This is a genomic window from Duganella hordei (assembly GCF_040369125.1).
Taxonomy (GTDB): Bacteria; Pseudomonadota; Gammaproteobacteria; order Burkholderiales; family Burkholderiaceae_D; genus Rugamonas; species Rugamonas hordei.
The window spans coordinates 1-55,715 of sequence record NZ_BPWI01000012.1 but is presented as its reverse complement, the minus strand read 5'-3'; the positions used below and the strand labels follow the sequence as shown (position 1 = coordinate 55,715).

The window sequence follows — 55,715 nt, the reverse complement described above, 5'->3', positions numbered from 1 at the left end:
GACGCCGAAACCATCCACTCCATCCTCGGCTCGGACGGCCTGGTGCTGCTGTCGCCGCTGGGCTTCTCGCCGACCGGCGAGGCGTTCAACCTGACGATGGAAGACGTGGCCTGCGCCACCGCCATCGCGCTGCACGCCGACAAGCTGATCTTCATCACCGAAACCGGCATGATGACCGACGCCGGCGGCGCCGAAATCCGCGAGCTGTCCTCGCACCAGGCCGAAGCCGTGCTGCAGGCCGGCTTCCTGCCGGACGCCACCGCCTTCTACCTGAAGCACTGCATCAAGGCCTGCGACAACGGCGTCGAGCGCTCGCACATCGTCTCGTTCAGCATGGACGGCTCGGCGCTGCTGGAGCTGTTCACCCACGATGGCGTCGGAACCATGATCTCGCACGAGAACCTGGAATCGCTGCGCCAGGCCACAATTGAGGACGTCGGCGGGATTATCAAGCTGATCGAACCGCTGGAGGCCGACGGCACGCTGGTCAAGCGCGGCCGCGAGCTGATCGAGCGCGAAATCGATTACTTCTCCGTCATCGAGCACGACGGCGTGATCTTCGGCTGCGCCGCGCTGTACCCGTTCCCGGAACAGAAAATGGCCGAAATGGCATGCCTGACCGTCAACCCCGAGGTCCAGGCCCAGGGCGACGGCGAGCGCATCCTCAAGCACATGGAGAACCGTGCGCGCTCCATCGGCGTGCAAAAGCTGTTCGTGCTGACCACCCGCACCTCGCACTGGTTCCAGAAGCGCGGCTTCGTGCCGACCACCGTGGACGCCCTGCCGAAGGACCGCCAGCGCATGTACAACTGGCAGCGCAAATCACAGGTTCTGGTTAAGACCTTATAATCACGGATTCACATACCGCTTTAGGAGCAACACTGATGGCCCGCACCGTTCAATGCATCAAACTCAACAAGGAAGCCGAAGGCCTGGACTTCCCGCCGTATCCGGGTGAACTGGGTAAGAAGATCTATGAATCGGTTTCCAAGGAAGCCTGGGCCGCGTGGCTCAAGCACCAGACCATGCTGGTCAACGAAAACCGCCTGAACCTGGCCGACCAGCGCGCCCGCAAATACCTGGCGACGCAAATGGAAAAGCACTTCTTCGGCGACGGCGCCGATGCCGCCATGGGCTACGTGCCGCCGACCGAGTAAGTCCGGCAACGCTGGCGGCGCCCGCCGCCAGCGCGCACTACATCGCTTTACACAGTTTCAGCTCGCACTTCGCAATGAAGACCTTGCCGCTTTCGCAAGTCATGCGGTAAATCTCGACCGGTCCCGGTTCGCTCACCAATCCAGCGCCCCACCCGCCCGTGCAGCCCTGATGCTTGGCCAGGTTCTCCACCGTCGCCGACGACACGCCGGCGCGGAACGGCACCTTCTCGATCTCGACACCGTCGACGCGCGCCAGCGGCGTGCCATCGGCGGCCGTGGTGCGCGGTGCCGGCTTGCGCGCCGCCGCCAGCGCGCGGGCGGCCTCGGCCTCCTCGTCACGCTGTTTGGACGGCAGCCACGAACAGGCTCCCAGCGCGGCGCTCAACAACGCGCCACCGCACAACAATAGTACCAGCGAGCGGCGGCTCATCAGAATTTCAGCGTCTTGACGCCGTCGGCCGTGCCCAGCAGGCAGACGTTGGCGCCGCGCGCCGCGAACAGGCCGACCGCGATCACGCCGACGATCTGGTTGATCTGCTGCTCCAGGCCGACCGGGTCGGTGATCGACAAGCCGGCCACGTCGATGAGCATGCCGCCGTTATCGGTGATGAAAGCTTCCTCGGTGCCCGGCTTCAGGCGCAGCTTCGGCGTGCCGCCGAGCTTGGCCAGCGCGCGGGTGACCGAGGCACGCGCCATCGGCAGCACTTCCACCGGCAGCGGGAACTTGCCCATCACCTCGACCAGCTTGGAACCGTCGGCGATGCAGACGAACTGCTTCGACACCGAGGCGACGATCTTCTCGCGCGTCAGGGCGGCGCCGCCGCCCTTGATCATCGCGCCGGCGTTGGTGATTTCGTCGGCGCCGTCGATGTAGACGGCGATCTCCGGCACGTCGTTCAGGTCGAACACTTCGATGCCGTGGCCGCGCAGGCGCGCCGCGGTCGCTTCCGACGACGCCACCGCGCCCTTGATGCGGTGCTTGATCTTGGCCAGCTCGTCGATGAAGAAATTGGCGGTGGAGCCGGTGCCGACGCCGATGATCTCGTTTTCCACCACGTATTCGATGGCGCTACGGGCTACGGCTTGTTTCAGTTCGTCTTGGGTCATGATGTTTCTATAAGAGAGGGGAATTCAATACCGCTATTCTAACGGATCCCCGTTTTCACTCCAGAAAATTGCGCTCAGACAATATCAAAATCGCCCCGGTGTCGCAGACACGCACAAGTGTCACGATGGTCGCCAGTTGGCCCCCTGGATATGCGAGAATAGTTTCCATGCAGAGCATAAAAAAAGATCGCCGGAGATACAGATGACACAAACCAAAACCGTCTTGATAGTCGATGACAGCCGCGTTTCGCGGCTGATGGCGCGCCAGTACATCACCGGCTTGCATGCCGATTGGGTCGTCGAGGAAGCCGGCACAGGCGAAGAGGCGCTGCTCAAGGCGCGCACCGCGCATCCCGACCTGATCCTGATGGACGTCAACATGCCCGGCATGGGCGGCATCGCCGCCGCCGAACTGCTGCGCCAGGAATTTCCCGCCCTGCCGATCTCGCTGCTGACGGCCAACGTGCAGAGCGCCACCCGCGACCGCGCGGCCCAGCTGGGCATAGGCTTCATGGAAAAGCCGATCACCGAGGCGCGCATCGCGCAACTGCTCTCCACGCTGGAAGCGGCGTAGCCATGTTCAACCTCTCCGAACTGGAAAACGATGCGCTGATCGAGATCTTCAACATCGGCGTCGGCCAGGCGGCGGCGTCGATGAGCGCCATCGTCAACGAAGCGGTGCACATGTCGGTGCCGTCGATCAGCTTCATCAACCGCTCCGAGGCGGCGCGCCTGCTGGGCGCCAAGGACGACGAGACCGAGCGCATCTGCGGCGTCAGCCAGCACTACGAGGGCGCGTTCTCGACCGAGGCGATCCTGATGTTCCCCGAGGATAAAAGCCTGGAGATCGTGCGCCTGATGGTGGGCGAGTCGGTGCCGCTCAAGGAGCTGACCGAAATGGAACAGGAGGCGATGTGCGAGATCGGCAACATCATCCTCAATTCCTGCGTCGGCACGCTGGCCAACATCTTCCAGCGCGAGCTGCACGGCTCGCTGCCGGCCTACCACGTGGGCACCAGCGACGAAATCCTGGTCGCCTCCGGCAGCCAGCCGGACACCGTGGTGCTGATGCTGCACATCGATTTCGTGCTGGAGAAGCACCAGATCCACGGCTACGTCGCCTTCGTGCTCGACATCTCGGCGCTGCACGACCTGAAGGAACAGATCAACCTCTACATCGCCCGCGCGATGGGCCAGGCATGATGGATACCCCGTCCGTCCCCCACCGGCTCAATCTGCTGCACAGCGTGCTGTGCGCGGTAAACCTGGGCGTGATCATGCTCGACGGCGAGCGCCGCATCGTGCTGTGGAATTCGTGGATGGCCAGGCATTCCGGCCTGGGCCACGAACAGGTGATCGGCGCCGATTTCTTCAGCGTCTGCCCCGGCCTGCGCGGCGGCCGCGTCGACGCCGCCATTCAGCAGGCGCTGTACAACAACTTCCCGTCGCTGCTGTCGCAAACGCTGAACAAGGCGCCGTTCGAGCTGTACGCCAACCCGGCGGCGGCGGCCCGCAACGAGCGCGTCCAGCAGGCGGTGGAGATCACGCCGATCGCGGTGGAAGGCGCGCCGCGCCATTGCCTGATACAGATCAACGACGTCAGCATCGCCGTCGGCCGCGAGAAGCTGCTGCGCGAGCAGGCCATGGTGCTGCGCTCGCAAACCTTCTCCGACGGCCTGACCGGCATCGCCAACCGCCGCCACTTCGACGTCGCGATGGAGAAGGAGCACCGGCGCGCCAAGCGCGGCGGCACCCCGCTGTCGCTGCTGATGATAGACATCGACCACTTCAAGGCCTACAACGACCACTACGGCCACCAGAAAGGCGACCAGTGCCTGATCCAGGTGGCCGCCGCGCTGGCCGGCATGCTCAAGCGCCCATGCGACCTGATGGCGCGCTACGGCGGCGAGGAATTCGCCATGATACTGCCCGAGACCGACGTCGAGCAGGCCACGCTGATGGCCGAGGCGATCCGCGCCCGCACGCAGGAGCTGGCGATCCCGCACGAGCGCAACAACAGCGAAGCCAAGCTGATCACCGTCAGCATCGGCATCGCCACGCAGAAGGTCGATGCGGCGGTCGACATCGAAGCGCTGATCGGCGCCGCCGACCGCGCGCTGTACAACGCCAAGCGCGCCGGCCGCAACCGCATTGTCGCGCGGCTGCCGGACTGATACCGGGCCGCTGTGACAATTGTTGACTATTCCGGCCGCGCGGCATCGTATAGTACCGGCTTCCAGACAACCTACTGCTGACATTCCGATGATTACTTTTCTGCGCTGGATTAGCATCGCCGTCTGTTCAGTCTTCATGCTCGGCTTCGGCATCTGCGGCGCCTTCGGCGTGATCGGCGGCACGGTGGCACGCGACGCCGGCGCCCTGCTGATGATGGGCGTACCCGGCGCGATCGGCCTCGGCCTGGCCTACGGCTGCTTCCGCCTGATCCGCACACTGGCCAAATCAGACCAGCCCGGCCAGCCGGAACGCGGCGATTGAACGCGCCGGTGTTTGCGCCGGCCACGGCGCACCTGCTGCACCTGCTGTTTGAATGGGCCGCGCTGGCGGCCGGCGTGCAGATCTACCGCCGGCAAAGCGCCGGCAGCCTGCTGCAGCCGGGCCGCTACGCGGTGGTCATCGGCTGCATCCTCGGCGCGGCCATCGGCAACAAGCTGGTGTTCTGGATCGAGTTCCCCCATCTGTGGCGCACGCTGTCGGCCGACGCCGGCGTGTGGATGTCGGGCCAGTCCATCGTCGGCGGCCTGCTGGGCGGGCTGCTGGGCGTCGAGCTGGCCAAGAAGCTGACCGGCGCGCGTGCGTCCACCGGCGACCAGTTCGTGCTGCCGCTGGTGGCCGGCACGATCATCGGCCGCACCGGCTGCTTCCTGGCCGGGCTCAACGACGGCACCTACGGCACGCCGACGGCGCTGCCGTGGGGCGTCGATTTCGGCGACGGCATCGCCCGCCACCCCACCCAGCTGTATGACATGGCCTTCGCGCTGCTGTGGGGCGGCGCGCTGCTGGCCACGCGCGAGCGCTGGCGCGCCAGGCCCGGGCTGATGTTCAAGTTCTACCTGGCAGGCTACCTGCTGTGGCGGCTGTGGGTCGACGGCCTCAAGCCGGTGCCGTATTTCTATCCCGCGCAGCTGAGCGGCATCCAGCTGGTCTGCCTGGTGGCGCTGCTGTGCTACACGCCGCTGCTGCTCCGTCAACTCTTAGGCCCCCATGCCCATGCGCCGGCCGGCGCCGCCAACCGAGAAATAACATGAGCAGAAAAACCCGCCCCTACCTGTTTTACGACACCACGACGTCGGTCTGCTCCACCTGCCTGCATCCGGTGGAAGCGAAGATCATCTTCAAGGACGATCACGTCTACATGGACAAGTGGTGCCAGGCCCACGGCACCGAGCGGGTGCTGATCAGCGACGATGTCGAATACTACCGGCTGTGCCGCGAAGTCTTCGTCAAGCATCCCGAGATGCCGCAGATCTTCAACACGCGCATGGAATACGGCTGCCCCTACGACTGCGGCCTGTGCCCGGACCACATGCAGCACTCCTGCCTGTCGGTGGTCGAGATCACCGACAACTGCAACCTGAACTGCCCGGTGTGCTACGCCGAAAGCGGCACCCATCGCGAGACGCACAAGTCGCTGGACGAGGTGCTGCGCATGCTCGACGCGGTGGTGGCCAACGAGGGCGAGGCCGACGTGGTGCAGCTGTCCGGCGGCGAGCCGACGCTGCATCCGCAGTTCTGGGACATCCTCGACGCGGCCAAGGCGCGCCCGATCAAGCACGTGATGGTCAACACCAACGGCATCGCCATCGCCCAGGACCCGGCGTTCGCGCAGCGGCTGGCCGGCTATGCGCCGGGCATCGAAGTCTACCTGCAGTTCGACTCGCTGCGCGGCGAAGTCCACAAGACGCTGCGCGGCGCCGACCTGACGCGCATCCGCCGCCAGGCGCTCGAACACCTGAACGCGGCCGGCCTGTCGACCACGCTGGTGGTGACGCTGAAGAAGGGCCTGAACGACGATGAAATCGGCGCCATCATCGAGTTCGCGTTGAGCCAGCCCTGCGTGCGCGGCGTGACGCTGCAGCCGATCCAGGACGCCGGCCGGGTCGAGGACTACGACCCGCGCCTGCACCGGCTGACGGCGTCCGAAATCCGCCGCAAGATCGCCGAGCAGAGCGCGCTGTTCACGCTGGCGGACGTGGTGCCGGTGCCCTGCAATCCCGACACGCTGGCGATGGCCTACGCGATCAAGACGGCCGACGGCGCCGTGCCGCTGACCCGCTATCTCGATCCGCAGACGCTGGTAGAAGGCAGCGCCAACACCATCGTCTTCGAGCGCGACGAACAGTTCAAGGCCAGCATGAAGGACCAGGTGTTCAAGCTGTTTTCCACCAACCACTCGCCGGAATCGCAGGCCAACTGCCTGTCCGAACTGATGTGCTGCCTGCCGCTGATCGCCGCGCCCGAGCAACTCCGCTACGACAATGTATTCCGGGTGCTGATCGTGCAGTTCATGGACGCGTATTCGCTCGACGTGCGCGCGCTGAAAAAATCGTGCATCCATTTCGCCCAGCCGGACGGCAAGATGATCCCGTTCGAAAGCTACAACCTGCTGTACCGCGACCCGCGCCGCCTCGACGCCATCCGCGGCATTATCGACGCCCAGACGCGGCAGCGCAGGCAGTTGCACAAGACGGTGCCGATCATGCCGGCCCAAGTGTAAAAACAACAATATCCTGGAGACCTTATGAAAATATTTACTCGCGCGACGGCAGGCACCGACCTGTTGCGCCTCGTCCTGTGCGCACTGATCTTCACCCACGGCGCCTACCGTTTCTATGAAGGCAGCAGTCCCATCCTCGGGCAAATCCTCGAAGACCAGGGCTTCCCGGGCGGCAGCGGCACCATCCTGGCCTACGCGGTCAACGTGACCGAGACGCTGGGCTCGCTGCTGCTGGCCATGAAATTATTTACCTTGCCCGTCTGCGCCGCGCTGACTATCATCTACACCACCGGCATCATCCTGTTCCACCGCCACAACGGCTTCTTCGTGGTCGGGCCGGGCACCGGAGGCTGGGAATACAGCGCGCTGCTGATTACCTGCCTGGTGACCACCGCGTGGGAAGACTGGAAGCAAAAAATCTCCGTACGATAATCGTCCCGATGGAGGATAGCCATGCGCAACGCCGCCACACTCACCGTTTTACCGCCTGACCGTATTGCAATGCATGGCGTTCGCGCCGCGGAAGGCGCGGCATGACGCAGCTGGCGCCCAACCGTTCGATCCAGGACGTGATGGTGATCCCGGTGCTGCACTACCAGGACGTGGCGGTGGCGGCGCAATGGCTGTGCGAGGCGTTCGGCTACAGCGAGCGGCTGCGCATCGGCGACCATCGGATCCAATTGAACATCGCCGGCGGCGCCGGCGCGGTGGTGGTGGCGCAGCGGCCGCAGCCGGCGCCGGCCTGTCCCCATCCCTGCCACTCGATCATGGTGCGGGTCAGCGACATCGACCAGCACTACAAGCGCGCCATGGCCAGCAAGGCGCGCTCGCTGAGTCCGCCGACCAACTACCCGTTCGGCGAGCGGCAGTATTCGGTGGCCGATCCCGGCGGCCACATCTGGACCTTCTCGCAAACGACGGCCGACATCGATCCCGCCACCTGGGGCGGCACCCTTCTTTAAGTCCAGATGCGGTAGATCCAGTAGCTTTCGTCCTCGGACTTCAGGATGCGGGCCAATTCGTGCGGGCTGTGGCCGGTGATTTCGCGCGCCTCGCGGCACAGGTGGGCCTGGTCGGAATAGCCGCCGCGCGCGGCCACGTCGGACCACAACACCTTGCCCGCCATGAATTCCTCGCGCGCGTCGAAGAACGATTGCTCGGCACGCTGCAGGCGCAGCAGCTTGCGCATCGGTTGCCCGGCGCGCGCCTTGATGTGGCGCTCGATGCTGCGCACACCCCGTCCCAGCGCGGTATCGGCCACCTGCCACGCCAGATGCCGCACCCAGTCGCCCGCCGTGGCGCCGGGCCCACCGGGACGCGCCGCCTGCCAGCGCGGCTCGAGGAACGCTTCCAGCACCGCCAGGCGCGCCTGGTCGTCGGCGGCCGCCAGCAGCGCGTCGGACATCGCGCCCCATTCCGGCCCCAGCACCCGCTCGACCGCATCCCAGCGGTTGACCCACGCCGGCACGTCGATACCGCTCAGCGCGTGCATGGCCTGCGGATAAAACATCACCATGAACACGCGCACCGGCCCCGGGTTGTAGGTCGCCATGGGCCGCGTCTGCGGACCGACAAAGACGGCGCGCAGTTCCTCGTGCGGCATGCCCGCCGGCTCGACCACCTCGGCCTCGCCTTCGATGAACCAGGTGATCGAGCAATGCGGCGTGGCCGGGAAATGATTGAAGCGGTCCGCCGCATCGGCCAGCGGCGCCTCCACCGTGCTGCGCGTGATGTAGGCGCGCACGCAGGAGGCCAGCGCAAAGGGCGGCACGATCAGGCGCGTCAGGGAGGGTTCGGTGGCGGTCATTTGCAAAGTTTATACTAAAGCGCGGCGGCCGGCGGTGTGTCGCAAACGTTCAATACGCGCCGCCGCCGCCAAGGCATAGTGAGGCATCGTCACACAAGGAAGCCACATGGAGAACACGATCACCGCCCCCGCCGCCCCTGCCGCCAACCATCTGCGCACCATAGACAGCCTGCCGGGGCCGCGTCCCTGGCCGCTGGCGGGCAACCTGCCGCAAGTCCGCCCGCTGCGCGTGCACCGCGACGTCGAGGCCTGGAGCAAGCGCTATGGCCCCATGTTCAGGATCAAATTCGGTCGCACGCCTATCCTGGTGCTCGCCGGCCACGACCTGGTCAACGCCGTACTGCGCGATCGCCCGGACGGCTTCCGCCGGCCGTCGATCACCACCCAGGTGTCCGACGAAATCGGCGGGCGTCCCGGCGTGTTCATGGCGGAAGGCGCGGCGTGGCGCGACCAGCGGCGCATGGTGATGGCCGCGCTGGCGCCGCACGCGGTGAAGGCCTACTTTCCGTCGCTAGTATCGGTGGGACTGCGCCTGCAACACCGCTGGCGGCAGGCGGCGAGCGACGGCACCGTCATCGACCTGGCCGAAGACCTGAAGCGCTTCAGCGTCGACGTGATCGCCGGCCTGGCCTTCGGCACCGAGGTCAACACCATCGACGGCGGCGAGGACGTCATCCAGCGCCACATGGACGTGATCTTGCCGGAGATCGCGCGCCGCTCGATCGCGCTGTTCCCGTATTGGCGCTACGTCAAGCTGGCGCGCGACCGCCATCTGGACCAGTGCGTGACCGCGCTGAGCAAGGCAGTCGATGACTTGATCGCCACCGCACGCGCCTGCATCGCGGCCGAACCGGCACGGCGCCAGCATCCCGTCAACCTGCTCGAAGCGATGATCTGCGCGGCGGACGAAGGCGGCAGCGGCGTCGACGACATCGCCGTGGCGGGCAACGTCACCACCATGCTGCTGGCCGGCGAAGACACCACCAGCAACACGTTGGCGTGGATGCTGTACCTGCTGCAGCGGAATCCGGCCACGCTGCAAAAGGCCCGGGAAGAAGTCATGCGCGTGGCGCCCGATGCCGCCGCCTTCACCGTCGAGCAGATGGATGCGCTGGACTACCTCGACGCCTGTGCTCAGGAAGCGATGCGCCTCAAGCCGGTGGCGCCGTTCATTCCGCTCGAAGCGCTACGCGACAGCGTGGTCGGCGATGTGCGGGTGCCGGCCGGCAGCCTGGTGTGGTGCGTGATGCGCAACGACAGCGTCAGCGAAAGCCACGTCGCGCAGGCCGGCCTGTTCGATCCGGACCGCTGGCTGAAGCGCGGCGAAGACGCAATGGACAAACATGTGTCGATGCCGTTCGGCGCCGGCGTGCGCACCTGCCCCGGCCGTTACCTGGCGCTGCTGGAAATCAAACTCGCCAGCGCCATGCTGCTCAGCAGCTTCGACATCGAGTCCATCGATACGGCCGATGGCGAAGAGCCGGAAGAGCTGATGGGCTTCACCATGTCGCCGATCGGCCTGCGCATGCGGGTACGCAACCGCGCGGAGTGAGCCGCGTGCTGCACAAGATCCATCGCATCGGCGCCTGCGTGCTAGGCGCCTTCCTGACGCTGCATCTACTCAATCACCTGCTGGCGATCGGCGGCCCGGAGGCGCATATCCACTTCATGGAGGCGTTTCGCGCGGTGTACCGCAACCGCGTGGTCGAAGTCATCCTGCTGCTGTGCGCCGCCAGCCAGGTCGCCAGTGGATTGATCTTCATTCGTCGCCGCTGGCGCGACCGGCATCAAGGACTGGACCTGTTGCAGCTCGGTTCAGGGCTGTACCTGGCGTTCTTCCTGCTGGTGCACGTGAGCGCGGTACTGGCCGGGCGCACGCGGTTCGGGCTGGATACGAACTTCTACTACGCCGCCGCGGGCATGCACGTGCTGCCGTATCGCTACTTCTTCATGCCCTACTACTTCCTCGCCATGCTGGCGATCACGGTCCATCTGGCGCGGGCGCTGCACTGGCTTGCGCATGATCGCCTCAGCGCCGCGACGCTGCGTATCGCCAAGGTGCTGCTGGTGATAGGCGGCTTCACGGCCGCCACGCTGATCATCGCGGCCTTCTCCGGCGGACTGCATGACATAACGGTGCCGGCGAAATATCTCGCCACGTTCCGCTGACCGTCATCCCACACGAGGCGCCGGCAGGGCGTCCGCTGCAACGAGATGCGCGGCAAAGCCCGACAGCCCTGGCGCCACATCGGCTTTCAATGTCATGGCGGGGATGTCGTAGTCGCCGCCATTCTGAGGGCGGAACGGTATCGGCGCGGTTTGCGCAAGCGTGTCGAGGCGCTCTCCGAGTTCGCCGCACACGGCGGAGAATCTGGCGTCGTCCATGCGTTCGGCGCGATAGACCACCAGCGGCGGCAGGACATCGAAGCCGGGGTAGTACAGGATGCCATGCTGAATGGGGAACAGCAGGTCGTCGATAGCACCGTTGACGCCGCGCGGGCCGTAGTGCGACGCCCATCCGCCGGCCGTGACCACCAGCATGGCGCGCTTGCCGGCCAGCGTGCCCTCGCCGTAGCGGTCTCCCCAGCGCACATCCGAATGCTCGCCGACGCCGTAGCCGAAGCCGAAGGCATAGACACGCTCAACCCAGCCTTTCATAATGGCCGGCATGGAGAACCACCACATCGGGAACTGGAAGATGACGGTATCGGCCCAGCGCAGCTTGTCCTGCTCGCTGGCGATATCGGCGCTCTGTAAATCGTTGGCGTAGGCGCGCCGGGAATCCGCCACCGGGTCGAAACGGTCGCCGGCCGGGCCGCCGACGACATCGCCTGCATCGACCAGCGCCTTCCATTTCATCGCATACAGGTCGGATACCTGGACGGCGTGCCCCGCCGCTTCCAGACGCCGCACCGCAAAGTCCTTCAACGCGCCGTTCAACGACTTCGGTTCGGGGTGGGCATACACAATCAGAACATTCATCACGCTACTCCTTGACTGGAAAACACCAGCATAGGAGCAGATGAGGTATATTGAAAATGAATTTCTAATATTCCAGGTATAGCCATGAATAATCTCAGACGTCTGGACCTCAACCTGCTGGTGACGCTGGACGTGCTGCTCTCGGAGCACAACGTGACGCGGGCGGCGGAGCGCTTGAACTTTTCGCAGCCATCCATCAGCGTGCACCTGTCGAAGCTGCGCGACATCTTCGGGGATCCGCTGCTGCTGCCCGGGCCGCGCGGCATGCGGCCCACCGCGCGCGCCGAACAATTGCGCGAGCCCTTGCGGCTGGCGCTGGAAGCGCTGGGCCGTGCGGTGTCGCCAGCCAGTCCGTTCGATCCGCGCGAGGCGAACCAAACGTGGCGCGTGGCCGCCAGCGACTATGGCGAATCGACCATCCTGCTGCCGGCGCTGGCGGGCTTGCGCGCGGCGGCTCCGGGAACGCGGCTGGCGGTGCTTGAACTGATCCCGCCACGCATCGCCAGGCAGGCGGAATCGGGCGAGATCGACCTGGCCCTCCACACCAGCGAGGAAGCGCCGCCGGGCATGCGCCATCGGCTGCTGTTCCGGGAGCGCTACGTGCTGGCGGGACGCAGCGACCATCCGCGCCTGAAACGACGGCCGACGCTGGCGCAGTTCTGCGCCATGGAGCATGTCATCGTATCGCCCGACGGCGGAGGGTTCAGCGGCGTCACGGACCGTGCGCTGGCGGCGGCGGGCTTGCCGCCACGGCGGGTGGCATTGTCGGTGCCGCACTTTTTGTTTGTGATATCGGCGCTGGCGAGTACCGATATGGTCGCGATGCTGCCGGAGCGGCTGGTGCAAGACCATCCCGCACTGCGCTGCGTGGCGCCGCCGGTCGAGGTGCCGGGCTATGAGATGGCCATGTTGTGGCACGAGCGCTCGCATCGCGACCCGGCGCATCAATGGCTGCGCGAGTACATCGCCCGCACGGTGGCTTGAGGTTATACTTCGGCGCTGAAGGCCTAGTCACCAATGAAGGATGTATATGAAGATGCTGTCTCGCGTTGACGCGAACGTCGCTGCCGAAATCCACCGGCAGTTTCCGCAATTGAAGCAAATCAGGGATCTGGACTCGGCCGGCGGCATGCAGCGCCTGGCGATCTCCGTGTTCGACCACTGGCTCGACGACGAGAGCGAGTGGCATCTGCTGGATTGCTTCGAAGGCGAAGAACGCGTGCGGCGGAACCAGAAATTCGCCCGGCACTGGGCGGCGCTGTTCGATCTCACGCCTGTCTATACGCTGCGCCATCGCGGCCGCTGGCCGGCCAAGGCCAAGCTGGTACTGAAGCGCTACACCGACCGCGAAGGCTTCCTGCGCCAGTCGCGCTTCAACGACTACGGCGTGCCGTCGCAATTCATCATCCTGCCGGAACTGGGCTGCATCTACGCGGCCGGCTGGGACGATACCAATATCCTGTACTTCCAAAACAAGGAACAAGCCACGCCGGTATTGGAACTTGCCACAAAGGCGGGCCTTTTCTGTCTGAATCCTAATCGCTGACGGCTCATATAGTTGTGTAACGTCAAAGAATACAGCCCAGCTTGACGTTATATGTATAGGATATGCATAATACCTATATAGACATCGAATTCGATCCAGCCAAGGCAAGAGCCAACTTAAGAAAACACAAGGTTAGCTTTGCTCAAGCAGAAGAAGCGCTGAACGACCCAATGGCCGTCACAATTAAAGACGACGATTCAATGGGGGAGCAGCGCTTTGTTACCCTCGGCGCGGATGCCAACGCACGAATTCTGGTCGTCATTCACACTCCGCGTGGAGACCGCACTCGACTAATTTCCGCGCGCAAGGCCAGCAAAGGCGAAGCGGAGCAATACCATGCGTAAAGAATACGACTTCAGCAAGGGAAAGCGCGGTGCAGTCATATCTGCGCCGGGAAAAACCCGCATTACCATCATGCTCGACGATGACGTCATTCAGCATTTTCGCGATCAGGCCGAAGCACAGGGAACCGGCTATCAGACCATGATCAATGCAGCGCTTCGAGGCGCAATGAATCCTCCGGCAGATCGCAATAAACCGATCACCACAGCCGCGTTAAGGAAGGTAATACGTGAAGAAATTTCGTTGCTCCGACAAAGTGAAAAACCCTCCTGATCAGAGTCCGAAAGGAAAACAATGAAAGAACTTCGCGTTAAGGTATTCAACAAATTCATTGCAGCGGCAAATCGCCGTGGGTAACCGAATTGCATCCTGCTCATGCGGGCAGCTGAATATCGAAGTAAATGCCGAGCCGCGCGGCGTGGGTGTCTGTCACTGCTTCGCCTGCCAGCGCAGGACGGGCAGCGTGTTCGCCGCGCTAGCAAGTTTTTCAGCGCCCTACTCGGTAAGCGGCAAGGCGACCGAGTATGTCCGCACCGGCGATCAGGGTGCGCAATTCATCTTTCGGTTTTGTCCCATGTGTGGCACCAACCTGTTTCATACCGAGGTCGGCGATGACGGCAGTGTGAGCGTTGCGGTCGGAGCATTTGCCGATCCGGCTTTCCCAGCGCCGACAGTCTCGGTCTACGATTGCCGCCGGCATTCTTGGGTGCAGTTGCCGTCGGACGTAGAAGTCTTCAGCAAGGATCCGTGAGGAAGTTAACAACTCACGGATCCGACGCTTTCACCAGTACGAAGATTAACTCCGATCCAGCATCTATACCCTTTCCCCGGCTCACGCGGGCTGTATGTGCAATACGCATTCCCCTTGCGTCGATCCCGATCACCGTTCTCTTGGCTGCAGGTCGGGTGGAAGTCAGGCGCCATCGAATCGAATATTTCCTTTGCCGGTTGGCCTTCGATCGCAATCGCCAATTTCCGATCAGTTGCCGTTGGCGCCGCCCGCTCGCCCGGCTCGCCTGAGTAAATCAAATAGCTCGCGCGAAACGTCTTATAGTCCCCCAGATACTCGGCCGCGCTGGAGAACGAAATGAACACGCTCGCCCCCAAGAGCAACCACGTAACTCTTCGCATATCAGCCTCGCAACTTAACGTGAAAATGATTGTCGTGCCCCTTCAGCGGGATCACAAACGCAATGCCAGGTCCATTGAAATAAACCAGCTCCACTCTCGAGTGGAGGAGAAACAGCCCTATCAACTTGGCCGTTGCATCGTGATCGTATTCGGCATCGGCCCAAGTCACGGGCAGATGCAGGCCGTCCTTGCGCATCGGGCGCACATCAACGTCCAGACCGCTTTTATGCGAAGCATGGTCTGTGTTCGCCAGGCCACCGGCCAAGCTGATATCTCCGACACCGAATTTACGCGAGTCCATGGATTGCCATTCCCGCTCAACCCTGAGTATCGCCGTCATCATTGATGAGTGGGCATACTGGAAAGTGCCGTTACTGGATCTGCCGTGCAACTGGCCATAAACGTAGTACCCAGCGTCCTCTGGAGCTTGGGGAAGCATAAAGTACTTGCGCGAGTCCTTGGGTTGTAGCTCAAGCAGACGGGGCGCCATCACGCCACCCGATTGGTCGCAAGATCCCAGCCGCCACTGGTATTTCCTCCGAGGCCGCCGCCGATCTTTTGCTGCGTGTATTTCCATTTCACTTTGGAGAACTTCAGGCCTATGGAATCATGAAGAATCGTGCCCTCGCTGACTAGCTGATCCATATTCCCGATCAACACATTCTCAAGCTCGACTTCGTAATACTTTACCCGGTCCCCTTGTCCGTCGGCCCGCATGAACTCCAGCTTGGCTCTGGGGATAGTCCTGCCCATGGAGCTGGTCTGCATCAGTAGAGGCGACGACAGGTCGGCTAGTTTGGTGATCGAGAGAGTGCGGTGCTCACAACGTTCAGCAGTATGGCCGCCGCCCGTCGACGCGGTGGCGCTCTTGGGCTGCGCCACGCCCCAGTGCGCTGATGTGACTTCGATCCATCCCAAGTGCGCGGAGTCGGCCGATTCGCCCTTGATGCCGTCAATTTGCAGATATACGTCAATAGCCATGATGCCTCCAAAGTTGGGCTGGGAGTGTCAAGGCATTGTTGCGTAAATCTTGCCGGAAGGAATTGGGACGTATCAAGCTATATTGGTGGTGTACGATTGTCGGCACGCCCCTCGGTGCAGCTAAAATCTTCGGCCAATATCCATGAAACCTGAGAAAGAACAATTCCAACGTGACTTGCTGGAATCGGTGAAACAGATGCATTCGGGGCAGACTACCCATTTGACGCAGGTGGGAACGGAAGAAACGACGGAGATCTCCCTCCGTCTTCCCGCTGACATCATCGAGCGATGGAAGGCCGGTGGCCCAGGATGGCAGCAGAGGATGAGTGACTTGCTGAGTAAAACGACGCCTTAGGCCCGTGCCTTATTCGCGCAGACCGCTGGTGCTTTGCCATATTGCTGATGCGCAGCTAGTTTCTCGGGTCAACCACCTTTGCACCGCTTATACGTAAGGCCTTGCTTTAATTCAGTGCGACGGCGTCTACCGAACCCACCATAAAAAATCTTTTTTAATCATGAACTTAGATTGAAAAAACAAGGTTCAATTCTCAACATACCCCCAAAATACCCCAACCACTTCTGCTCAGCTAAGACAGCCTTGGACCTCACAGGAACATATGGCATCCAGTCAAGTCGAAGCTAGTACGCTGATAGCAACTTATTTCGCTGCTTTGCTCGACAGCACTCTATTTGCGAATTCAACAACATCTGGATCTTTTTCACTACGCCGTACAGCTTCATCTGCAATTTCGACAGACAGCTTGTTCCGCAGCTTGAAATTTCCGCGTGGCACACCATCGAGTTCCTTTATGGCTGTTGCGAGATGCCCCTTGGCCAGCTCGAAACGCACCTTCAACTTGGCGAGAAGTCCAGCATGCGGCCGCACCCCCTTGCTCTCATCAGCTATTTTTTTAATTTGCCGAATATCGGTATCTACAGAGTGCAATACAGCCTCGTCATTTCGGACCTGTAGCTTAATCTCGGCTCTAGCTGCATACGCACTTACTTTGTTCGGCGACCCACGAACAGCGCGATCAGCCCAAGTCATTGCCTCGGGGAAATTTTTCAATGCGGCATAGAAATGGGCATTTCGTGCATTGATAAAATCGGTGCGCTCTCTACGATCAGCAACTTCTAGCTGTAAAAAAAGATCATCAACCTCAATATCGTCCGCCAGCGCTTGCACGTTTGTCTTCCGGCGCTCAATCAAACACTGCAATAGGACATCTAAGACAAATGGATTCCCAGGCGTGCGAGCTAATGCTTCCCGAGCGTATCCTTCAGCAGAGGCGAAATCTTCGCGAACAGCTAAGACCTGCGCAATCTCGCGTAATGCATGAGTATCTTTTTGATTAATCTTAAGCGTCTCCCCGAATTCAATCTCTGCCCTGTCAAACTCCCCATTCCATCGTGCATCAAAGCCATTAATGAAATGAACATGTCGCCGGGCCTGAGCTGTGTTAATGCGCGACAGCTCCGCGATTGCATAGTCAAAGCTATTGCGTTGCTCTGTCCGTACTGCCGCCATTCCCAAAAGCCTGAGGCATTCAACAACGGTCTCATCCGTGAGCGTATGTCGTTTCTCCAACGCCGCTGTTGCGAACCCAACACTTTCGTCATATTTCTCACGGTCATAGCATCCCCTTGCCACTCGAAGATAGTGCGACCCCACTACTGCACGCTCACTGAACCCGAGCGGACTGGCTTTCCCTTGCAGAATTGAAGTTGTAATAGAAATATCAATCGTCTCAAAGGAAATGTTATCTTCGGCTGTATACGTAGAGGTAAGAGCTAATAGTCGCTTACGGGCCTCTATTAAGAAACCATCAGTTTCAGCAGAGAACTGCTTCCGGAATCTTGCGCCACGGAAATAAGACGCCAAGCGCAAATGGTCGCCTTCGGTTTCCAACAATCCGAGTGACATTAAATTATTAACAGCTATAGCAATAGCTTGATCTGACTCACCAGATATTTCGATTAGGTCTGATGGGTCAATAGCCCCGAGCTCATCGAACAATGTAAGAAGGCATTTGGCGGTGGCACTTAAGTTGAGTCCATCAACAAGACTAAGGGAAAGAGCACGAAGAACCTCGATTAGTTCTCGTGGATTTGCTTCTATAGCAGGTTTCTTTGCGAGAGCAACAAACTCTGCTGCTGTCCAAATCATGGCAGGATGTCCGCTGACGTGTTGACACAACATCGCTATAAAACCTGCATCGGGATCTTGCATACCAAGATAATCAAGCGCATATATCCATAGACGCTTGGACTCATCATCTGTCATGCCGTCAATCTTAAAAAAGCCGACATTTGTAAGACGATGCTGTTCTTGGAATCGAGGTAAACGCTTGGCACATAAAACAACTGTAGGACGCCTATTTTTTAGGCTCTTAAGCAGCAAATGGAATTCTGGTTGAAAGTTACCATTATCATCGAGAATATCATAGTCAAACTTCAACCAGACAAGCATTTTTTCTTCACCAATCTCATAGAGAAGTGAGCTAGTCTCCTCGACTAATTTTTCCTTGGAATAATCTGCAACTTTCTCAAAAAAATCTTTTGCTTCTGCAACCGTGGGGCCGCGAAAAGCGAAATGCAGCTTACGGAATGTCTCGATCAATCCCTCACCGTCTGATATGGATACTTGAATCCCAGTCAGATCTATTCCGGGGAAGAGACTTTTCAGCTTATCGGCTACTGCCGAGCGTCGACCGATCCCATCTACACCGCTGACATACAAGGCATTGATTTGGCGGTTTAGGTCCGCGATTTTTGTTTCTATCTCGCTTTGAATTTTTCGTGATACAAATGGCTTTGGTTGAATTCCTTTGGCCGCATCTAACTCGAACAGCTTAGTACGAACGATATTGGCGATACGATCAGAATTTGATGTTCTAACAAACACGTGCATTCGCACCCAATCTGGAAGCTCTCCCGCTGGCGTGCCATCAATAATGAAAACTAATACGCCCCCTAATTTTCTTGCATAAAGCAAGTGCTGCGCTAACTCTAGTTCAGTTTTCACCCAGTCAGAATTCATCGAGTTGGCAGATGCGATCAAAACGAAAAGGCTAGATCGATCAAGCGCTGCTTGAATTTCTGCGGCACTTCTTTTCCCAGCTTCAAAGGTATGGCTATCAATCTCCCACCGGGCCGCTGAAACCTTGCTAGCGACTCCTTCGACCAACGGCTTGTCCACACTCGAATGGGAAATAAAGGCTTTGGCAAATTTACTCATGGATACCTTTCTGGGCAGATCGTACTGTTGCTAAATATTAGCACGCCTCCTTCTCTGCATTGCTGACAATCTTTCGCTCTCGACTCGACAATCATGCTTATATGCAACTGAATGATGACGCCCAACCAAAGTCTATCGCAAACATCTGAATCTCACTGAGGCAGGGTCTAGTGATAAACCCCGTTTTATGGCAAAACCCTTGTTCCAGCTTAGACCATACTTAATCCCCTTTAGATATCTAACCAAAAGCAGAGCGGCCATGAAAAAGCCCCAAAAGTTGGAATCCAACTTTTGGGGCTTTGTCCAGCTAACGCCGTTTTACTTTAGGCCTTGGCCCTATCAGCGCAACCCACTGGCCGCCTTGGCCAGGTCCGTGATGCGCTCCCAGTCACCAGCAGCGATAGCATCCTTCGGCGTCAGCCACGAGCCGCCCACGCAGGCTACGTTCTTCAGCGACAGGAACTGCGACGCGGTCTCTTGCGAGATGCCGCCAGTCGGGCAGAACGTCACGTCCGGCAGCGGACCGTAGATCGCGTTCAGCATGCCGATGCCGCCCGCCGGCACCGCCGGGAACAGCTTCAGTTGACGGAAGCCCTGCTCGCGCGCGGCCATCACTTCCGATGGCGTCATCACACCCGGCAGCAGCGGCAGGCCGCTGCTCTTGGCGGCGGCGATCAGCGCCGTCGTCAGGCCTGGCGACACGCCGAACACCGCGCCCGCATCGCGCGCGGCGGCAAATTCTTCCGGCTGCGTCAGCGTGCCGACGCCGACGATCGCGCCTTCGACGGCCGACATGGCCTTGATCGCGCCCAGGCCGTGCTTGGTGCGCAGCGTTACTTCCAGCACGCGGATGCCGCCGGCCACCAGCGCCTTCGCCAGCGGTACTGCATGTTCAGGTTCGTCAATCGCGATCACGGGGATCACGGCCGAAGTACGCATAATGTCGAGCAGAGTCATGGTCATGATTTACGCTTCTTTCTTCATCGAGTAATCTTCATCGGAACCTGGCACGGTATTGCCGACCGGGTCTTTGTCATGCAGGCCTACCGTGGTGGGAATCGGCGACGGCAGCCCAAAGGTGGTGGCGCCCTTCTCCGCTTCGCATACGCTGTTGCGGAACATGGCGAACAGTTCACGACCCATGCCCACGCCGTTCGGCGTCAGGTCGGCCGTGGCCAGCGAGCGCGAATGCCATACGCTCGATTCGACCAGCGCTTCGAGCGTGCCGGTCTTGGCGCAGACGCGGATGATGTCGCCGTCGCGCACCAGGCCGAGCGGACCGCCAGCCAGGATCTCCGGCGACACGTGGATCGCCGCCGGCACCTTGCCCGACGCGCCGGACATGCGGCCGTCGGTCACCAGCGCCACGTGGCGGCCGGCGTCCTGCAGGTTGGCCAGCGCCGGGGTCAGCGCGTGCAGTTCCGGCATGCCGTTGGCGCGCGGGCCCTGGAAGCGCAGCACGGCGACGAAGTCGCGGTCCAGCGTGCCGGCCTTGTAGGCGTCCATGAAATCTTCCTGCGAATTGAACACCAGCGCAGGCGCTTCCACCGTCTGGTGTTCCGGCTTGACGGCCGAGACCTTCATCACGGCGCGGCCCAGGTTACCCTGTACCAGCACGGTGCCGCCGTCCGGCGAGAACGGCGCGGTGATCTTGCGCAGCACCGCTTCGTCGCCCGACTCGGTCGGCGAATCCTTCCAGACCACGCCTTTGCCGCCTTCACCCAGGAACGGCTCGGCGCAGTGCGCGCGCAGGCCCTTGCCCAGGATGGTGGTGACGTCGTCGTGCAGCAGGCCGCCGTCCAGCAGTTCACGGATGACGAAGCCGGTGCCGCCGGCGGCGTGGAAGTGGTTCACGTCGGCGTTGCCGTTCGGGTAGATGCGGGTCAGCAGCGGCACCACTTTCGACAGCTCGTCGAAGTCGTTCCAGTCGATGACGATGCCGGCCGCCTTGGCGATGGCCACCAGGTGCAGCGTGTGGTTGGTCGAGCCGCCGGTGGTCAGCAGCGCGACGACGGCGTTGACGATGGACTTCTCATCGACCACGTGACCCACCGGCAGGTATTCGTTCGATTGCGCGGTGATGACGGCGGCGCGCTTGGCGGCGGCCTTGGTCAGTTCGTCGCGCAGCGGCGTGTTCGGGGTGATGAAGGCGGCGCCCGGCAAGTGCAGGCCCATGACTTCCATCAGCATCTGGTTGCTGTTGGCGGTGCCGTAGAAGGTGCAGGTGCCGGCGCTGTGGTAGGACTGAGATTCGCCTTCCAGCAGTTCGGCGCGGCCGACTTTACCTTGCGCGTACAGCTGGCGGATCTTGGCTTTCTCGGAATTGGACAGGCCGGTGGTCATCGGGCCGGCCGGCACGAACACCGCGGGCAAGTGGCCGAAGTGCAGCGCGCCGATCAGCAGGCCCGGTACAATCTTGTCGCACACGCCTAGGTAGACGGCGGAGTCGAACATATTGTGCGACAGCGCCACGGCGGTCGCCATGGCGATCGCGTCGCGCGAGAACAGCGACAACTCCATACCCGGCTGGCCCTGCGTGACGCCGTCGCACATGGCGGGCGTGCCGCCGGCGAATTGGGCCACGGCGCCGACTTCGCGCACGGCGTCCTTGATCAGCGCCGGGAAGCCTTCGAACGGCTGGTGCGCCGACAGCATGTCGTTATAGGCCGAGACGATCGCCACCGACGGCTTCTTGAGTTCCTTCAGCGACAGCTTGTCGTTGGCGGGGAAGGCGGCAAAGCCGTGCGCCAGGTTGGTACAGGCCAGAGCGCCGCGCTGTACGCCCTTGACGCGGGCCGCTTCAAGATGGGCCAGATACGCGCCGCGCGATGGTTTGCTGCGCTGGATAATGCGAGCGGTGACGGTTTCCAGGACTGGATGCAGGGCCATGAACGTTCCTTATCAATGAATTCCGTGAAATTTTACTACAAAAATTCGATTTCATCCGACTTTTCTTATCGGACGATGGCCAAAGTCGATCACGAGGGCGTCACGTACTCGAGGGCGTGCCGGCCTGCCTTGCCCGGCATGGGAGCGGTAACAATGCAAAAATCCTACCGTTTTGACGTAACCGTAGTGAATTTACCGTTTTTTCCTGTATCATTCACGCATCCCTCCCTCAGACTAACGACGCCCACATCATTATGCGCCAGCCTGCACTGACCTCCACCGCCAGCTTCCTCGCCCTCGAATCCCATGCCGCCGACGCCAAAGACTGGCAATTGCGCCAGTTGTTCGCCGCCGACGCCCAGCGCTTCCCCAAACTGACGGTCGACGCGGCCGGCCTGTTCCTCGATTATTCGAAGAACCGCCTGGACGCGGCCACCGTCGGCCTGCTGCTGGACCTGGCCCGCGAACGCGGCGTGGAGCGCCAGCGCGACGCCATGCTGAGTGGCGAGAAGATCAATCTTACCGAACATCGCGCAGTGCTGCACACGGCGTTGCGTATGCCGCGCGGCAAAGCCTTGACGGTGGACGGCCAGGACATCGCCCACGACGTGCACGCGGTGCTGGACCAGATCAAGGATTTCACCGACCGCGTGCGCAGCGGCGCCTGGCTGGGTTATAGCGGCAAGCCGATCACCGACGTCGTCAACGTCGGCATCGGCGGTTCCGACCTCGGGCCGAAGATGGCAGTGCTGGCGTTGCGCTCGTACGCGCACCCGCGCCTGAAGATGCATTTCGTCTCCAACGTCGACGGCCATGACATGGACGCCGCGCTGGCGCAGGTCAACCCCGAGACCACGCTGTTCATCATCGCCTCCAAGACCTTCGTCACGGCCGAGACCATGCTCAACGCCGGCACCGCCCGCAACTGGTTCCTGCAGACGGCTAAGGAAGAGGACCTGGCGCGCCACTTCGTCGCCGTCTCCACCAACACCGAGGCGGTGAAGGCCTTCGGCATCGATCCGGCCAATATGTTCCCGTTCTGGGACTGGGTCGGCGGCCGATATTCGGTATGGTCAGCGATCGGCCTGGCGGTGGCGCTGGCGGTGGGCTTCGGCTACTTCAGCGACTTCCTCGCCGGGGCGCACGCGATGGACGAACACTTCCGCGAGGCGCCGCTGGAGCAGAACATGCCGGTGCTGCTGGCGATGATCGGCTTCTGGAACCGCCAGTTCCTCGGCGCCGGCTCGCTGTCGATCGCGCCCTACCACCAGGACCTGAACCGCTTCCCGGCCTACCTGCAGCAGCTCGACATGGAGAGCAACGGCAAGCGCGTCACCCGCGGCGGCGCCGAAGTTGACACGCCGACCTGCCCGGTGGTGTGGGGCGAATGCGGCACCAACGCGCAACACGCCTACTTCCAGCTGCTGCACCAGGGTACGGACATCGTGCCGATCGACTTCATCGCCGCGCTGCGCGCCACGCACGACCTGGCGGGCCACCACGATTCGCTGCTGGCCAACTGCTTCGCGCAATCGGAAGCCTTCATGACCGGCAAGACCGCCGACGAAGTGCGCGCCGACCTGAAAGCGCAAAACCTGGGCGCCGAGGAAATCGAAGCGCTGGTGCCGCACAAGACTTTCCCCGGCAACCGTCCGTCGAACACCATCCTGATGGACCAGCTGACGCCGTCGGCGCTGGGCGCGCTGATCGCGCTGTACGAGCACAAGACCTTCGTGCAGGGCGTGATCTGGGACGTCAACAGCTTCGACCAGTGGGGCGTGGAGCTGGGCAAGGTACTGGCCAAGAACATCCATGCGGAACTGACCGGCGACGTCAAGCCCGAGCGCCACGACAGCTCCACCAATGGCCTGATCATCATGGCCAAGGCAGCACAACACCTTTAACCGCACCGCCGTCATTCCCGCGCAGGCGGGAATCCATAGAACGCCTGATATGGCCGCTCAGCATGGATTCCCGCTTTCGCGGGAATGACGGATTGACTGATAGATTTGAAATATGAGCACACCACATATAGAAGTCGCCTTCGACGCAGTCATGCAAACCGGCGAATGCCCGCTGTGGCATCCGGAAGAACAGGCGCTGTACTGGGTCGACATTCCCGCCTTCACCGTGCACCGTCTCGATCCATCCAGCGGCGCGCACCGTTCGTGGAAGCTGGCCAGCGAGCCGGCCACGCTGGCCATCAGCGACAAGGGTGGCCTGATCGTCGCCATGCGCAGCGGCTTCGCGCACCTGGACACGGGCAGCGATGAAGTGCGCCTGACCGACATCGCCGCCGCGCCCTACGACACCGCCATCACCCGCTTCAACGACGGCCACGTCGACGGCGCCGGCCGTTTCTGGGTCGGCACCATCTACGAGCCGCGCGACAAGCCGGCCGCCGAGATGTTCGTGCTGGAGAAAGGCGAAATCCGCAAGGCCTGGTCGGGCGGCATGACCAACTCGAACGGCCTCGGTTTCAGCCCGGACTACAAGGCCATGTACCACGCCGACACCAGCGCGCACCGCGTCAGCCGTTTCGATTTCGACGTCGCGCGCGGCACGGTCGACAACCAGCGCCTGCTGATGCAGTTCTCGATGGACAAGGAGAACAACTACGGCGGCCGTCCTGACGGCGCCGCCGTCGACAGCGAAGGCAACTACTGGGTGGCGATGTTCGAAGGCGCGCGCCTGGTCAAGCTGTCGCCGGCCGGTGAATTGATCGGCGAGATCAAGTTGCCGCTGCGCTGCCCGACCATGATGGCGTTCGGCGGCGCCGACCTGCGCACCCTGTACGTCACCAGCGCGGGCGCGCGTCCGGCGCCGGAACTGGCGCAGTATCCGCTGAGCGGCAAGCTGCTGGCCATCCGCATGGACGTGGCCGGCCGCGCGGAACCTGCGTATATCGAATAAACTGGATGTCGCACTCCGGGCATTTGTAGTAAATTTTCTTGCAAAACGTAAATTCGTGTAGTAAATTTACACTTAAGATTAGTAGTCCCCCTTTTCAGCACCCTACTTACTGCGAATAATTATGGCTCTTACCGATTTTGACCTGGTTCTGTTTGGCGGCAGCGGCGATCTGGCGATGCGCAAATTGCTGCCCGCGATGTACGCCCGCGACGTCGCCAACGACTTGCCCGCCACCGCCCGCATCATCTGCGTCGGCCGCGCGGACGCCAGCCAGCAGGACTTCCTACACACCGTCGAGACCACGTCCAAGCCGCACATCAAGTCGCCGGCCGTGACGCCGGCCGCGTGGACCAAGTTCACCGCCCGCATCGTGTATGTGTCGCTGAACGCCACCGACGCCGCCAGCTACAAGACGCTGGTCGAGGCGCTGCGCCAGGACGAGGCCATCACCAAGGTCTACTACCTGGCGACGCCACCGGCGATCTTCTCGCAGATCTGCGAGAACCTGAAATCGAACGGCCTGGTGACCGCCAATTCGCGCGTGGTGCTGGAAAAACCGCTGGGCCGCGACCTGGCCTCGGCCAAGCAGATCAACGCCGAAGTGGGCAAGGTCTTCGAAGAATCGCAGATCTACCGTATCGACCACTACCTGGGCAAGGAGACCGTGCAGAACCTGCTGGCCCTGCGCTTCGGTAACATCCTGTTCGAGCCGCTGTGGCGCCGCGAGTGGATCTCCGACGTGCAGATCACCATCGCCGAAAAGCTCGGCGTCGGCAACCGCATGGGCTACTACGACACCTCCGGCGCGCTGCGCGACATGCTGCAGAACCACCTGCTGCAGCTGCTGTGTATCGTCGCCATGGAGCCGCCGACCTCGATCGCGCCGGACGCCGTGCGCGACGCCAAGCTGCAGGTACTGCGCTCGCTGAAAAAATTCACGCCGACCACGCTGGCGCAGAACATCGTGCGCGGCCAGTACCGCGCCGGTCACGTCGACGGCAAGGCCGTGCCGAGCTACCGCGACGAGCCGGATGCGCCGGAACACTCGCGCACCGAGACCTTCGTCGCGATGAAGGCGGAGATCGACACCTGGCGTTGGGCCGGCGTGCCGTTCTACCTGCGTACCGGCAAGCGCATGGCCGACGGCCTGGCTGAAATCGTCGTGCGCTTCAAGCAGATCCCGCACTCGATCTTCGCCCAGCCGACCAACAGCTTCCAGCCTAATTCGCTGGTCATCCGTCTGCAGCCGGACGAAGGCCTGCGCATGAATCTGATGGCGAAGACGCCGGGCGACGGCATGCGTTTGAAACAGGCCGAGTTGGAGCTGGACTTCCGCGAATCGTTCAAATCGCCGCGCATGGACGCCTACGAGCGCCTGCTGCTCGACGTGCTGCGCGGCCAGCTGACGCTGTTCATGCGCGGCGACGAGCTGGAAGCGGCGTGGGAATGGGTCGAGCCTATCCTGAACAACTGGGAGTCCGACGACAGCTTCCCGATTCCGTACGCTTCGGGCACCTGGGGTCCTGCCGCGGCATCGGCGCTGATCGGCCGCGATGGCCTGCAGTGGCGTGAAGAAGCACTTCCTGAGGATTAAATGCTTTTAGATTCCATTCGTACCCAGCTGGACTCGCTCTCCAAATCGGAGCGCAAGGTCGCGCTGGCGGTCCTCGATCATCCGGGCCAGACGGTCAGCCAGAACATCACCGCGCTCGCCAAGAGCGCGCAGGTGTCCGAGCCGACCGTGGTGCGCTTTTGCCGCACGCTGGGCTACGACGGCTGGCACGAGTTCAAGCTCAAGCTGGCGCAAGGCCTGGCGCTGGCCCTGCCCGGCCTGAACGAGCAGCCGACCCAGGACGACCTGGCCGCGGACCTGGTCAACAAGATCTGCAGCCGCTCGATCAACACGCTGCTCGACCTGCGCAACAACCTCGACCCGGAAGCGATCCAGAAGGCGCTGGACATCCTGTCCAAGGCCAACAAGATCGAGTTCTACGGCCAGGGCACGTCCGGCATCGTGGCGGCGGACGCGCAGCACAAGTTCTTCCGCTCCGGCGTGCCGACGGTGGCCTACGCCGACCCGCACATCCACAGTATCGCCGCCGCCCTGCTGCGCACCGGCGACGCGGTGGTGGCGATTTCCCAGCGCGGCAACAGCCCATCGCTGGTGCGCTCGATCAAACTGGCGCGCCGCGGCGGGGCCGACGTCATCGTGCTGGCGCCGTCCGGCACGCCGCTGGCGGATATGGCCACTGTGCTGATCCCGATCGACCTGATCTTCAACATCGACCCGTACACGCCGATCTCGGCACGCCTGGCCTATCTGGTGGTGATCGACGTGCTGGCCGTCGGCCTGGCGCTGCAACGCGGCCCCGAGTTCCGCAAGAAGATGCAGAACGCGCAGAAGGCCTTGCAGGAGTTTGACCTGCAGTTCGATTCGTTCATCGGCTGAGGCGTCTCAGTCTTCAGGCTTCGAATAGACGTTGACCAGATTCCCATCCGGGTCTCGAACCAGCAGCGACAGATTCCCCCATGGCATGCGCGTGGGGGGCATCACGATTTCAACATTCTCCTGAGCCAAACGGTCGCGGACAGACTCCACGTCTGCCACCTGGAACTCCAGGATAGCCGACCGGTTGGCTGCAGCAATAGCTGCCCCGGCATTAAACCGCGCCACCAGTTGCTGGGCAGAGATAGCCAGCACGGCGCCTTCAAAGCGCACTTCAGCAAAGCCGTCGGCAAGCCGGACGGGTTCAATTTCAGACAGGTTCTTGTAGAAAGCGAGAAGAGCTTCAAACTGCTCGGTGACAAGACGAATCGATGCGAATTTCATGCTGAGTTCCTATGCAAAAAAAAGGAACTTCAGTGTATTCGTGGTGCTTGTCAGTTTCTGTCAGGAGTGCGCCGCAGTCCGTTTGCGCCGATTGAATTCACAGCCCAAAGGAGGCCATTCAATTACGCTCACGTATGTAACTGTCGATTGAATTGCCGTACAGCTCTACCTCCATTTCGTATGCCATTCCAAGGCGGTCGGCAACACGACGCGATGAATCATTGCCAGAAGCGATGAGCGCTCGAACTTTCGGTTCGCGTCGAACCTCGAATGCATAATTCAGGACTGCCGCTGCCGCCTCGCTCGCAATTCCCTTGCCCCAGAATGCTCGATAGGTATTCCACCCTATCTCCATCACAGTTGATTGCTCGCGAAAGAAGGCTCCGACGTTTCCGATGAGCTGTCCAGTCTGTTTATCCTCGACAGCCCACCATCCAGCCCCGTGTATGACCCATAATCCAGCATGTGAACTAAAGATTCGCCAAGCCGTTTGACGGTCTGCTTGGCCCAAGTGAACCGAGCTTTCGGAATTCATCAAATGATCCGCAAATAAATCGAAGTCTTCGCGTCGATATTCGCGAAGAGTAAGTCGCTCAGTCTCTAAACGCGGCACGGAGATGGTGAATGGGTGATTCATAGCGTGGTCTCTCCTCAAACGTATTAAATTTCGCTTCGAGACTTTGTAGCTGTTTGCGCTATCGATAGCGAGGGCAATGTGCTGGATGCCTGGCATGTGGATGAAGGCTGCCAGGAGTACGAATTCATGCATGCTCGGAGAGGATGAATAACTCAGCACTTCCCTATTTCGACGGAAGCCGGGAAAATCGGAAATCGCAGTGGCTCGCACCGCCAGCCAAGGTTTGTGTCCTTTCCAGTTGGATGCCTCGCGCGGCATAGGCGTCGAAATCAAGTCCACAAATGTTCGGCAGGATTTCTTCATCGCCATGGCAGGCTGCGAATTTGCAAAAGCCGCAGGCTTTGTAATTGATGCCGAATTCAAAGTTATCACCCGGGCCCGGTTCGATGAAATCGTAGACGAAGTCTTGCGGAAACGCTGTCTGGTGGCTCTCTGTCGTGCTTTTTGCAGCCTGCTCGCGCAGCAAAGCCTGATTCCCTGGCGACATAAACTGATGTCCCGACGCGATACGTTCCGCTTCGGGCACTATGAGCAATTGCGCCTTGTAGGTTTTCCGCTCGATTTCACCGATCACGGACAGCGACACGCCATGTCGCCGGAGCACCCGGCTGATAGCCATAAAACCCAGGAGGCGCATGAAGAAATCGCTCATGCGGCTTTCCGCACCTCCAACATAGGGCATTTGGGCGAGCACGATTTCGAATTCGTCCATCACCTCCTGCTTGATCCCATCGATGTCGGACAGATGCGCGCGCTCGTTCAACATCGCTTCGGCAAGGTCGAGGCGCTGGCGCATGGCGGCCTCCATTGCACCGCGATGCGTCTCGTAAAAGGAATGGATGATCTCAGCCATTGGACACCTCTCAAAATTAGCCTATGCCGAAAGCCCGCGGCCAGCCAGTAAGGGAGCATACCATCTTGGCAATGGCGCCATCCGTGTACTAGCGCACCGCACCGATGGCAATAGTCCTTCTATAATTGCCGCTTCTGCGCTAGAGTATGGCTAGTTTGCCGCTTCGCAATATTGCATTTTGCACAATCAGGTGTTCGCGGCCGCACTTAGCCTCCGTGAGAGTGGACATGACTACCTTTACTTCCAGTACAGCCGGCACCGTAGCGCGCATTCCGCTGCTGCGCACCGGCGTCGACGGTTTCGACCGCATCCTCGGCGGCGGCTTCCCCGCCCACAGCCTGTATCTGATCCAGGGCCTGGCCGGCAGCGGCAAAACCACGCTGGCCTGCCAGATCGGTTTCCAGCACGCGCTGCAGGGCAAGAAGGTCTTGATACTGACACTGATCGCCGAAACCCACGGCAAGATGCTCAACCACCTGAGCAGCTTCTCCTTCTTCGACGAAAGACTGGTCGGCGACCGCATCGTCTTCCTCGGCGCCTACAGCGACCTGCTCAAGGGCGGCCTGCGCGAACTGCTCAAGTCCATCGCCGGCACCTTGGCCGAGCAGCGTCCCGACATCATGATCATCGACGGCTTCCGCACCGTGCGCGACGCCAAGCCGTCCGACGTCGCGCTGTCCGAGTTCATGCTCTCGCTCAATTCGCTGGTGTCGACCATGGAATGCACCACCTTCCTGCTGTCGCCCACCGAGGGCAACGTCGCCGATTCGGAAAACACGCTGGTCGACGGCCTGATCGAACTGAGCCAGTACGAACAGGGGCTGCAGCTGATCCGCGAAATCAAGGTGTTCAAGCTGCGCGGCAGCAAGCACCTGCTGGGCCGCCACGTGTTCGAGGTGGGAGAGAATGGCATCGCCATCTACCCGCGCCTGGAAGCGGTCAGCAGCCTGTCGGCGGCCACGCCGTCGGTGTCGCACCAGCGGCTCGGCTTCGGCATCGAAGGCTGGGACCACCTGACCCATGGCGGCGTCGCCCGGGGCTCGACCACGGCGCTGCTGGGCAATCCCGGCGTCGGCAAGACGCTGATGGGCCTGCACTTCATCTACGACGGCCTGCGGCGCGGCGAGCACTGCCTGATCACCGGCTTTTACGAATCGCCACAGCGGCTGATCGAAAAGGCCGCCAACGTCGGCATCGATCTCAAGCCCTATTACGACAGCGGCGCGCTGCAGCTGATCTGGCATCCGCCGCTGGAAGTGCTGGTCGACGCGCTGGCGCACGACGTGCTGAGCAACGTCGAGCGGCGCTCGGTGTCGCGGCTGCTGGTCGACGGCCTCGACGGCCTGCGCGAAGTCGTGCTGCACGAGGGACGCGCGCGCTCCTTCCTGGCCGCCTTCGTCAACGAACTGCGCTGCCGCAACGTGACCACCTTCTTCACGCAGGAGCTGCCGTACTTCGGCCAGGGCCAGCTGCACGGCGACATGTCGGCTTCGATGCTGTTCGAGAACATCATCCTGCTGCGCTATGTCGACGTGAACGGCATCAACCGCCGCCAGATCGGCGTGCTCAAGCTGCGCGAAAACAGTTACGACGCCGCCAATCACATCCTGCTCATTTCCGACTCGGGCATGAGCATCGAGGGCGCGGTGTCCGGTGCCGTCGTCCCCACACTGGCACTGTAGCGCGACGATATGAGCGATGCTCCCGCAATCATGGACACCAATCCGGACGGCAAGCTGATCCTGGTGGTCGACGACGAGTTCGACGTGCTGTCGGCCTACACGATGCTGTTCGAATATCACGGTTTCCGCGTGCGCACCGCCATCAACGGCGAGCGGGCGCTGGCCGCCGCCGCCCGCGAGCGGCCGGACATCGTGGTGTCGGACTACATGATGCCGGTGCTCGACGGCGCCGCGCTGTGCCGGGCGTGGCGCGCCGATCCGGCGCTGCGCGACATTCCCTTCATCCTGGCCAGCGCCGGCATTCCGCGCAAGGATGCCGACCTGCCCTACGACACCTTTTTCAAAAAACCGGTACGCTTCGAGGTGTTGCTGGCGGAGATCAACCATCTGATCGCCCGGCGCCCATCGCGCTGAACGGGCCGAGGATGGCAGAATAGCAAGCTGAGCTTTATTTCAAGGCAATACGGCGACGAATGCGCGGGCATTCTTTAACAATTGTTCACGCTTGAGTACAATAAGACAAGTCTTATTCCCTTCACCTGATTGGCAGTGCACATGAACCAGCTCGAACAGCTCAAGAAATTCACCACCGTAGTCGCCGACACCGGCGATTTCCAGTCCATCCAGGCCTACACCCCGCGCGACGCCACCACCAACCCGTCGCTGATCCTGAAGGCCGTGCAGAAGGACGAATACAAGCCGCTGCTGGAAAAGGCCGTGCGCGACAACCTCGACAACTCGATCGCCGACACCATCGACCACCTGCTGATCGCCTTCGGCAAGCAGATCCTGCGCATCATCCCGGGCCGCGTGTCGACCGAGATCGACGCCCGCCTGTCGTTCGACGTCGAAGGCTCGGTGGCCAAGGGCCGCGAACTGATCGCGCTGTACGAAAAAGCCGGCATCGAGCGCGAGCGCGTGCTGATCAAGATGGCCGCCACCTGGGAAGGCATCCGCGCCGCCGAGATCCTGGAAAAGGAAGGCATCCGCTGCAACATGACCTTGCTGTTCTCGCTGGGCCAGGCGATCGCCTGCGCCGAAGCGGGCGCCCAGCTGATCTCGCCGTTCGTCGGCCGCATCTACGACTGGTACAAGAAATCGACCGGCATCGACTACGTCGGCGCCGAAGATCCGGGCGTGCAGTCGGTCAAGCGCATCTACAACTACTACCGCAAGTTCGGCTATAAAACCGAGGTGATGGGCGCCAGCTTCCGCAACACCGGCCAGATCCTGGAACTGGCCGGCTGCGACCTGCTGACCATCAGCCCGGACCTGCTGCAAAAGCTGGCCGACACCGACGGCCCCGTCGAGCGCAAGCTCAGCGCCGACGCGCCGCCGGCGGCCGGCATCATCAAGCTGACCCAGGACGAGAAAACCTTCCGCTTCCAGCTCAACGAAGACCAGATGGCCTCGGAAAAGTTGGCCGAAGGCATCCGCGCCTTCTGCGCCGACTCGGGCAAGCTGAAACAAATCATCTCCGGCATGCGCTAAGGCGGCCGCGGGCCATCGGGGCGGGATTCCGGCGGCGGCCGGGATCCCGCCTTTTGTTTTTGCAGCCCACAAAACGTTACATTCCTGCATGCATTACAATGTTGCGACCTCGCTCGGCATATAACCAGACCCGAGCGGCGCACGTTCAACACAACAAACCTTTTACGAGATCCATCCATGAGATCAGTCCCTCGTTACACTGCCGTCGCAGCTGCCGCCTTAACCTTGCTGAGCGCCTGCGGCGACAAGGCCGCCGCGCCATCCGCCCCGCCCCCGGCCGCCGTATCCGTCGTCACCGTCGCCCCCGCCGCCGTCACCCTCACCAGCGAACTGCCGGGCCGCACCGAAGCCTCGCGCGTGGCGCAGGTGCGCGCGCGTACCGCCGGCATCGTGCTGCAGCGCGTGTTCAAGGAAGGCGGCGACGTCAAGGCCGGCGAAGTGCTGTTCCGCATCGATCCGGCCCAGTTCCAGGCATCCTACGACAGCAGCCAGGCCGCCGTCGCCAAGGCCGAGGCCAACCTGGCGCAGGCCGAGCTGAAGGTCAAGCGCTACAAGCCGCTGCTGGCCGCGCAAGCCGTCAGCCAGCAGGAATACGACGACGCCGTCACCGCGCAGAAGCAGGCTGCGGCCGACCTGGCCACCTCGAAAGCCGCGCGCACCAACGCCGGCCTGACCCTGGGCTATGCCACCGTGACCTCGCCGATCTCCGGCCGCATCAGCCGCGCGCTGGTGACCGAGGGCGCGCTGGTCGGCCAGGGCGAAGCGACGCCGATGGCCACCGTGCAGACGCTCGATCCGATCTACGTCACGATCACGCAATCGTCGACCGAGCTGCTGAAACTGCAAAAGGCCATGGCCGGCGGCAAGCTGCAACGCGCTGGTAAAGACCAGGCCAAGGTCACGCTGGTGACCGAGGACGGCCAGGTTTATCCGCAATCGGGCAAGCTGCTGTTCTCCGACGTGTCGGTGGACGAAAGCTCGGGCGCGGTGTCCATGCGCGCCGAATTCCCCAATCCTAACCGCACCCTGCTGCCGGGCATGTACGTGCGCGCGCGGCTGGAACAAGGCGTGGACAGCGCCGCCATCACCGTGCCGCAGCAGGCCGTGGTGCGCAGCCCGGAAGGCTCGTCGGTGTGGATCGTCGGCGCCGACAACAAGGTGCTCGCGCAGCCGGTGGTCGCCACCGCCAACGAAGGCCAGAACTGGATCGTCAGCTCCGGCCTCAAGGGCGGCGAACGCATCATCGTCGAAGGCTTCCAGAAGGCCAAGCCGGGTGCGACGGTCAATCCGCAGCCGTGGAAGGCGCCGTCTGCCACCGCTGCCGCCGCAGCACCCGCTGCCGCCGCTCCGGCCGCAGCCAAATAACCGGGAGCCCAGATGGCAAAGTTCTTCATCGATCGCCCCGTGTTTGCGTGGGTGATCGCGCTATTCATCCTGCTGGGCGGAGCGCTGGCGATCACCATCCTGCCGGTGGCCCAGTATCCGACCATCGCCCCGCCGTCGATCGTCATCACCGCCAACTACCCGGGCTCCACCGCCCAGGTGCTGGACGACGCCGTCACCAGCGTCATCGAGCAGGAAATGAACGGCGCCGACGGCCTGCAGTACGTGGAGTCGCAAAGCGAAGCCACCGGCGCCGTCACCATCACCGTGACCTTCGTGCCGGGGACCAATCCGGACCTGGCCGCCGTGGACGTGCAGAACCGCATCAAGCGGGTCGAATCGCGCCTGCCCGCCGCCGTCACGCAGCAGGGCGTGCAGGTCAACAAGGCGCGCTCGAACATCCTGATGTTCGTCGGCCTGACCTCGACCGACGGCCGCCTCGATCCCTACGGCCTGGGCGACTACATGGCGCGCAACGTGGTCAACGAGATCAAGCGCATTCCCGGCGTGGGCCAGGCGCAGTTGTTCGGCACCGAGCGCGCGATGCGCATCTGGGTCGATCCGGCCAAGCTGGTCGGCCTGAAGATGACCATGGCCGACGTCACCGCCGCCATCAAGGCGCAGAACGCGCAGGTCACCTCCGGCACGCTGGGCGACTTGCCCAGCCCTGCGCAGCAGACCTTCTCCGCGCCTATCGTGGTGACCGGCCAGCTGTCGTCGACCACCGAGTTCGGCCAGGTCGTGCTGCGCTCCAACCCCAACGGCTCGCTGGTGCGCCTGAGCGACGTGGCTCGCATTGAAATGGGCGGCGCCAACCTGAACATCAACGCGCGCCTGAACGGCGCGCCGTTCGCGGCCATCGCCGTGCAGCTGTCGCTGACCGGCAATGCGCTGCAGACCGCCACCGCGGTGCGCGAGCGCATGGACCAACTGGCCAAGTACTTCCCGCCCGGCGTGAAGTACACCATCCCTTACGACACCTCGCTGTTCGTCAAGATCTCGATCGAGGAAGTGGTCAAGACGCTGCTGGAAGCGGTGGTGCTGGTGTTCCTGGTGATGTACCTGTTCCTGCAAAACTTCCGCTACACGCTGATCCCGACCATCGTGGTGCCGGTGGCGCTGATGGGCACCTTCGCCGCGATGCAGATCTTCGGCTTCTCGATCAACGTGCTGACCATGTTCGGCATGGTGCTGGCGATCGGCATCCTGGTCGATGACGCCATCGTCGTGGTGGAAAACGTCGAGCGCATCATGAGCGAGGAAGGCCTGTCGCCGCGCGACGCGACCCGCAAGGCGATGTCGCAGATCACCGGCGCCATCATCGGCATCACGCTGGTGCTGATCGCCGTGTTCATCCCGATGGCCTTCTTCGGCGGCGCCGTCGGCGCGATCTACCGCCAGTTCTCGCTGGCGATGGTGTCGGCGATGCTGTTCTCGGCCCTGATGGCGCTGACCTTGACGCCGGCGCTGTGCGCCACCATCTTGAAACCGGTGGAAGCGGGCCATCACCACGAGAAGAAAGGCTTCTTCGGCTGGTTCAACCGCGGCTTCTCCGTCACCGCCACCGGCTACCAGGGCGTGATCGCCAAGATGCTCAAGCGCACCGGCCGCTATCTGGTGATCTTCGCCGTGCTGTGCGGCGTGGTGGGCTGGCTGTACGCGCGCCTGCCGTCGTCGTTCCTGCCGAACGAAGACCAGGGCTATCTGATCTCCAACATCCAGCTGCCGGCCGGCGCCTCGACCAGCCGCACGCAGGCCGTGCTGACCGAGGTCGATGCCTACTTCCGCAAACAGCCTGCGGTGGCGCGCACCATCGCCGTGGCGGGCTTCTCGTTCTCGGGCAACGGCCAGAACGCCGGCCTGGTGTTCGTGCCGCTGAAGGACTGGAAGGAACGGGGTCCGGAGGACTCCGCGCAGGCCATCGCGCAGCGCGCCTTCAAGGACCTGTCGGTCATTCGCGACGCGGTGGTGTTCCCGCTCAGCCCTCCGCCCATCCGCGAACTGGGTAACGCCACCGGCATCACGGCGCGTCTGCAGGACCGCAGCGCGCTGGGCCACGACGCGCTGATCGCCGCCCGCAACCAGCTGCTCGGCCTGGCCGCCAAGAGCGCCATCCTGAAGGGCGTGCGCCCCGAAGGACTGGAAGACTCGCCGCAGCTGCAGGTCGACATCGACCGTGAAAAAGCCAACGCGCTGGGCGTGACCTTCGCCGACGTCAACAGCATGCTGTCGATCGCGCTCGGTTCCTCGTATGTGAACGACTTCGCCAGCAGCGGGCGCCAGCAGCGCGTCATCGTGCAGGCCGACGCGCCGCGCCGCCTGCAGCCGGAAGACATCATGAAGCTCAACGCGCGCAGCAGCAATGGCACCATGGTGCCGTTCTCCTCGTTCGCCACCTCGCACTGGATCCAGGGTCCGGTGCAGCTGGTGCGCTACAACGGCTATCCGGCCATCAAGATCACCGGCGACGCCGCCCCCGGCCGCTCGACCGGCGAGGCGATGGACGAACTGGAACACCTGGCGCAGCAGCTGCCGCCAGGCTTCGGCATCGAATGGACCGGCCAGTCGCTGGAAGAGAAGACTTCCGGCTCGCAGGCGCCGATGCTGTTCGCGCTGTCGCTGCTGGCCGCCTTCCTGGTGCTGGCCGCGCTGTACGAGAGCGAATCGATCCCGGTGGCCGTGCTGCTGGTGGTGCCGCTGGGCGTGCTCGGCGCGCTGCTCGGCGCCACCATGCGCGGTCTGCCGAACGACGTCTACTTCAAGGTCGGCCTGATCGCCATCATCGGCCTGTCGGCCAAGAACGCGATCCTGATCATCGAGTTCGCCAAGGACCTGCAGGCGCAGGGCAAGGGCCTGATCGAATCGACCTTGGAAGCGGTGCACCTGCGCTTCCGTCCGATCATCATGACCTCGCTGGCCTTCATCCTCGGCGTGCTGCCGCTGGTGGTCGCCACCGGCGCCGGTTCGGCCAGCCAGCGCGCCATCGGCACCGGCGTGATGGGCGGCATGATCACCGCCACCGTGCTGGCGGTGTTCCTGGTGCCGGTCTTCTTCGTCGTGGTCCGCAAGATCTTCAAGGGCAGCGAACGCCAGCGCAAACTGGCCGCACATGAAATGAACGATAAGAACCATGAAACCTATGACTAAGTTTGCCCTGCCCCTGACCGTGCTGGCGGCGGCACTGCTGTCGGCCTGCTCGATGGCGCCGACCTACCAGCGCCCGGCGGCGCCGGTGGCCGCCGCCTTCCCGGCCGATACCGCCGGCGCGAGCGCCAAGACCGGCTTCGCCAGCGTGCAGGCCGGCCCCGGCCAGAAAGACGCCGTCGCTACCGGCTGGCGCGAATACTTCAGCGATCCGCGCCTGCAGCAGCTGATCGCCGCCGCGCTGGACAACAACCGCGACCTGCGCACGGCCGCCCTGCGCATCGAGGAAGCGCGCGCGCAGTACGACATCCAGTCGGCCGACCGCCTGCCCAACCTGAACGCCAACGCGGCCGTGACCAAGGCCAAGACACCGGCCTTCCTGTCGCCGACGGGCCAGACCACGATCGGCAAGCGCTACGACGCAGGCCTGGCGATATCCGCCTTCGAGCTGGATTTCTTCGGCCGCGTGAAAAGCCTGAACGACGCCGCGCTTGCGGCCTACCTGGCCACCGACGAGGCGCGCCAGGCTGCGCAGATCGCCCTGGTGGCGCAGGTGGCGCAGGCCTACTACACCGAGCGCGCCTACGCCGAGCAGTACGCACTGGCGCAGCAGACCTATGAGGCGCGCGCGCGCACCTACAAGCTGACGCAGCAGCGCGCCGAAGTGGGCGCCTCGTCGCGGCTGGACCTGCGCTCCAACGAAACGCTGATGGAAACCGCGCGCGCCGCCGCGCTGACCTTGGCGCGCCAGCGCGCGCAGGCGGACAACGCGCTGACCTTGCTGGTCGGCCAGCCATCGTCGCAGGCGGTGGCCGGTGCCGCCGCCGGCGCCATGCCGAGCGACCAGCAGATCGACCTGCTGAGCGCCGTGCCGACCGGGCTGCCGTCTGACCTGCTGACGCGCCGTCCCGACATCCGCGCCGCCGAGCAGCGGCTGAAATCGGCCAACGCCAACATCGGCGCCGCGCGCGCAGCCTTCTTCCCGCGCATCAGCCTGACGGCCGCGCTGGGCAGCAGCAGCCCGTCGCTGGGCGGGCTGTTTGACGGCGGCTCGGGCAGCTGGTCGTTCGCGCCGCAGCTGACGTTGCCGATCTTCGACGCCGGCCGCAACCGCGCCAACCTGACGCTGAGCGAAGTGCGCAAGAACCTGGCCGTGACCGACTACGAGAAGACCATCCAGACCGCGTTCCGCGAAGTGGCCGACGCGCTGGCCGCGCGCGACTACCTGGGCGAACAGGTGGCCGCGCAGCGCGCCGTGCAGGACGCCCAGGCCGACCGCCTGAAGCTGCTGCAACTGCGCTTCGACAACGGCGTCGCCAGCTCGCTCGACGTGCTGGACGCGCAGCGCGAACTGTTCAGCGCCCAGCAATCGCTGGTGCAGGCGCGCCTGCTGCGCACCACCAGCGCGATCGACCTCTACCGCGCCCTCGGCGGCGGCCTGAAATAACGGGGGTCAGATCCGACATTTGGACACGAGCCCTGCCGTAGCGGTCGCTACGGCAGGGCTCGTGTCCAAATGTCGGATCTGACCCCGGATTTGACTATGACTAATCCGATCACCATTCGTCTGGGCGCCCGCGCCCGCCAGCGTATCGCCGCCGAGGGTGTGCTGGCGTCCGATATCGCCATCGTGCCGGCCGCCGCCGGCGGTCCCAAGGGCCTGATCCTGCATGGCCTCGATTGCTGGATGTTCGGCCACTGGCTCAAGGCCGCGCCGCGTCCGCGCAAGCTGGTCGGCGCGTCGATCGGCGCCTGGCGCATGGCCGCCTCGGCGTTCGACGATCCGGTCGCCGCCCACCAGCGGCTGGCGCGCCTGTACGCCGGCCAGCGCTATCCGGCCAAGGTCACGCCGGCCTACGTCAGCCAGACCTGCCGCGCGCTGCTCGACGAACTGCTCGACGGCCGCGCCGCCGAACCGCTCAATCATCCGCACCACCACGTCTCGGTGCTGACCATGCGCGGCATCGGTCCGCTGGGCAGTACCAACGGCGCGCGCTGGCGCGAGATGGCCGGCTTCCTGCGCGCCGCCGCCGGCAACGCCGTGTCGCGCCGGCGCCTCGCCACGTCCATGCAGCGCGTGATCTTCCACCACGCTGGCGACGACGCAAACTGGCTGCGCAACGAATTCGACGCCTTCACCGCCCACTTCGTCGGCCTGTCCGAGGCCAACCTGCGCGACGCGCTGCTGGCCTCGGGCTCGATCCCGCTGGTGCTGGAGGCGGTGTCGGGCATCGCCGGCGCGCCCGACGGCGCCTACTGGGACGGCGGCCTGATCGACTACCACCTGCACCTGCCCTACCAGCGCGATCCCGGCCTGGTGCTGTACCCGCACTTCAACGACTACATCGTGCCCGGCTGGCTGGACAAGTCCATGCCGTGGCGCCGCGCCAGGGGCGGCGCCGGCAATCCAGCGCTCGACAACATGATCCTGGTGTCGCCGTCGCCTGACTTCGTCGCCCGCCTGGCCAACGGCAAACTGCCCGACCGCAAGGACTTCAAGGCCTACGGCCAGGACCACGCCGGCCGCAACCGCGACTGGACCCGCGCCATCGCCGAAAGCGAACGCCTGGCCGAAGCCTTCGCCCGCTGGTGCGAGCGGCCCGACCTGGCGCAAACGCGCAGTTTTTGACTGTTTCGAAAAAGCAACGAACATGCGCTAACATAAGCTAGTGCATAAACACTCCGGCCGGATGGGCGCATACTAAAGCCCAGCCAGCGGCGCCGCCCGGTGCCCGTTCCCGGAGTAAACATCATGAACTTTCTGTCGCATATGCGCATCGGCACCCGCCTCGCCGTGGGTTTCGCCATCGTCCTGCTGCTCGCCGTCTTCGCCACCTCGGTGGCGCTGGTCAACGCCCGCGCCAACGCCGCCGCCACCCGGAACATGATGGAAAAACCGCTGGCCAAGGAGCGCCTGGTGTCGGACTGGTATGTGCTGATCTATTCGGCCGTCGCCCGCACCGCGCTGATCGCCCGCAGCACCGACGACACGCTGTCGACCACCTTTGCCGACGTCATCGCCGCCAGCAGCAAGCGCGGCGGCGAGGTGCTGGGCCAGATCAAGGAACTGCTAAGCACCGACGAGGAGAAGGCCACCTTCGAGGCCTCGGTCGCATTCCGCAACACTTACCAGAAAGCCAAGACCGACATCATGAACGCCAAGAAGGCGGGCAACGCAGCCGAGGCGGAAAAACTGTTCAAAGAAGCTTTCACGCCGGCCGCCGACGCCTACCAGAACAAGGTCAAGGAACTGCTGACCTACCAGCGCAAGGCCATCGACGACACCGCCCACGCGATCGACGCCGCCAATGACCGCAGCAACATGCTGCAGCTGGTGCTGACGGTGTTGATGCTGGCCTTCGGTACGCTGGCCGCATGGATCATCTCGCGCTCGATCACCGTGCCGCTGCATTCGGCCATCGACATCGCCTCGACCGTGGCCGCCGGCGACCTGACCACCCATTTCAGCGACGAGAAAAGCCACTGCGAGATCGGCGACCTGATGACCGCGCTCAAGGGCATGAACGATTCGCTGCACCATGTGGTCAGCCAGGTGCAGGTCGGCACCAACACCATCGCCACCGCCTCCAACGAAATCGCCGCCGGCAATATGGACCTGTCGCAACGCACCGAGGAGCAGGCCAGCTCGCTGGAGGAAACCGCGTCGTCGATGGAGCAGCTGACCTCGACTGTGCGCCAGAACGCGGAAAACGCCAGACAGGCCAACCAGCTGGCGCAGGCGGCGTCCGACGTGGCGGAAAAAGGCGGCGCCATCGTCGGCCAGGTGGTCGAGACCATGGGCTCGATCAACGATTCGTCGCGCAAGATCGTCGACATCATCGGCGTCATCGACGGCATCGCCTTCCAGACCAACATCCTCGCGCTCAACGCGGCGGTCGAGGCGGCACGCGCCGGCGAACAGGGACGCGGCTTCGCTGTGGTGGCCTCCGAGGTGCGCAACCTGGCGCAGCGCTCGGCCGGCGCGGCCAAGGAAATCAAGGAATTGATCGGCAACTCGGTCGGCCAGATCGACGTCGGCGCCAAGCTGGTGCAGCAGGCCGGCGCCACCATGGACGACGTGGTGGCCAGCGTGCGCCGCGTCACCGACATCATGGGCGAGATCACCTCGGCCAGCAGCGAGCAAAGCATCGGCATCGACCAGGTCAACACCGCCATCACGCAGATGGATCAGGTGACGCAGCAGAACGCGGCGCTGGTCGAGGAAGCGGCCGCGGCCGCCGCCAGCATGCAGGACCAGGCGGCGCGGCTGGCCGAAGTGGCGTCGTCGTTCAAGCTGGGCAACGAGGGCCGCCAGCCGACGCTGGCCGCGCCGGCCGCGCGCGCCAAGGCTGCGCTGGCGCCGCCACGCCCGGCGGCTGCGGTGCGGCCCGCCGTGGCCGCGCGCGCGCCCGCTCCGCAGCGGCTGGCCGCCAGCAAGCCCGCCACCGTTGGCGGCGACAAGGACTGGGAAGAATTCTAAACCGGCCGCATCGCGTCGCGAATCGACATGCCCCAGGCCGCGTTGCGGGGCAGGAAGTAGCCGGCGTCCTGCAGCAGGCCCGCGTAAACCCGGAACTCGCGCATGTCGAGCAAGGTCGAGATCGGCCCGTAGCGGGCGATCGCCGGATGGCGCGCGCCGGCGGCGTCGGGCTGGAATACCGTCAAGGGAAAACCGTCGCTGCCGTTTTCCATGTCCGCCATGGTCAGCGCGCCGAAGGCCACATGGCGGTGCGATTCGGCGTTGTGGTGCACCCGGCGGAAGGCGCCGTTCCCGTTCAGCATGCGCGAGTTCAGCAGGTTGATGCAGCGCGTGATGCGGGGCGTGACGTTGCCCATGTCCGAATGCTCGCCCTGGCCGAAGCGCGGCGGCGGCTGCCATCCGGTGGGACGGACGCGGCCGGTGTTGCTCTCCATGTCCCGCACCTGGTCCAGGTTGACGCCGGCGCGGAAGATCTGGCCGGCGCGCGGCTGCGCCATGCCGTTCATGACCAGGCCCGGTTTTTCAATCTGCGCCGTGCTGCGGCCGCCGTAGTCGCTCCAGCGCGGGCACACCGCCATCAGGTCGTAGTCGCCGGTCATCGGCATGTTGTTGGCGCCCGCCTCGGACGAACACATCACCTCCAGCGGCAGCAGCAGGCGCGACGCCATGCCGCGCGGGCTGAAGTCGGTGGCGATGGTGTACACATGGATCGCATAAACGGCCATGCCAGCGGTCGGGCCGGCGCGGCGCCAGCAGGCGCGGAACTCGAACAGGTGGCCGTCGCCCGGACGCGTCGCCAGCAGCGAATAGTCCCTGGTGCCGGGAATGGCCTCCATGAACTGCAAAGCCGTGCGCGGCGGCATTTCCTCGGGGCTCAGCAGCTGCCGGGTCAGTTGGTCGAAGGTCAGCTCCAGGACCCTGGCCGTGGTGAAGCCGTCGTTGATGCCCTTCTGGTTGGCGCGCGTGCCCTTCTGCGCCTTGGCCTGGTCGTGGCCGACCTTGCTGTAGGTGCCGTCGTACGGCACGAAGCCGGCCTGCGGCCCCCAGTCCGAACTCTTGCCCTTGACGTGGAAATTCTTGCTGGGATATCCCTGCTCCAGCCAGCGCCGCGACCACGGTCCCGTCGAGCGGAAGATGATCACCTCGTCCAGTTCGTTGGCCACCTGCTGGCTGGCCACCATGTCGGCCGAGGTCATGCCGTTTTGCGGCTCGAAACAGGACGAAATCAAACCGAATAAGGGCATAGTGGCCTCAGCCTAGGAACATCTGCTGCAAATCGTTGAGGAAGCGCTGACCCAGCACCGTCGGCTTGATCAGCTTGTAGTCGCGGTAGAGCAGGCCCTTGGCCTCGGCCTCGTTGAGGGTTTTCTCGATCGCGTTCAGGCTCATGCCGGTGCGCTCGCTGAACAGGTTGGGATCGAAGCCGCCGTGCAGGCGCAGCGTGTTGAGCATGAACTCGAAGCCCATGTCCTCACGCTTGATCTCGTATTCCTCCTGCACCGGCGCGCCCAGCCGCACCTGCTCCATATAGGCCTTGGGCTGCTTGTAGCGCGCCTGGCGCAGGATGCGGTGCGGGAACGACAGCTTGGAATGGGCGCCGGCGCCGATGCCGAGATAGTCGCCGAATTCCCAGTAGTTCAGGTTGTGGCGCGCGCGGTGGCCTTCCTTCGCATAGGCCGACACTTCGTACTGCTGGTAGCCGTGGGCGGCGGTCAGCTCGGCGATCAGGTCCTGCATGTCGGCGCTGGCGTCGTCGTCCGGCAGCGCCGGCGGGTACTTGGCGAACAGCGTATTCGGCTCCATCGTCAGATGGTACAGCGACAGGTGCGGCGGATTGAAGGCCATCGCCGTCTCGACGTCGTGGCGCGCCTCGTCCAGCGTTTGCGACGGCAGCGCGTACATCAGGTCAAGGTTGAAGTTGTCGAAGTTGGCCAGCGCGATGTCCACCGCGCGTTTGGCTTCGTTGTCGTCGTGGATGCGGCCCAGCGCCTTCAGGTGGCGCCCGTTGAAGCTCTGGATGCCGATCGACAGGCGGTTGATGCCGCTGGCGCGGTAGGACTTGAACTTCTCCGCCTCGAAGGTGCCGGGATTGGCCTCCATCGTGATCTCGCAGTCGCTGTCGAGCGGCAGCAGGGTGCGCACGTCGGACAGCAAACGGTCCAGCCCCGCCGCCGACATCAGGCTGGGCGTGCCGCCGCCGATGAAGATGGTGTAGATCTTGCGGCCCCAGATCAGCGGCAGCGCCATCTCCAGGTCGGTGCGCAGCGCGTCCAGGTATTCCTGCTCGGGGAAGGCCCCGCCTTCCTTCGCCTCGTGCGAATTGAAATCGCAGTAGGGGCACTTCTTCACGCACCACGGGAAGTGGATGTACAGCGACAGCGGCGGCAGCGCCTGCAGGTTCAGCGCGCCGGCCTGCAGGTACTTGGCGGCCACGCCGGCCGCCTCGCTGATGTCCCTGGCGGGAGCGGCGGCCTTGCTGGCGGCGCCGGCGATTTTGATCGGTATCATTTCAGCTTCTCTACCAGTGCGCGCAGGGCCTGGCCGCGGTGCGACAGCGCGTTCTTTTCATCGGCCGTCAGCTCGGCGGCGCATTTGCCCAGCGCCGGGATGTAGAAGTGCGGATCGTAGCCGAAACCGCCGTTGCCACGCGGGGTGGCGACCATTTCGCCGTTCCAGCGGCCGTCGGCGATCACCGGCTGCGGATCGTCGGCGTGGCGCACGAACACCAGCACGCAGTAGTAGTACGCCGATTTGTCGGCGTGGGCGGCCAGGTCGGCGATCATCTTCTCGTTGTTGCGGGCATCCGATTTCGGCTCGCCGGCAAAGCGCGCCGAATACACGCCGGGGGCGCCGCCCAGGGCGTTGACGCACACGCCGGAATCGTCCGCCAGCGCCGGCAGCCCGGTCAGGCGCGAGGCGTGGCGGGCTTTTTGCAGTGCATTTTCGACAAAAGTATGGAACGGCTCGTCCGCTTCCGGCACGTCGTACTCGCCCTGCGCGTGGACGGAAAAGCCCACGGTGGACAGCAGTTCGTTGAACTCTTTGAGTTTGCCGGCGTTGTTCGAGGCGAGGATCAGGCGTTGGGTCATGGTGTCGGCTGGAGGGCAAGTAAGGCAATGAAGCCGACATTGTAAACCCTTTGGCGCGCCCCCTACGGAGTCAGCAGCGAACGGATCTCGGGTTTCTGGTAGTTCTCCTGTGTGACCATGACCGCGTCCGTCAGGATCAGCGCTGGCTTGATGGCCGCGCCCTTCGCGGCGGCCACCGCGGCCCTCATCGCCTGATAGCCCATCTGGCGCGGATCCTGCACCACCAGGCCGTGGATTTCCTGCCGCTTCAAGCCGTCCAGCAGGAACTCGGTGGTGTCGAAACCGATAAATTTCTTTTTACCGGCGAGGCCGGCTTGCCGCAGCGCGCGCAGCATGCCGTCGCTGGCGGATTCGTTGACGGCGAAGATGCCGTCGACCTCGGGATACATCTCCAGCAGCGCGGCCGCGCTGCGGGCGGCCTTGCCGCGCGTGCCGCCGCCATACACGTCGGCGACGACGGCCAGGTGCGGCGCGTTCTTTTTCAGATAGTCGATGAAGCCATTGGCGCGGTCGTCGGTCGAGCCGCTGCCGGCGATGGTGCGCAGGACCGCCACCGTGCCCTGCCGGCCCAACAAGTTGGATATGCGTTCCGCCGCCAGCGCGCCGGCTGCGTAATTGTCGGTGGTGACGAAGTTGACGTGGGCGTTGCCATCCAGCGCGGAGTCCACCACCACGATCTTGATCCCCTGGGCCGCCGCCTGTTTGACCGGCTCGACCAGGCGCGCGCGGTCGGTCGAGGCGATGATGATGGCGTCAACCTCCGGCTTGGAATAGATGCGCAGGATCTGGATCTGCGAATCGATGTCGTCGTTGTGGGCCGGGCCGCGCCAGGTCAGGTTGACGTGCCCGTCTTCCTGCACCGCCCGGTCCACGCCCTGCCGCATGAAGGTCCAGAAGTCCTGGTCGCGCGCCTTCGGAATGAAGACGACGTTCAGGTCTTTGGCGTATGCCGGCCACATCGAAAACGCGATGAGCACCAGCAGGAGCGACATCCATTTTTTCATCCGGCCATTGTACAACCGTGACGGTATCGGATGGAATTTCTGCGGTCTGCCCGCTCAGGCGGCCAGGCCCAGCGCCCGCTTCTGCAGCTTGATCAGGTCGGCGATGCCGCCCTGCGCCAGGTCGAGCAGGCGGTTCATGCCGGCGCGGTCGAAGGCGGCGCCTTCTGCCGTGCCCTGCACTTCGATGAAGTGGCCGGCGTCGTTCATCACCACGTTCATGTCCGTGTCGCAGCCGGAATCCTCGACATAGTCCAGGTCCAGCACCGGCATGCCCTGGTACACGCCGACCGAGATCGCCGCGACGAAATGCTTGAGCGGAATCGCCGGCACGGCGCCGCGCGCCACCAGCTTGGAGAACGCGTCGTAGGCCGCCACCATGGCGCCGGTGATCGACGCGGTGCGGGTGCCGCCGTCGGCCTGGATCACGTCGCAGTCGAGGTGCAGGGTGCGCTCGCCGAACGCCTCCAGGTCGAACGCCGCGCGCAGCGAACGGCCGATCAGGCGCTGGATCTCCTGGGTGCGGCCGGACTGCTTGCCGCGCGCCGCCTCGCGGTCCATGCGGGTGTGGGTCGAGCGCGGCAGCATGCCGTATTCGGCCGTCATCCAGCCCTGGCCTTTGCCCTTCAGGAAGCCGGGCACTTTTTCTTCGATGCTGGCGGTGCAGATCACCTTGGTGTCGCCGCACTCGATCAGCACCGAGCCTTCGGCGTGCTTGGTGTAGTCGCGGGTCAGACGCAGGGTGCGCAGCGCATCGACGGCGCGGCCGCTGGGACGTGATTCAAAACTCATGCTGTATTCCTTATTTAAGTATTTGGGAGGATTTTTCGATCGCACCGCGGATCTCCGCGATGGCCTTCTCGATTTCATCTTCATCGAAGGCGTCGACTTCCGGTTCCGCGCCGGCCTGCCCGGGCACCGGCGCGCTGTGGATGGTGGTGCTGTGCAGGTCCTGCGGCAACGCCTCGGTCGAGATCACGGTCGACAGCTCGGCCGCCGCCATCGTGCTGGCGCCCATGCCGTCGATGATCGAGCTGCCCTGCCACATGATCGCCAGCGCGGTGACGTTGTCGCTGCCGCTGCCGGCCGCGGACAGCGCCGCCTGCAGCAGGTCCGGCACGGCGCGCACCACGGTTTGCGTCTGCATGCGGCGCACCATGTCGTCGTCCGGCAGCATAGACCACAAGCCGTCGGAGCACAACAGCATCAGGTCGCCCGGCAGCATGCCGCCGGCGCTGGCCGTTTCCACCTTGGGCAGGCTGTCGGCGCCCAGGCAGTTGTAGAGCTTATTGCGGTCCGGATGGGTGGCCCGCTCGGACGGCAGCGCCAGCCCCTTGGCGATCAGGCTTTCGATGTGCGAGTGGTCGCGCGTGCGCGCCAGGATCTCGCCGTTGCGCATCCAGTACAGCCGCGAATCGCCGCAGTGCGCCCAGGTCGCCGTGTTGTGCTGGATCAGGCAGGCGACGATGGTGGTGCGTGGCGTCTCCGGCAGGTTGTGCAGGATGCGGTACTGGTGGATCTCCTGATGCGCCGCCAGGAAGGCTTCCTCGAGGAAGCGCTGCGGCTTCTTCACGTACGGCGTGGCCTGCTGCTGGAACAGCGACGAGATGGTCTGCAGCGCGACGGTGGCGGCGATTTCGCCGCGCAGGTGGCCGCCCATGCCGTCGGCCAGCACCAGCAGCAGCGCGTCGCGGGTAAAGCTGTAGCCCATGCGGTCCTGGTTGACCTTGCGGCCGCCGATGTGGCTTTCCTGATACACGGAGAATTGCATGGTTCAACCTTCTTGTTTTTTAAACCGCGTTAAAGCAGCGTGTCCGGGCCGGCCTTGGCCTTGGACTTCGGTTTGGCGGCGCCGCCCAGGCGGCCGACCAGGCCGCGCAGGCCCTCCCCCAGCTTGTCCATCATGCCCTGCGGGGCCGCCGGCGCCGGCGCGGCCGCCACGGCCACCGGCGCCTGCAGCACCTTCTGCAGCGCGAACAGGCTTTGCGGACGTTCCAGCGGGTCGATTTCCAGGCACCAGCGTACCAGCTTGACCAGCTCCGGCGTGTACTGCCCCTCCAGCTTCTGGAAGTGGCCGGCCATCTTGTCCTCGGTCTTGCGCTGGTCGGCCGGCTGCGGCGGCGAGCCAACCATGCAGGCGAACATCGAGGCGCCGAGGCTGTATACGTCCGACCACGGCCCCAGGCCGCCGGTCTTGGCATACAGCTCGGGCGGCGCGAAGCCGGGAGTGTACATCGGCGTCAGCGTCGGCATGTCGTTGTTGACGGTCTGGCGCGCCGCGCCGAAGTCCAGCAGCATCGGCGTGCCGTCGGTGCGCAGGTAGATGTTGGCCGGCTTCAGGTCCAGGTGCAGCAGCTTGTTGGCGTGCACCTCGCGCAGGCCCTTGATCGCCTGCAGGAAGATGGTGCGGATGAAGGCCTCGCCCACCTTGCTGCCCTTGGCGCGCTGGCGCTGGATGTGCTCCTGCAGCGAATGGCCCGACTCGTAGGCCATCACCATGTACACCGTCTCGTGGGCGCGGAAGAAGTTGAGCACGCTGACCACGTTCGGGTGGGCGATGCGGGCCAGCGCCCGGCCCTCCTCGAAAAAGCACTTGAGGCCGATGCGGAACACGGGCAGGTTGGCCTTGGACACGGTCGGCACCAGTTCCCCCTCCTGGCGCAGGGCCAAAGAACTGGGTAAATACTCCTTGATCGCCACCGCCACCCCGTCGGCGTCATACGCCAGGTAAACAATACTGAACCCACCGGACGCAATTTTCTTTACAATGCGATATCCAGCAATTTCCAGACCATCTGGTAACGGGGCGTTGTTTTGTGCAGCCATAGATTCCTCGCCTCAACAACCGGATTGTGTGGATAAATCACTGTTTTGTAAAGATTAAATCGGGGATATCCATTGAGCATTTCCAGTATGACGGGCTACGCGGTCGCCACCAGTGAAAGTGCGGCGGGAACACTGACTATCGAAATCAAGAGCGTCAACTCTCGGTTTTTAGACCTTCAGTTTCGAATAAACGACGATTTGCGAGCGCTTGAACCCGATTTGCGCTCCGCGGTCATGGCGGCGATCACCCGCGGCAAGGTCGAGCTGCGCCTCAGCTTTGGCCGCAAGGCGGCCACCGCCGGCACCCAGGCGCTGAACCTGCCGTTGTTGACGGAATTGCAACGATTGCAAGCCGAAGTCGGCACCCACTTCCCCGGCGTGCAGACGATGTCGGTGGCCGAGCTGTTGCGCTGGCCGGGCGTCATCGAGGAAGCCCAGATCGGCCAGGAATCGCTGCAGGCCGACGTGGCCGCGCTGACCGCCAGGACGGTCGAGGCCTTCGTCCTCAGTCGCCAGCGCGAAGGCGCGGCGCTGGAAGCGATGCTGACCTCGCGCATCGAGGCGATGGAAGTGATCGTCAAGCGCATCACGCCGCTGATCCCGCAGGTGGTGGCGGCGTTCCAGCAGAAAGCCGTCGAACGCATGCAGGACGCGCTGGGCCTGGCCTGCCAGGGCTCCAATTCGGCGCTGTCGCGCCAGGACGCGCTCGAGCGCATCCGCCAGGAAGTGATCCTGTACGGCATCCGCATCGACGTGGCCGAGGAACTGGGCCGGCTGTCGGCGCACCTGACCGAGACCCGCCACATCCTGAAAAAAGGCGGACAGGTCGGCAAACGGCTGGACTTCATGATGCAGGAACTCAACCGCGAAGCCAACACGCTGGGCGCCAAGGCCTCGGTCAAGGAACTGGCCGACGCCTCGATGGAGCTGAAGCTGCTGATCGAGCAGATGCGCGAGCAGGTGCAGAACCTGGAATAAACCTGTCCGTATGCCGCCACAGCGCGCCACGCCGCGCGATGTGGCGGCCCTCCGCTTTGCCGCCCGCCTCATAGGGGATTCCCCGCCCTGGATAAACGCAATACGTTTTCAGTTATGGTAGGTATCGATTAACTCCCGTGCATCGCAGACAAGCTTTCCCCTAAGCTCTCCTGGCAATACCCATAACGAGACACTGCCCGGTACGGCCGCCACGGCCGGCCAGGCGGACAACAACAGGAGCAGCACCATCATGTCCCAGCCCCAGCCACAACTCCGCCCCGCGCCGGCGGAGCCAGCCATCGTCGTCCCTCCGGGCAAAATCGACCAGTATTTCCAGATCTCCGAACGCGGCAGCACGCAGCGGCGCGAGATCGTGGCCGGCATCACCACCTTCCTCGCCATGGTGTATTCCGTGTTCGTCGTGCCCGGCATGCTGGGCCAGGCCGGCTTCGACGTCAGCGCCGTGTTCGTCGCCGTCTGCCTGACCGCCGCCGTCGGCTCGCTGCTGATGGGCCTGTGGGCCCGGCTGCCGATCGCCGTCGGCTGCGCCATCTCGCTGACCGCCTTCACCGCCTTCGGCCTGGTGCTGGGCAAGGGCCTGTCGCCGGCCGTGGCGCTGGGCGCGGTGTTCCTGATGGGCCTGGTGTTCACGGCGATCTCGGTCACCGGCGTGCGCTCGTGGATCCTGCAGAACCTGCCGTCGGGCGTGGCGCATGGCACCGGCGTGGGCATCGGCCTGTTCCTGCTGATGATCGCCTCCAGCGACGTCGGCCTGGTGGTCAAGAACGCCGGCGCCGGCCTGCCGGTGGCGCTGGGCCATGTGACCGCCTTCCCGGTCGTCATGAGCATGCTGGGCCTGGCCGCCATCTTCGGCCTCGATCAGCGCAAGGTGCCCGGCGGCATCCTGCTGGTGGTCATCGCCATCTCCGCCCTCGGCCTGGCCTTCGACCCAGCCGTGCACTTCACCGGCTTCTTCGCCATGCCCAAGCTGAGCGCCCCCGGCCACGCCTCGCTGATCGGCGCGATGGACATCCGCGGCGCGCTGAGCATGACCGTGCTGCCGAGCGTGCTGGCCTTGGTGATGACCGCCGTGTTCGACGCCACCGGCACCATCCGCGCGGTCGCCGGCCAGGCCGGCCAGGTCGACGCCAGGGGCTATATCCACAACGGCGGCAAGGCGCTGACGGCCGACTCGCTCAGCTCCATCTTCTCCGCGCTGGTGGGCGGCGCGCCCGCCGCCGCCTACATCGAATCGACCGTCGGCACCGCCGCCGGCGCCCGCACCGGCCTGACCGCGGTGGTGGTCGGCGTGCTGTTCCTCGGCCTGATCTTCTTCTCGCCGCTGGCCGGCCTGGTGCCGTCGTATGCGACCGCGCCGGCGCTGATGTACGTCGGCCTGCTGATGCTGGGCAGCGTCGCCCACATGAAGATGGACGACAAGATCGATGCCCTGTCCGGCCTGGTCTGCGCCGTGTTCATCCTGCTCACCTGCAATATCGTCACCGGCATCATGCTCGGCTTCTGCACGCTGGTGGTCGGCCGCCTGGTGGCCGGCGAATGGCGCAAGCTCAACGTCGGCACGGTGTCGATCGCCGCCGCGCTAGCCTTGTTCTACGCCGGCGGCTGGGCGATCTGATCCGGCCGCCTCAGGCCAGCGCACCCGCGATCTCGGCGGCGAACTGCTCGACGCCGATCGGCTTGCTGATATAGCCGTCGCAGCCGGCGGCGCGGATGCGCTCCGCGTCGCCGGCCATCGCGAAGCTGGTGAACGCCAGCACCTTGATCGCGCTGGTCCGGCCGTCCGCCTTCAGCACGGCGGTCGCCTCCAGCCCGTCCATGCCGGGCAGCTGCACATCCATCAGGATCAGCGCCGGCAGCTCGCTGCGCGCCAGGCTGAGCGCGCCGTCGGCGTCCGTGGCCTGCAGCACCTCGTGGCCCTCGCGCTCCAGCAGGAAGGCCGCCAGCAACATATTGGACGGATTGTCTTCGACGATGAGGATTTTTGCCATCTCGTTCACCCCGCCGTTCCGCACGGCAGCCAGAACATGAATTCCGAGCCCACGCCGGGCGTGCTGCGCACCGCCAGCGCGCCGCCGTGCAGCTCGACCAGTTGCCGCACCAGCACCAGCCCCAGCCCCGTGCCCTCGTACTTGCGCGACAGCCGGCTGTCGAGCTGGACGAACTGGCGGAACAGCCGCGGCAGATCGTCGGCCGCGATGCCGATACCGCTGTCGCCGACGACGACCTCCATGTAGACGGCGTCGGGCCGCAGCGCGGCGCCGCCGTCGACCAGCGTCATGGCGGCCGGCCGCTCCGGCCCCACCCGCGTCGCACTCAGCGTCACGCGGCCGCCGTCGGGCGTGAACTTGACGGCGTTCGACAGCAGGTTGAAGATCACCTGGGTCAGCTTGCGGCGGTCGGCCGGCAGCGGCGCGTCGTCGCTGGCCTCGAGCACCAGCGCGATGCCGTGCTGCTGCGCGCGTTCGCGCACCACCATCAGGCTGTCGCCCAGCAGCGTGGCCACGCCGACCGGCTCCAGGTTCAAGGTCATCATGCCGGCCTCGATCTTCGACAGGTCGAGCACGTCGTTGATCACCGCCAGCAAATGCTTGCCGCTGGCCAGGATGTTGCCGGCGAACTCTTCCTGCTGCGGCGTCAGCTTGCCCGCCATGCCGCTGCGCAGCACCTCGGAAAAGCCGTTGATCGCGTTCAGCGGCGTGCGCAGCTCGTGCGACATATTGGCCAGGAAGGCCGACTTCATGCGGTTGGCCTCGCCCAGCTCGTCGTTCTGGCGGGCGATCTCGCGGTTCGACGCCTCCAGCTTGGCGTTCTGGCGGGCGATCTCGCGGTTGGAGTTCTCCAGGTCGGCGGCATGGCGGCGCAGCTGCTTGTTCAAGTCGCTGACCTGCTGCTCGCGCGCCTGCAGCTCGCTGTTGACCAGCACCGCCTGCTCGTAGGTCGCCACCAGCAGGTCGAGGATTTGCTGGCGCTCCGAATTGATCAGGTGCTCGCGCCCGTTCAGGTACAGCACGATACCCTTGCCGGCGTCGCTGGCGTCGGCCTGCTGGCGCAGGCGCCGGTTGGCCAGCACCTGCTCGATGCGGCTCATCAGGTAGGCCGTCGCATACGGCTTGCGGATGAAGTTGTCGGCGCCGCACTCCAGGCCGCGCACGATGTCCTCCGGATCGAACAGCGAAGTGATCAGCACCACCGGGATCGCGCGCCATTCCGGCCGCGCCTTGACCTCGCGGCACAGCTGGTAGCCGTCCATTTCCGGCATCACGATGTCCGACAGCACCAGCGCCGGCTGGCTGTCGCCGATCGCCTCCAGCGCCCGTCGGCCGTTGCCGGCCAGGCGCACGCGGTAGCCGTGCTGCTCGAGCAGATGGCGCAGGTGTTCGGCCTGGGTTCGGCTGTCTTCAACGATCAGGATCTCGGCGTCCGATGGCGCTGGCATGGTGGTCATGGCGATGATGGCGCTCCCGCTTTCAACATGTTCAATAAGGTGGCGATGGCTTCCGGCGCCAGCACGTGCTGGGCCGCCCCCAGCTTGACGGCCTCGCCCGGCATGCCGTAGACGATGGAGCTGTCCCGGTCCTGGGCGATGGTCAGCGCGCCGGCGTCGCGCATGTCCTTGAGTTCCTGGGCGCCGTCGCGTCCCATGCCGGTCAGCAGCACGCCGGCCGCGTGCGATCCGTACTGCGCCGCCACCGAGCGGAACAGGCAGGACACGGCCGGCCGCACGCCATGCTCGGGCGGCACGCCGGTGAGCGCGATGCGGCCGTCGGCCTGCGCCGTCATGTGGGCGCCGTCCGGCGCCAGGTAGACCCGCCCGGCCTGCGCCAGCTCGCCGTGGACGGCGATGCGCACGTCGAAGTCGCAGCTGCGGCCCAGCCATTCGACCAGCCCGGCCACGAAACCGGCCGAAATATGCTGGACGATCAGCACCGGCGCGCCGAACGGCTGCTGCAGCCGCGCCAGGATGGTTTGCAGCACCAGCGGGCCGCCGGTCGACGCGCCGATCGCCAGCAGCCGCAGGTCGCGCCGCGGCGGCTGCGGCACAGGCGGCGGATGCAGCGGGTAGGCCGAAGCGGCGGCCGCGGTCTTTTTCCAGCGCTTGACCACGCCCACCTCGGCCATCACCTTGATGGTGCGCAGCAGTTCGTCGGTGCAGGCCGCGTGCTCCGGATGGCCGGGGCCGGGCGGCTTGGCCAGCACCGCCAGCGCGCCGGCCTCCAGCGCGTGGAAGCTGGCCGCCACCGCCTGCGTGGCCGGGCTGGCGCTGACCATGACGATGCGGGTCGGCACGCTCTCCATGATGGCCCGGGTGGCGGCGTAGCCGTCCATTCTCGGCAGGTGGATATCCATCGTGATGACGTCGGGCCGCAGCCGCTGCGCCGCCTCGATCGCCTGCTCGCCGTCGGCCACCACGCCGATCACCTGCAGTTGCGGATCGGAGTTGAGCAGATACACCAGCAGCTCGCGCGCCACCGGCGAATCGTCGACCACCAGCACCCGTATCATGGCGGCGGCGCTCATCGCAGCAACCTGCGCACGGTGTCGAGCAGGGTGCTCTGCTCCAGGCTTTGCTTGGCGATGTAGGCGCTGGCGCCGGCTTCCATGCCGCGCTCGCGGTGCTCGCGCGATTCCAAGGTCGTCACCAGCACCACCGGCAGCGCGGCCAGCTGGCGGTCGGCGCGTATCTTGGCGGTCAGGTCGAAGCCGTCCATGCGCGGCATCTCGACGTCCGACACCACCAGGTCGAAGGCGCCGCGACGCAGCGCGCCCAGGGCGTCGACGCCGTCGACCGCCACCGCCACCTGGTAGCCGCCCACCTCCAGCATGTTCTTGAGCAGCGCGCGCGAGGTGATCGAATCCTCGACCACCAGCAGCGAACGGCCCGGCGCCGTCGCCGGCGCCTCCGGCATCGGCGCGGCGCCCGCCGCCAGCGCCGATTTCATCAGGTCGGCCACGTGCAGGATGGGCACCAGCTGGCCGGCCCCGAGCACTGTGGCGCCGGCGATGTTGACCACCCGCCGCAGTTGCGGCCCGAGTCCCTTGACCAGCACTTCCTGCTCGCCCAGCACGGCGTCCACCGCCAGCGCGATGCGGCGGCTGCCGCTGGCCAGCAGCGCCACCGTCAGATAGCCGGAGGGCGGCATCGCCGGCGCCGACGGCGACGCCAGGCCCAGCGCGCGCGCCAGCGGCGCCAGCGCCAGCACCTCGTTCTCCAGCACGATGGTGGCCTGGCCGGCGGCGCTGCGCACCGACTCGGGCAGCACGCGGAAGACCCGCTCGACGTTACGCGAAGGCAGCACGAACTGGCGCCCGGCCGCCGCCACCAGCAGGCCGCGGAAGGTCGCCAGCGTGGCCGGCAGCACGATGCGGAAGCGCGCGCCGCCGCCGGGCGCATGTTCGGCCGTCACGCTGCCGCCCAGTTTTTCCGCCTTCTCGCGCACGATCGCCAGGCCCAGGCCGCGCCCCGACAGGTCGGTCAGCATGGCGCTGGTGGACACGCCGGACTCGAACACCAGCGCCAGCATCTGCGCCTCGCTCAGCGCCGCGCCGGCTTCGGCCGTCAGCACGCCTTCGCGGACGGCGCGCTCGCGCACCTGGTGGGCGTCGATGCCACGGCCGTCGTCGCTGACCAGCAGCTCGACCTTGTCGCCGTCGCGCGGCACCACGGCGATCGCCAGCCGCGCGCGTTCCGGTTTGTTGCGGCGCAGCCGCTCGGCCGGCGGCTCGATGCCGTGGTCGATGGCGTTGCGGATCAGGTGCAGCAGCGGATCGCGCATCTGCTCGAGGATGCGGCGGTCGATCTCGACGGCGCCACCGTCCATGCTCAGCCCGACCTGCTTGCCGCTGTCGTGGGCCAGGTCGCGCACCAGGCGCGGCGCCATTTCCAGCAGCGTGGAAAACGGCAGCATCAGCGTCTGCTTCATGTCGGCCAGCAGGTTGTCGACCATGCCGGCCAGCGCGCGCCGCTCCTGCCACGCGTTGCGCTCGATCTGCGCGCAGCGGTCGCTGAGCGTCTTGGCCAGCAGCGCGTCGCGTTCGACCGATTCCAGCAGGCGCTCGATGGCCGGCGCCTGCTGGCCGCCGGATCCCTGGCGGCGTTCGCCGGCGCGCACGGCGGCGCGCGCGCCGGCGACCGTGCGTTCCCAGCTCTTGCGCCAGGCGCCCAGTTCGGTGTGCAGCCCGTGCAGGTCGTCGGCCTGGTGTTCGGCGCTGTGCTTGAAGGCCAGCAGCTCTTCCGCCTGCAGCAGCAGCGCGGTGAGCTTGGCGGTGGATATGCGCACGGTCTGTTCGGCCGGCTCGGCGGGCGCGGCGGGCGGCGCGGCAGCGGACGGCGCGGCAAGCGCGGCGCCGACGGGCGCGGCGGATGGCGCGGCGGGCGCGGCGGGCGCGGGAACGGGCGCCCAAACCGGCGCGGGGAGGCCCCCCCGCGCCCGGGCCCGGGCGTGGAGCAGGGCGGCCGCCCCCCCCCCCCCCG

The 55,715-nt window shown here is 64.2% G+C and carries 55 protein-coding genes (1 of these 55 running past the window's edge); 32 read left to right on the top strand and 23 right to left on the bottom strand.

Features of this window, described 5'->3' with window-relative positions:
* Window positions 1-849, top strand: partial view of an amino-acid N-acetyltransferase gene (argA, locus tag ABWW33_RS23690; RefSeq protein WP_176654271.1) — the 3' portion only. It extends 462 nt beyond the left edge of the window; 849 of the gene's 1,311 nt are visible here — the last part of the coding sequence; its start codon lies beyond the left edge, outside the window; the stop codon is at window positions 847-849.
* A 35-nt stretch (window positions 850-884) separates the two neighbouring features.
* Window positions 885-1,157 (top strand): oxidative damage protection protein, encoded by a 273-nt coding sequence (locus ABWW33_RS23685; RefSeq protein WP_008451241.1) that lies wholly within the window; start codon window positions 885-887, stop codon window positions 1,155-1,157.
* A gap of 37 nt (window positions 1,158-1,194) precedes the next feature.
* Here the strand turns inward: ABWW33_RS23685 and ABWW33_RS23680 are convergent, their stop codons facing one another.
* Together ABWW33_RS23680 and rpiA are read right to left on the bottom strand one after the other, a co-directional pair.
* Complete coding sequence (locus ABWW33_RS23680; RefSeq protein WP_353403996.1) at window positions 1,195-1,587, bottom strand: hypothetical protein; 393 nt, start codon at window positions 1,585-1,587, stop codon at window positions 1,195-1,197.
* On the bottom strand, window positions 1,587-2,264 hold the full coding sequence (rpiA, locus tag ABWW33_RS23675) for a ribose-5-phosphate isomerase RpiA (RefSeq protein ID WP_176654269.1): 678 nt from the start codon (window positions 2,262-2,264) through the stop codon (window positions 1,587-1,589). The genes ABWW33_RS23680 and rpiA overlap by 1 nt, the downstream gene beginning before the upstream one ends.
* Before the next feature lie 202 nt (window positions 2,265-2,466).
* On the opposite strand from rpiA, the gene ABWW33_RS23670 reads away from it, so the two are divergent.
* From ABWW33_RS23670 to ABWW33_RS23635, 8 genes are all read left to right on the top strand, one after another.
* The gene (locus ABWW33_RS23670; RefSeq protein WP_353403995.1) at window positions 2,467-2,838 is read left to right on the top strand and encodes a response regulator; all 372 of its coding nucleotides are present in this window, start codon (window positions 2,467-2,469) and stop codon (window positions 2,836-2,838) included.
* A 2-nt stretch (window positions 2,839-2,840) separates the two neighbouring features.
* On the top strand, window positions 2,841-3,467 hold the full coding sequence (locus ABWW33_RS23665; protein ID WP_176654267.1) for a chemotaxis protein CheC: 627 nt from the start codon (window positions 2,841-2,843) through the stop codon (window positions 3,465-3,467).
* The gene (locus ABWW33_RS23660; RefSeq protein WP_353403994.1) at window positions 3,464-4,438 is read left to right on the top strand and encodes a sensor domain-containing diguanylate cyclase; all 975 of its coding nucleotides are present in this window, start codon (window positions 3,464-3,466) and stop codon (window positions 4,436-4,438) included. The genes ABWW33_RS23665 and ABWW33_RS23660 overlap by 4 nt, the downstream gene beginning before the upstream one ends.
* Window positions 4,439-4,526: 88 nt before the next feature.
* The gene (locus tag ABWW33_RS23655; RefSeq protein WP_353403993.1) at window positions 4,527-4,760 is read left to right on the top strand and encodes a hypothetical protein; all 234 of its coding nucleotides are present in this window, start codon (window positions 4,527-4,529) and stop codon (window positions 4,758-4,760) included.
* Window positions 4,757-5,530 carry a prolipoprotein diacylglyceryl transferase gene (locus ABWW33_RS23650; protein WP_353403992.1) on the top strand — a complete coding sequence of 258 codons (774 nt, stop codon included), beginning with the start codon at window positions 4,757-4,759 and terminating at the stop codon, window positions 5,528-5,530. Before ABWW33_RS23655 ends, ABWW33_RS23650 begins: the two co-directional genes overlap by 4 nt.
* Window positions 5,527-6,999, top strand: a complete 1,473-nt coding sequence (locus tag ABWW33_RS23645; RefSeq protein ID WP_353403991.1) for a radical SAM protein — start codon at window positions 5,527-5,529, stop codon at window positions 6,997-6,999. Before ABWW33_RS23650 ends, ABWW33_RS23645 begins: the two co-directional genes overlap by 4 nt.
* 24 nt (window positions 7,000-7,023) lie before the next feature.
* Window positions 7,024-7,431: a DoxX family protein gene (locus tag ABWW33_RS23640; protein ID WP_353403990.1), complete on the top strand. Its 408-nt coding sequence runs from the start codon at window positions 7,024-7,026 to the stop codon at window positions 7,429-7,431.
* Between the two features lie 101 nt (window positions 7,432-7,532).
* Complete coding sequence (locus ABWW33_RS23635) at window positions 7,533-7,961, top strand: VOC family protein (protein ID WP_353403989.1); 429 nt, start codon at window positions 7,533-7,535, stop codon at window positions 7,959-7,961.
* Here the strand turns inward: ABWW33_RS23635 and ABWW33_RS23630 are convergent.
* Window positions 7,958-8,806: a helix-turn-helix domain-containing protein gene (locus ABWW33_RS23630; RefSeq protein ID WP_353403988.1), complete on the bottom strand. Its 849-nt coding sequence runs from the start codon at window positions 8,804-8,806 to the stop codon at window positions 7,958-7,960. The two genes, ABWW33_RS23635 and ABWW33_RS23630, sit on opposite strands and share 4 nt — an antisense overlap.
* Window positions 8,807-8,912: 106 nt before the next feature.
* Here ABWW33_RS23630 and ABWW33_RS23625 point away from each other — a divergent pair, with 106 nt between their 5' ends.
* Window positions 8,913-10,358: a cytochrome P450 gene (locus ABWW33_RS23625; RefSeq protein ID WP_353403987.1), complete on the top strand. Its 1,446-nt coding sequence runs from the start codon at window positions 8,913-8,915 to the stop codon at window positions 10,356-10,358.
* Window positions 10,359-10,363: 5 nt separating this feature from the next.
* On the top strand, window positions 10,364-10,975 hold the full coding sequence (locus ABWW33_RS23620; RefSeq protein WP_353403986.1) for a hypothetical protein: 612 nt from the start codon (window positions 10,364-10,366) through the stop codon (window positions 10,973-10,975).
* 3 nt (window positions 10,976-10,978) lie between these two features.
* Here the strand turns inward: ABWW33_RS23620 and ABWW33_RS23615 are convergent, their stop codons facing one another.
* Entirely contained in the window at window positions 10,979-11,788 is an 810-nt protein-coding gene (locus tag ABWW33_RS23615) for an NAD(P)H-dependent oxidoreductase (RefSeq protein ID WP_353403985.1), read from the bottom strand.
* Between the two features lie 84 nt (window positions 11,789-11,872).
* Between ABWW33_RS23615 and ABWW33_RS23610 the strand changes: the two genes are divergently transcribed.
* The 5 genes from ABWW33_RS23610 to ABWW33_RS23590 all read left to right on the top strand — a co-directional run bounded on the left by ABWW33_RS23610 (window position 11,873) and on the right by ABWW33_RS23590 (window position 14,427).
* The gene (locus ABWW33_RS23610; protein ID WP_353403984.1) at window positions 11,873-12,772 is read left to right on the top strand and encodes a LysR family transcriptional regulator; all 900 of its coding nucleotides are present in this window, start codon (window positions 11,873-11,875) and stop codon (window positions 12,770-12,772) included.
* Between the two features lie 46 nt (window positions 12,773-12,818).
* Window positions 12,819-13,334 (top strand): hypothetical protein, encoded by a 516-nt coding sequence (locus ABWW33_RS23605; protein WP_353403983.1) that lies wholly within the window; start codon window positions 12,819-12,821, stop codon window positions 13,332-13,334.
* A gap of 62 nt (window positions 13,335-13,396) precedes the next feature.
* Complete coding sequence (locus tag ABWW33_RS23600; RefSeq protein WP_353403982.1) at window positions 13,397-13,678, top strand: BrnT family toxin; 282 nt, start codon at window positions 13,397-13,399, stop codon at window positions 13,676-13,678.
* Window positions 13,671-13,949 carry a BrnA antitoxin family protein gene (locus ABWW33_RS23595; protein ID WP_353403981.1) on the top strand — a complete coding sequence of 93 codons (279 nt, stop codon included), beginning with the start codon at window positions 13,671-13,673 and terminating at the stop codon, window positions 13,947-13,949. The genes ABWW33_RS23600 and ABWW33_RS23595 overlap by 8 nt, the downstream gene beginning before the upstream one ends.
* A gap of 58 nt (window positions 13,950-14,007) precedes the next feature.
* The gene (locus ABWW33_RS23590) at window positions 14,008-14,427 is read left to right on the top strand and encodes a GFA family protein (RefSeq protein WP_353403980.1); all 420 of its coding nucleotides are present in this window, start codon (window positions 14,008-14,010) and stop codon (window positions 14,425-14,427) included.
* Between the two features lie 381 nt (window positions 14,428-14,808).
* Here ABWW33_RS23590 and ABWW33_RS23585 read toward each other — a convergent pair whose 3' ends face one another.
* Entirely contained in the window at window positions 14,809-15,297 is a 489-nt protein-coding gene (locus ABWW33_RS23585; RefSeq protein ID WP_353403979.1) for a penicillin-insensitive murein endopeptidase, read from the bottom strand.
* Complete coding sequence (locus tag ABWW33_RS23580) at window positions 15,297-15,788, bottom strand: Hcp family type VI secretion system effector (RefSeq protein WP_353403978.1); 492 nt, start codon at window positions 15,786-15,788, stop codon at window positions 15,297-15,299. Before ABWW33_RS23580 ends, ABWW33_RS23585 begins: the two co-directional genes overlap by 1 nt.
* 142 nt (window positions 15,789-15,930) lie before the next feature.
* Between ABWW33_RS23580 and ABWW33_RS23575 the strand changes: the two genes are divergently transcribed.
* Window positions 15,931-16,143 carry a BrnA antitoxin family protein gene (locus ABWW33_RS23575; protein ID WP_353403977.1) on the top strand — a complete coding sequence of 71 codons (213 nt, stop codon included), beginning with the start codon at window positions 15,931-15,933 and terminating at the stop codon, window positions 16,141-16,143.
* A 303-nt stretch (window positions 16,144-16,446) separates the two neighbouring features.
* Here the strand turns inward: ABWW33_RS23575 and ABWW33_RS23570 are convergent, their stop codons facing one another.
* From ABWW33_RS23570 to edd, 3 genes are all read right to left on the bottom strand, one after another.
* A complete protein-coding gene (locus ABWW33_RS23570; RefSeq protein WP_353403976.1) occupies window positions 16,447-19,026 on the bottom strand; it encodes a TIR domain-containing protein in 2,580 nt (859 codons plus the stop codon).
* 339 nt (window positions 19,027-19,365) lie between these two features.
* Window positions 19,366-19,989: a bifunctional 4-hydroxy-2-oxoglutarate aldolase/2-dehydro-3-deoxy-phosphogluconate aldolase gene (eda, locus tag ABWW33_RS23565; RefSeq protein WP_353403975.1), complete on the bottom strand. Its 624-nt coding sequence runs from the start codon at window positions 19,987-19,989 to the stop codon at window positions 19,366-19,368.
* Window positions 19,990-19,992: 3 nt separating this feature from the next.
* Complete coding sequence (gene edd / locus ABWW33_RS23560; protein ID WP_353403974.1) at window positions 19,993-21,915, bottom strand: phosphogluconate dehydratase; 1,923 nt, start codon at window positions 21,913-21,915, stop codon at window positions 19,993-19,995.
* Window positions 21,916-22,169: 254 nt separating this feature from the next.
* On the opposite strand from edd, the gene pgi reads away from it, so the two are divergent.
* The 4 genes from pgi (at window position 22,170) to ABWW33_RS23540 (ending at window position 27,277) form a co-directional block, all read left to right on the top strand.
* Window positions 22,170-23,819: a glucose-6-phosphate isomerase gene (gene pgi / locus ABWW33_RS23555; protein WP_353403973.1), complete on the top strand. Its 1,650-nt coding sequence runs from the start codon at window positions 22,170-22,172 to the stop codon at window positions 23,817-23,819.
* A 112-nt stretch (window positions 23,820-23,931) separates the two neighbouring features.
* Window positions 23,932-24,828 carry an SMP-30/gluconolactonase/LRE family protein gene (locus ABWW33_RS23550; protein ID WP_353403972.1) on the top strand — a complete coding sequence of 299 codons (897 nt, stop codon included), beginning with the start codon at window positions 23,932-23,934 and terminating at the stop codon, window positions 24,826-24,828.
* Between the two features lie 121 nt (window positions 24,829-24,949).
* A complete protein-coding gene (gene zwf / locus ABWW33_RS23545; protein WP_176654248.1) occupies window positions 24,950-26,422 on the top strand; it encodes a glucose-6-phosphate dehydrogenase in 1,473 nt (490 codons plus the stop codon).
* Window positions 26,423-27,277, top strand: a complete 855-nt coding sequence (locus ABWW33_RS23540; RefSeq protein WP_176654247.1) for an SIS domain-containing protein — start codon at window positions 26,423-26,425, stop codon at window positions 27,275-27,277. It abuts the gene before it with no gap.
* Window positions 27,278-27,283: 6 nt separating this feature from the next.
* Here the strand turns inward: ABWW33_RS23540 and ABWW33_RS23535 are convergent, their stop codons facing one another.
* The 3 genes from ABWW33_RS23535 to ABWW33_RS23525 form a co-directional block, all read right to left on the bottom strand.
* The gene (locus ABWW33_RS23535) at window positions 27,284-27,658 is read right to left on the bottom strand and encodes a VOC family protein (RefSeq protein ID WP_353403971.1); all 375 of its coding nucleotides are present in this window, start codon (window positions 27,656-27,658) and stop codon (window positions 27,284-27,286) included.
* Window positions 27,659-27,776: 118 nt separating this feature from the next.
* On the bottom strand, window positions 27,777-28,295 hold the full coding sequence (locus ABWW33_RS23530; protein ID WP_176654245.1) for a GNAT family N-acetyltransferase: 519 nt from the start codon (window positions 28,293-28,295) through the stop codon (window positions 27,777-27,779).
* Between the two features lie 163 nt (window positions 28,296-28,458).
* Window positions 28,459-29,148 carry an L-2-amino-thiazoline-4-carboxylic acid hydrolase gene (locus ABWW33_RS23525; RefSeq protein ID WP_353403970.1) on the bottom strand — a complete coding sequence of 230 codons (690 nt, stop codon included), beginning with the start codon at window positions 29,146-29,148 and terminating at the stop codon, window positions 28,459-28,461.
* A gap of 227 nt (window positions 29,149-29,375) precedes the next feature.
* Between ABWW33_RS23525 and ABWW33_RS23520 the strand changes: the two genes are divergently transcribed.
* The 8 genes from ABWW33_RS23520 to ABWW33_RS23485 all read left to right on the top strand — a co-directional run bounded on the left by ABWW33_RS23520 (window position 29,376) and on the right by ABWW33_RS23485 (window position 41,328).
* Window positions 29,376-30,830, top strand: coding sequence for an ATPase domain-containing protein (locus ABWW33_RS23520; RefSeq protein WP_353403969.1), 1,455 nt, complete (start codon window positions 29,376-29,378; stop codon window positions 30,828-30,830).
* 9 nt (window positions 30,831-30,839) lie between these two features.
* Window positions 30,840-31,244, top strand: coding sequence for a response regulator (locus tag ABWW33_RS23515; protein WP_353403968.1), 405 nt, complete (start codon window positions 30,840-30,842; stop codon window positions 31,242-31,244).
* A 141-nt stretch (window positions 31,245-31,385) separates the two neighbouring features.
* Window positions 31,386-32,321, top strand: a complete 936-nt coding sequence (gene tal, locus ABWW33_RS23510) for a transaldolase (protein ID WP_353403967.1) — start codon at window positions 31,386-31,388, stop codon at window positions 32,319-32,321.
* A 177-nt stretch (window positions 32,322-32,498) separates the two neighbouring features.
* On the top strand, window positions 32,499-33,686 hold the full coding sequence (locus tag ABWW33_RS23505; RefSeq protein ID WP_176654240.1) for an efflux RND transporter periplasmic adaptor subunit: 1,188 nt from the start codon (window positions 32,499-32,501) through the stop codon (window positions 33,684-33,686).
* 12 nt (window positions 33,687-33,698) lie between these two features.
* Window positions 33,699-36,851, top strand: a complete 3,153-nt coding sequence (locus ABWW33_RS23500; RefSeq protein WP_353403966.1) for an efflux RND transporter permease subunit — start codon at window positions 33,699-33,701, stop codon at window positions 36,849-36,851.
* Window positions 36,844-38,295, top strand: a complete 1,452-nt coding sequence (locus tag ABWW33_RS23495) for an efflux transporter outer membrane subunit (RefSeq protein WP_353403965.1) — start codon at window positions 36,844-36,846, stop codon at window positions 38,293-38,295. Before ABWW33_RS23500 ends, ABWW33_RS23495 begins: the two co-directional genes overlap by 8 nt.
* Window positions 38,296-38,391: 96 nt before the next feature.
* Complete coding sequence (locus tag ABWW33_RS23490) at window positions 38,392-39,477, top strand: patatin-like phospholipase family protein (RefSeq protein ID WP_353403964.1); 1,086 nt, start codon at window positions 38,392-38,394, stop codon at window positions 39,475-39,477.
* Window positions 39,478-39,600: 123 nt separating this feature from the next.
* Window positions 39,601-41,328 (top strand): methyl-accepting chemotaxis protein, encoded by a 1,728-nt coding sequence (locus ABWW33_RS23485; protein WP_353403963.1) that lies wholly within the window; start codon window positions 39,601-39,603, stop codon window positions 41,326-41,328.
* Here ABWW33_RS23485 and ABWW33_RS23480 read toward each other — a convergent pair.
* From ABWW33_RS23480 to ABWW33_RS23450, 7 genes are all read right to left on the bottom strand, one after another.
* Window positions 41,325-42,572, bottom strand: coding sequence for an anthrax toxin-like adenylyl cyclase domain-containing protein (locus ABWW33_RS23480; RefSeq protein WP_176654235.1), 1,248 nt, complete (start codon window positions 42,570-42,572; stop codon window positions 41,325-41,327). The genes ABWW33_RS23485 and ABWW33_RS23480 overlap by 4 nt on opposite strands.
* A 7-nt stretch (window positions 42,573-42,579) precedes the next feature.
* Window positions 42,580-43,836, bottom strand: a complete 1,257-nt coding sequence (gene hemW / locus ABWW33_RS23475; RefSeq protein WP_353403962.1) for a radical SAM family heme chaperone HemW — start codon at window positions 43,834-43,836, stop codon at window positions 42,580-42,582.
* On the bottom strand, window positions 43,833-44,417 hold the full coding sequence (gene rdgB, locus ABWW33_RS23470) for an RdgB/HAM1 family non-canonical purine NTP pyrophosphatase (RefSeq protein ID WP_176654233.1): 585 nt from the start codon (window positions 44,415-44,417) through the stop codon (window positions 43,833-43,835). The genes hemW and rdgB overlap by 4 nt, the downstream gene beginning before the upstream one ends.
* A gap of 62 nt (window positions 44,418-44,479) precedes the next feature.
* The gene (locus tag ABWW33_RS23465; protein WP_353403961.1) at window positions 44,480-45,409 is read right to left on the bottom strand and encodes an ABC transporter substrate-binding protein; all 930 of its coding nucleotides are present in this window, start codon (window positions 45,407-45,409) and stop codon (window positions 44,480-44,482) included.
* A 66-nt stretch (window positions 45,410-45,475) separates the two neighbouring features.
* Window positions 45,476-46,210 carry a ribonuclease PH gene (rph, locus tag ABWW33_RS23460; protein WP_353403960.1) on the bottom strand — a complete coding sequence of 245 codons (735 nt, stop codon included), beginning with the start codon at window positions 46,208-46,210 and terminating at the stop codon, window positions 45,476-45,478.
* Window positions 46,211-46,220: 10 nt separating this feature from the next.
* Complete coding sequence (locus ABWW33_RS23455; RefSeq protein ID WP_176654230.1) at window positions 46,221-47,189, bottom strand: PP2C family protein-serine/threonine phosphatase; 969 nt, start codon at window positions 47,187-47,189, stop codon at window positions 46,221-46,223.
* A gap of 29 nt (window positions 47,190-47,218) precedes the next feature.
* Window positions 47,219-48,244 (bottom strand): serine/threonine protein kinase, encoded by a 1,026-nt coding sequence (locus tag ABWW33_RS23450; RefSeq protein WP_176654229.1) that lies wholly within the window; start codon window positions 48,242-48,244, stop codon window positions 47,219-47,221.
* A gap of 87 nt (window positions 48,245-48,331) precedes the next feature.
* Here ABWW33_RS23450 and ABWW33_RS23445 point away from each other — a divergent pair, with 87 nt between their 5' ends.
* Together ABWW33_RS23445 and ABWW33_RS23440 are read left to right on the top strand one after the other, a co-directional pair.
* Window positions 48,332-49,222 (top strand): YicC/YloC family endoribonuclease, encoded by an 891-nt coding sequence (locus ABWW33_RS23445; RefSeq protein WP_176654487.1) that lies wholly within the window; start codon window positions 48,332-48,334, stop codon window positions 49,220-49,222.
* Window positions 49,223-49,469: 247 nt separating this feature from the next.
* Window positions 49,470-50,858 carry an NCS2 family permease gene (locus tag ABWW33_RS23440; protein ID WP_444551013.1) on the top strand — a complete coding sequence of 463 codons (1,389 nt, stop codon included), beginning with the start codon at window positions 49,470-49,472 and terminating at the stop codon, window positions 50,856-50,858.
* A gap of 10 nt (window positions 50,859-50,868) precedes the next feature.
* Here the strand turns inward: ABWW33_RS23440 and ABWW33_RS23435 are convergent, their stop codons facing one another.
* From ABWW33_RS23435 to ABWW33_RS23420, 4 genes are all read right to left on the bottom strand, one after another.
* Window positions 50,869-51,231: a response regulator gene (locus tag ABWW33_RS23435; protein WP_353403959.1), complete on the bottom strand. Its 363-nt coding sequence runs from the start codon at window positions 51,229-51,231 to the stop codon at window positions 50,869-50,871.
* A 5-nt stretch (window positions 51,232-51,236) separates the two neighbouring features.
* Window positions 51,237-52,688 (bottom strand): ATP-binding response regulator, encoded by a 1,452-nt coding sequence (locus ABWW33_RS23430; protein WP_353403958.1) that lies wholly within the window; start codon window positions 52,686-52,688, stop codon window positions 51,237-51,239.
* Complete coding sequence (gene cheB, locus ABWW33_RS23425; RefSeq protein ID WP_353403957.1) at window positions 52,685-53,761, bottom strand: chemotaxis-specific protein-glutamate methyltransferase CheB; 1,077 nt, start codon at window positions 53,759-53,761, stop codon at window positions 52,685-52,687. Before cheB ends, ABWW33_RS23430 begins: the two co-directional genes overlap by 4 nt.
* Window positions 53,758-55,715: hybrid sensor histidine kinase/response regulator (locus ABWW33_RS23420; protein ID WP_353403956.1), on the bottom strand; the 1,958-nt coding region annotated here is incomplete at its 5' end. The genes cheB and ABWW33_RS23420, both read right to left, overlap by 4 nt.

Excerpts from the sequence above, each read along its gene's own strand:
- ABWW33_RS23685 (WP_008451241.1), top strand. The coding sequence starts at position 885 with ATGGCCCGCACCGTTCAATGCATCAAACTCAACAAGGAAGCCGAAGGC.
- ABWW33_RS23680 (WP_353403996.1), bottom strand. The coding sequence starts at position 1,587 with ATGAGCCGCCGCTCGCTGGTACTATTGTTGTGCGGTGGCGCGTTGTTG.
- rpiA (WP_176654269.1), bottom strand. The coding sequence starts at position 2,264 with ATGACCCAAGACGAACTGAAACAAGCCGTAGCCCGTAGCGCCATCGAA.
- ABWW33_RS23670 (WP_353403995.1), top strand. The coding sequence starts at position 2,467 with ATGACACAAACCAAAACCGTCTTGATAGTCGATGACAGCCGCGTTTCG.
- ABWW33_RS23665 (WP_176654267.1), top strand. The coding sequence starts at position 2,841 with ATGTTCAACCTCTCCGAACTGGAAAACGATGCGCTGATCGAGATCTTC.
- ABWW33_RS23660 (WP_353403994.1), top strand. The coding sequence starts at position 3,464 with ATGATGGATACCCCGTCCGTCCCCCACCGGCTCAATCTGCTGCACAGC.
- ABWW33_RS23655 (WP_353403993.1), top strand. The coding sequence starts at position 4,527 with ATGATTACTTTTCTGCGCTGGATTAGCATCGCCGTCTGTTCAGTCTTC.
- ABWW33_RS23645 (WP_353403991.1), top strand. The coding sequence starts at position 5,527 with ATGAGCAGAAAAACCCGCCCCTACCTGTTTTACGACACCACGACGTCG.
- ABWW33_RS23640 (WP_353403990.1), top strand. The coding sequence starts at position 7,024 with ATGAAAATATTTACTCGCGCGACGGCAGGCACCGACCTGTTGCGCCTC.
- ABWW33_RS23635 (WP_353403989.1), top strand. The coding sequence starts at position 7,533 with ATGACGCAGCTGGCGCCCAACCGTTCGATCCAGGACGTGATGGTGATC.
- ABWW33_RS23630 (WP_353403988.1), bottom strand. The coding sequence starts at position 8,806 with ATGACCGCCACCGAACCCTCCCTGACGCGCCTGATCGTGCCGCCCTTT.
- ABWW33_RS23625 (WP_353403987.1), top strand. The coding sequence starts at position 8,913 with ATGGAGAACACGATCACCGCCCCCGCCGCCCCTGCCGCCAACCATCTG.
- ABWW33_RS23615 (WP_353403985.1), bottom strand. The coding sequence starts at position 11,788 with ATGAATGTTCTGATTGTGTATGCCCACCCCGAACCGAAGTCGTTGAAC.
- ABWW33_RS23610 (WP_353403984.1), top strand. The coding sequence starts at position 11,873 with ATGAATAATCTCAGACGTCTGGACCTCAACCTGCTGGTGACGCTGGAC.
- ABWW33_RS23605 (WP_353403983.1), top strand. The coding sequence starts at position 12,819 with ATGAAGATGCTGTCTCGCGTTGACGCGAACGTCGCTGCCGAAATCCAC.
- ABWW33_RS23600 (WP_353403982.1), top strand. The coding sequence starts at position 13,397 with ATGCATAATACCTATATAGACATCGAATTCGATCCAGCCAAGGCAAGA.
- ABWW33_RS23595 (WP_353403981.1), top strand. The coding sequence starts at position 13,671 with ATGCGTAAAGAATACGACTTCAGCAAGGGAAAGCGCGGTGCAGTCATA.
- ABWW33_RS23585 (WP_353403979.1), bottom strand. The coding sequence starts at position 15,297 with ATGGCGCCCCGTCTGCTTGAGCTACAACCCAAGGACTCGCGCAAGTAC.
- ABWW33_RS23580 (WP_353403978.1), bottom strand. The coding sequence starts at position 15,788 with ATGGCTATTGACGTATATCTGCAAATTGACGGCATCAAGGGCGAATCG.
- ABWW33_RS23575 (WP_353403977.1), top strand. The coding sequence starts at position 15,931 with ATGAAACCTGAGAAAGAACAATTCCAACGTGACTTGCTGGAATCGGTG.
- ABWW33_RS23570 (WP_353403976.1), bottom strand. The coding sequence starts at position 19,026 with ATGAGTAAATTTGCCAAAGCCTTTATTTCCCATTCGAGTGTGGACAAG.
- eda (WP_353403975.1), bottom strand. The coding sequence starts at position 19,989 with ATGACCATGACTCTGCTCGACATTATGCGTACTTCGGCCGTGATCCCC.
- edd (WP_353403974.1), bottom strand. The coding sequence starts at position 21,915 with ATGGCCCTGCATCCAGTCCTGGAAACCGTCACCGCTCGCATTATCCAG.
- pgi (WP_353403973.1), top strand. The coding sequence starts at position 22,170 with ATGCGCCAGCCTGCACTGACCTCCACCGCCAGCTTCCTCGCCCTCGAA.
- ABWW33_RS23550 (WP_353403972.1), top strand. The coding sequence starts at position 23,932 with ATGAGCACACCACATATAGAAGTCGCCTTCGACGCAGTCATGCAAACC.
- zwf (WP_176654248.1), top strand. The coding sequence starts at position 24,950 with ATGGCTCTTACCGATTTTGACCTGGTTCTGTTTGGCGGCAGCGGCGAT.
- ABWW33_RS23540 (WP_176654247.1), top strand. The coding sequence starts at position 26,423 with ATGCTTTTAGATTCCATTCGTACCCAGCTGGACTCGCTCTCCAAATCG.
- ABWW33_RS23535 (WP_353403971.1), bottom strand. The coding sequence starts at position 27,658 with ATGAAATTCGCATCGATTCGTCTTGTCACCGAGCAGTTTGAAGCTCTT.
- ABWW33_RS23530 (WP_176654245.1), bottom strand. The coding sequence starts at position 28,295 with ATGAATCACCCATTCACCATCTCCGTGCCGCGTTTAGAGACTGAGCGA.
- ABWW33_RS23525 (WP_353403970.1), bottom strand. The coding sequence starts at position 29,148 with ATGGCTGAGATCATCCATTCCTTTTACGAGACGCATCGCGGTGCAATG.
- ABWW33_RS23520 (WP_353403969.1), top strand. The coding sequence starts at position 29,376 with ATGACTACCTTTACTTCCAGTACAGCCGGCACCGTAGCGCGCATTCCG.
- ABWW33_RS23515 (WP_353403968.1), top strand. The coding sequence starts at position 30,840 with ATGAGCGATGCTCCCGCAATCATGGACACCAATCCGGACGGCAAGCTG.
- tal (WP_353403967.1), top strand. The coding sequence starts at position 31,386 with ATGAACCAGCTCGAACAGCTCAAGAAATTCACCACCGTAGTCGCCGAC.
- ABWW33_RS23505 (WP_176654240.1), top strand. The coding sequence starts at position 32,499 with ATGAGATCAGTCCCTCGTTACACTGCCGTCGCAGCTGCCGCCTTAACC.
- ABWW33_RS23500 (WP_353403966.1), top strand. The coding sequence starts at position 33,699 with ATGGCAAAGTTCTTCATCGATCGCCCCGTGTTTGCGTGGGTGATCGCG.
- ABWW33_RS23495 (WP_353403965.1), top strand. The coding sequence starts at position 36,844 with ATGACTAAGTTTGCCCTGCCCCTGACCGTGCTGGCGGCGGCACTGCTG.
- ABWW33_RS23490 (WP_353403964.1), top strand. The coding sequence starts at position 38,392 with ATGACTAATCCGATCACCATTCGTCTGGGCGCCCGCGCCCGCCAGCGT.
- ABWW33_RS23485 (WP_353403963.1), top strand. The coding sequence starts at position 39,601 with ATGAACTTTCTGTCGCATATGCGCATCGGCACCCGCCTCGCCGTGGGT.
- ABWW33_RS23480 (WP_176654235.1), bottom strand. The coding sequence starts at position 42,572 with ATGCCCTTATTCGGTTTGATTTCGTCCTGTTTCGAGCCGCAAAACGGC.
- hemW (WP_353403962.1), bottom strand. The coding sequence starts at position 43,836 with ATGATACCGATCAAAATCGCCGGCGCCGCCAGCAAGGCCGCCGCTCCC.
- rdgB (WP_176654233.1), bottom strand. The coding sequence starts at position 44,417 with ATGACCCAACGCCTGATCCTCGCCTCGAACAACGCCGGCAAACTCAAA.
- ABWW33_RS23465 (WP_353403961.1), bottom strand. The coding sequence starts at position 45,409 with ATGTCGCTCCTGCTGGTGCTCATCGCGTTTTCGATGTGGCCGGCATAC.
- rph (WP_353403960.1), bottom strand. The coding sequence starts at position 46,210 with ATGAGTTTTGAATCACGTCCCAGCGGCCGCGCCGTCGATGCGCTGCGC.
- ABWW33_RS23455 (WP_176654230.1), bottom strand. The coding sequence starts at position 47,189 with ATGCAATTCTCCGTGTATCAGGAAAGCCACATCGGCGGCCGCAAGGTC.
- ABWW33_RS23450 (WP_176654229.1), bottom strand. The coding sequence starts at position 48,244 with ATGGCTGCACAAAACAACGCCCCGTTACCAGATGGTCTGGAAATTGCT.
- ABWW33_RS23445 (WP_176654487.1), top strand. The coding sequence starts at position 48,332 with ATGACGGGCTACGCGGTCGCCACCAGTGAAAGTGCGGCGGGAACACTG.
- ABWW33_RS23435 (WP_353403959.1), bottom strand. The coding sequence starts at position 51,231 with ATGGCAAAAATCCTCATCGTCGAAGACAATCCGTCCAATATGTTGCTG.
- ABWW33_RS23430 (WP_353403958.1), bottom strand. The coding sequence starts at position 52,688 with ATGACCACCATGCCAGCGCCATCGGACGCCGAGATCCTGATCGTTGAA.
- cheB (WP_353403957.1), bottom strand. The coding sequence starts at position 53,761 with ATGAGCGCCGCCGCCATGATACGGGTGCTGGTGGTCGACGATTCGCCG.